This is a genomic window from Rhizorhabdus wittichii, assembly GCF_017607425.1.
Taxonomy (GTDB): Bacteria; Pseudomonadota; Alphaproteobacteria; order Sphingomonadales; family Sphingomonadaceae; genus Rhizorhabdus; species Rhizorhabdus wittichii.
The window spans coordinates 2,814,535-2,870,415 of sequence record NZ_CP059319.1 but is presented as its reverse complement, the minus strand read 5'-3'; the positions used below and the strand labels follow the sequence as shown (position 1 = coordinate 2,870,415).

The window sequence follows — 55,881 nt, the reverse complement described above, 5'->3', positions numbered from 1 at the left end:
CACCGTCCGCGCGCTGCCGCGCCAGGGCGACTATGCCTGCGCCAAGGCCGCGCTCAACGCCGCGACCCGCACTTGCGCGCGCGAGCTGGGCGAATATGGCATCCGCTTCGTCGCCACGCGCATGGGCCGCCTCTGGGGCGTTCCCTATCAGGTCGCGATGGCCGAGCGGGCGAAGCAGCAGGGCATCACCCTCGACCAGCTTCTCGACGGCGTCCGCGCCGGCATCGCGCTGGGCGTCATCCCGCCCGACGAGGAATGCGCCAAGGGGGTCGTCATGTTCCTGTCCGACTATGCGTCGATGATCACCGGCGCCGGCATCGACATCAATGGCGGCGAGTATATGTCGCCGTGACGGCCGCCGCCGCCGCCATGACCGGGGAGGAGCCGCGCGGCCGCCATGCCGGGCTGATCGCGATGCTGGCCTTCGTCGTGATGTTCGAGGGGTTCGACCTCAACCTGACCAGCATCATCCTGCCCTATGCGGCCAAGGCCTTCGGAGTCGGCCCCGCCGATCTCGGCGCGGCGCTGTCGTTCATCGCGCTCGGCGCGATCTGCGCCTATCTCACGCTGCGCCTCGCCGATCGCTTCGGGCGCAAGCCGGTGCTGATCCTGTCCTCGGTCGGCTTCTCGATCGGCACGTTGCTGACCGCGCTGGCGCCGGGCCTCGCGAGCTTCACCGCGATCCAGTTCGTCACCCGCCTGCTGCTCGTCACCCAGGTGGCGAGCGCCTATACGATCGTCAGCGAGACCTTGCCGGCGGCGGTGCGCGGCAAGGCCAACGGCGTGCTCGGCGCCTGCGCCAGCGTCGGCGCGGCGCTGCCCGCGATGCTGCTCGCGCCGCTCCTCGAAACCGCGCTCGGCTGGCGCGGGCTGTTCCTGGTCGGGGCGATGCCGCTGCTGATCGTGCCGCTGCTGATCCGCTTCGTCCGCGAGCCCGCGGTGTTCGTCGCCGACCACGCCGGGGGAAAGCGGGGCGGGCCGGTCGCCGAGTTGCGCCGGCTGCTGCAACCCGACCTGCGGATACGCTTCGTCGGGATGAGCCTGCTGTGGTTCGCGCTCAACTTCTTCGCGGGGGCGGCGACCTATTTCTTCACCTATCACGTCATCGACGAGCGCGGCTGGGCGGCGCGCGACATCGCGCTGATCGCGCCGTTCGGCCTCGCGGCGGCGGCGGGCGGCTATCTGCTCGCCGGTTTCTGCATGGACCGGATCGGCCGGCGGCCGACCGCGCTCGCCTTCGTCACGCTGTGCGCGCTGTCGGCGGCGCTGATCTACGGCGCGCCGGGCTGGTGGCCGGTCGCCGCCGGCTGGGTGCTGATGCAGGGGGCGATGGGGCTGTGGATCGTCGGCTTCACGATCAATGCCGAGCTGTTCCCGACCGGCATCCGCGCCACCGCCAATGGCTGGTGCCACAATCTGATCGGGCGCTGGGGCCTGGTGGTGGCGCCGTTGCTGGTGGGGCAGGTCGCCCGGATGACCGGGTCGACCGGGGCCGCGTGCCTGCTGCTGTCGATGGTCGTGCTGATCGCGATCCCGGCGGTGCTGATCCTGCCCGAAACGCGCGGCCGGTCGCTGGCGGAGGCCTGATCGGGGCGCCATCGGGCGCGCTATGCCGAGTCATCCACAATTTTCTGTCGCTTCGTGCTTGCCCCCGGCCACCCCCATCCGCCAGTAACCCGCGGGTGACCGCACGAATCGACATGGGCACCAGCGGCCCCGGCCAGTCCGTCCATTTCGACGTCGAGGAGCTTCTCGCCACCCGTCTGCTCGTCCAGGGCAATTCGGGCTCGGGCAAGTCGCATCTGCTCCGCCGGCTGCTCGAAGGATCGGCCGAGGTCGTCCAGCAGGTGGTGATCGATCCCGAGGGCGATTTCGTCACCCTGGCCGATCGTTTCGGCCATGTCGTCATCCAGGCGTTCGATCATAGCGAGGCGGAGATCGTCCGGCTCGCCACCCGCATCCGCGAGCATCGCGTGTCGGTGGTGCTGGCGCTCGACGAGCTCGAGATCGAGCAGCAGATGCGCTGCGCCGCGACCTTCCTGTCGGCGCTGTTCGATGCGCCGCGCGACCATTGGTATCCGGCGCTGGTGGTGGTCGACGAGGCGCAGCTCTTCGCCCCCGCCGTCGCGGGCGAGGTGTCGGATGAGGCGCGCCGCGCGTCGCTCGGCGCGATGACCAACCTGATGTGCCGGGGCCGCAAGCGTGGCCTCGCCGGGGTGATCGCCACCCAGCGGCTCGCCAAGCTCGCCAAGAATGTCGCGGCCGAGGCGTCGAACTTCATGATGGGGCGCACCTTCCTCGACATCGACATGGCGCGCGCCGCCGACCTGCTGGGCATGGAGCGACGCCAGGCCGAGCAGATCCGCGACCTGCCGCGCGGCCAGTTCCTGGCGCTGGGTCCGGCCGTGTCGCGCCGGCCGATCCCGGTGACGATCGGTTCGGTCGAGACCTCGGCGCGCAGCGGCAGCCCCAAGCTGATGCCGCTGCCCTCTGCCCCGCCCGAGGATCTGCAGGGCCTGCTCTTCGCCCCCGGCGACGACCTGCCGCCGCCGCCGCCGCCGCCCCGCCCGCCGGTGCCGACCAGCGACGACCTGCTCCGCGCGATCAGCAAGTCCGGCCCGGTCCTGACTCCCGCCGCGCCGAGCAACGAGCCCGCCATGCCCGACGAGGAACGCGACGCGGTTCTCAACCAGGTGCTGCGCGAGATGTGCGAGGACCCGGAGGCGACCTATCGCCAGCCGGCGGTGCTGTTCCAGGATTTCGGCGTGCGCTGCCGGATGGCGCGATTGGCGCAGCATGGGCTCGATCTCGCCGCCTTCCGCCGCCGCCTGTCGATGGCGCGGGCGGGCCTGCCCGACGATCTCGACGAAGGCTGGCTCGACGCGATGGCGATCGGCGCGACCCTGCCGGAGGACATGCTCGCCCCCTTCCTGCTGGTCGCCAACGCCGCGCGTGACGGGCGCGAGGCGCCGTCCGACGGTCAGCTCGCGCAGGTCTACGGCACCCATTCGCAGGGCCGCGTCCGCCGCCTGATCGCCTATATGGAGGAGCAGGGCATCTTCGTCCTGCGCACCGACCTGTCGGGCAAGCGGTCGATCAACATCCCGCGCCTCGGCTGGACCACCGCCGCGACCCTGCCCGAAGCGGCGGAATAGCGCTCCCAATCATCACCAAGACTCGTCATTCCCGCGAAAGCGGGAATCCATGGACGGCGACCCGCAAGAGACGGAATGTGCCGTGACCGTGGATTCCCGCTTTCGCGGGAATGACGATCGGTGGGAGAATATCCTCAATCCAGTCCGGGACGATTCCGACCAGAACCGGCCTCGATCGTCGCGCCGACATGCGCGACCCCGCGCGCGGCGGCGAGCGTCTCCTGCCGGTGCCGCTCGGCATAGCCGGCGCGTTGCTCGTCGCTGCGCGCGTCGGCGCAGGCGGGACAGCTCACCCCCTCGACATAGAACGGCGAGGCGCGGTCCTCGGGGCCGACCGGCATCCGGCAGCCATGGCAGAGCGCGTGGGTGCCGGGCGCGAGGCCGTGGCCGACCGCGACCCGCTGGTCGAAGACGAAGCATTCGCCCTGCCACAGGCTCTCCTCCGGCGGCACGGTCTCCAGATATTTGAGGATGCCGCCCTCGAGGTGATAGACCTGCTCGATCCCCTCGGCCTTGAGGAAGGCGGTCGATTTCTCGCAGCGTATGCCGCCGGTGCAGAACATCGCGACCCGAGGTTCCGGGCCGCCATTGCCGAGCAGCCGTTCGCGCTCGGCCCGGAACCAGGCGGGGAAGTCGCGGAAGCTGGCGGTGCCGGGGTCGATCGCCCCGGCGAAGCTGCCGATCGCGACCTCATAATCGTTGCGCGTGTCGATCACGATCGTCGCCGGGTCGGAGATCAGCGCGTTCCAATCCTCCGGCGCGACATAATGGCCGGTGCCTTCGAGCGGATCGATGTCGGGCTCGCCCATCGTCACGATCTCGCGCTTGATCCGGACCTTCATCCGGTGGAACGGCATGGTCGCGGCGCGCGACAGCTTGACGTCGACGTCGGCGCAGCCGGGCAGGGTGCGGACATGATCGACCACCCGCGCGATCGCCGCGTCGTCGCCCGCGATCGTGCCGTTGATCCCCTCCGCCGCGACCAGCAGCGTGCCCTTCACCCCCAGCCCGCAGCACAGCCGGGCAAGCGGCGCGCGCACCGCCTCGACATCGGCGAAGCGCGCGAAGCGGTAGAGCGCGGCGACGCAGACGGGCCTATCGTCGGGGGACGGTGATTCCATGGCCGGCCCTATGGCGCATCTCCGCTGCCCTAGGCAAATCCCGGTCCGGTCAGGCCGGCCCTTCCGACAGCGGCTTGGCGCCGCGCGCGCGCAGGTCCTTGAGCAGCGTCTCCACCGCCCATCGGCAGGCGGTCGCCATCTGCGCGCCGTCCATGTCCCACTGGTCGCGCATCTCCAGCCAGGGCGTGGTGTGAAGCACCTGGAGCATCGCCGTCGCCAGCAGCCGGTCCTCGGGCGGCAGCGCCTTCACCGCGTCCGCCGTCGCCGAGACATAGGCCGCCCGCCGCCGCTCCTTCTGCGCGAGCCGGACCGCGCGGCCCTGCGGCGTCGCCCGGACGATCGTCGCCAGGCCGGCGATCCGGTCGAAACCCTCATAGATGGAGAGCATCGACGAGGTCAGCTCGGCCTCGCTGTCGGGGAAGCGGACGGCGGCCCCGCCAGCCAGGTTCACGACCCGGTCCCAGAGCGGCTGCATCAGCGCGTCATGATCGGGGAAATAGCGATAGACGGTGCGCCGGGCGACGCCGGTCCGTTCGGCGACCCGGTCATGGTTGATGTCGATGCCCTCGCCCAGCAGCGCGATCAGGCTGTCGAGGATGCGGGTGCGGACATCCTCCTTGTGGCGTTCGCGCGCGGATGGCGGGGGGACGGCTTCGGTCATGGTCCGGCGCTAATATGTGGCACGGAAAGTGTCAAATATTCGTTGACACATTCTGTGCCATATTTCATTGGGGGACGATCAGGGAGACATCCATGCTGTTCCACATGTCGATCGCCGCCGCCGACCCTCGCCACGTCGCCACCGTCCTTGCCGAGCTGATCGGTGGGGAGGCGATGCCCTTCCCGCCCGTGTCGCAGGACGGTTGGATGGCGCTGGCGGACGACGGCCGCGGCACCTCGATCGAAGTCTATCCGGCTGGGACGCTGCTGCGCGAGGCGGAGGGTGACGCCGATGCCTATGGCGAGCCGGGAGGGCTCGATCGCTTCACCGCCTCCCACGGCGCGTTCGGCACCGCGCTGGAGATGGACGAGGTCATGGCGATCGCCCACCGCGAGGGCTGGCCGGCCAAATATCGCAAGCGCGGCGACATGTTCGGCGTCGTCGAGCTGTGGATCGAGGGCCGCCAGATGATGGAGATCCTCACCCCGTCGATGCAGGCCGAATATCTGGCGACGATGACGCGGGCGCATTGGAGCGCCCAGCTCGCCGCCGGCGCTCCGCTTTGATGAAGGTCAGCGCAGCGCGCCGCCGTCGGCCCGCCAGCGCAGCTCATAGGTGACGAGGAAGCCGTCATGGTCCGACAATTGGGGCAGCGCCCCGCCGTCGAACATCGCCTCGACGCGGATCGGCCGGATCGCCACCGTCGGGCTCGACCGGAAGAGCTGCAGGTCCTGCGTGTCCATCCAGGGTTCGTCGCCGTCCCATGACATCCGCACGTCGCAGCCATGGTCGGGCTCGATGCACCAGCGATGGACGATCTCCAGCGGCACGTAGAGCGAGAAGTCGGCGAAGCGTTCCTCCGACCAGCGCATGTTGAAATCGCCGCCGAAGATCAGCGGATAGGCCGGCTCGTTGACCCCGGCGATGAAGCCCGACGCCTCGCGCGACTGGCGCATGTGCGCGGCGAGGGCGCGGGGCTTCGGCGCGCGCGACGCACCCTGCGAGTTCATATGGGTGTCGTAGAGCTCGATCGGCACCGGCACGCCGGGCATGTGCAGCAGCGCGCGGACGATGCCCTTGTTGGCGAGGCAGTCGATCCCCGCGCAGGAGCGCAGGCCATAGGGATGGAGCTCGACCCCGTCGAGCGGATAGCGCGCGGCGATGGCGAGCCCGCTGCCGAGCAGCTTGAGCCCGAGTTCGCCGCGCCGGAAGCGCGAATGGCCGGGCAGCGGTCGGTCGGTCGCGCGGCCGGCGAAGGTCAGGCGTTGCGGCCCGGCGACGATCGCCGGATAGCCGCTCGCCGCCACCGCGCGCTTGGCGCCGCCGCTGAACATCTCCTGGAACATCACCACGTCGGGGGCCGTCCCCCGCTCGCGCAACTCGGCGAGCCGGCGGCCGATCTCGCGAAGCTGCGTGACTCGACCCTTGCGCGCCGGCCAGCCGAGCCCTTCGATATTATAGGTCAGCACCGACAGGGTGGTGCGCATCTCGCCGGGCGTCGCGGCCGCGACGATGTCCGGTGCCGGCGCCTTCGCGGCCGGCAGGACGCGGATCGGCGGCGGCGGCGCGCAACCGGCCAGTCCCGCGAGCAGCAGCAAGCCGGACAGGCGGCCCAACAATGCGGTCATCGGCCCCAAGTTCTTCAGGGTCCTTCTCGATTTGATCGAATCATGCCGGTTTCCTCATCTTTCCGTCATTCCCGCGAAAGCGGGAATCCATGGACGGCGGCCCGGAAGAGACGGGATGCTCCGCGACCGTGGATTCCCGCTTTCGCGGGAATGACGATAGGGGGCTCAATCCGACCCGGAATGGATCTAGCTGAGGAAACGTCCCAGGTCGGCCATGTCGACCTGAACCTCGCGCCGGCCGACATGGTCGGGCTGCGAGACGATGCCGTCCTTCTCCAGCCGCTCGATCAGCCGCGCGGCCGAGTTGTAGCCGATGCGGAGCTGGCGTTGCAGCCAGCTGGTCGAGGCCTTGCGGTTCTCGACGACGAGCTGGATCGCGCGGCGATAGGTCTGCGTCTCGGGATCGTCGGGGCCGGACGGGCCGCCCTCCATCGCGAAGCCGCCGTCCTCGGGCTCCTCGGTGACGGCCTGGATATAGTCGGGGGTGCCCTGCTCGCGCCAATGGTCGGCGACGGCGCGGACCTCGTCGTCCGACACGAACGGGCCGTGGACGCGGATGATCTGCTTGCCGCCGGCCATATAGAGCATGTCGCCCTTGCCCAGCAGCTGCTCGGCGCCCTGCTCGCCCAATATGGTGCGGCTGTCGATCTTGCTGGTGACCTGGAAGCTGATGCGGGTCGGCAGGTTGGCCTTGATCACGCCGGTGATGACGTCGACCGACGGGCGCTGCGTCGCCATGATCAGGTGTATGCCCGCCGCGCGCGCCTTCTGCGCCAGCCGCTGGATCAGGAATTCGACCTCCTTGCCGGCGGTCATCATCAGGTCGGCGAGCTCGTCGACGATGACGACGATCTGCGGCAGCGGCTCGAACTCGAGCTTCTCCTCCTCGTAGATCGGCTGGCCGGTCTCGGCGTCGTAGCCGGTCTGGACGCGGCGGCCGAGCGGCTGGCCCTTGGCCTTCGCCGTGCGCACCCGCTCGTTGAAGCTGGCGAGGCCGCGCACCCCGACCGACGACATCATCCGGTAGCGGTCCTCCATCTGCTCGACCGCCCATTTGAGCGCGCGCACCGCCTTTTGCGGCTCGGTCACGACCGGCGAGAGCAGGTGGGGGATGTCGTCGTAGATGCTGAGTTCGAGCATCTTCGGATCGATCATGATCATCCGGCACTGGTCGGGCGTCAGCCGGTAGAGCAGCGACAGGATCATCGAGTTGATGCCGACCGACTTGCCCGATCCGGTGGTGCCGGCGACGAGCAGGTGGGGCATCGGCGCGAGATCGGCGATCACCGGATCGCCGCCGATATTCTTGCCGAGGACGAGGGCGAGGCCGCTCGACAGCTCCTCGAACGCGTCGCTGGCGATCAGCTCGGACAGCGACACCGTCTCGCGCTTGGCGTTGGGCAACTCGATGCCGATCACGGTGCGGCCCGGAATGACGGCGATGCGCGCCGACATCGCCGACATGTTGCGCGCGATGTCGTCGGCCAGCGCGATGACGCGGCTCGCCTTGATGCCGGCGGCCGGCTCCAGCTCGTACATGGTGACGACCGGGCCGGGGCGGATCTCGACGATCCGGCCCTTGACGTTGAAGTCGTCGAGCACGGTCTCCAGCAGCCGGGCGTTGCGCTCCAGCGCCGCCTTGTCGATCGTCTTGCCCGAGGAGGGCGGCGCCGGCGACAGCAGCGACAGGCTGGGCAGCTTGTAGGTGTCGCCGAGCGGCAGCGAGCTTTGCCGCTCGCGCGCGACCGCCTTGGCCGAGGGGGCGGCGGCCTTCTTGCGGTCGGCGATGACGGGCGGCGGCGCCGGCTCCTCGTCCTCGTCGATCGGCGCGTGGCGCGGCGGGCGGACGGGCAGGGGCGCCTTGTCGATCGTCTCGATGTCGTCGACGTCGAAGGGGACGTCGTCATCGTCATAGGGCTCGGACGGGCGGCGGGCATAGGCGCCGCGCCGGAACAGCCAGTCGCGCTCGTCGGCCATCAGGCCGAGGCCCCAGACCCACAGCGACAGGCCGAGGATGGCGAGCAGCGCGGCGCTGCCGAGGCGGGCGCCATTGGCGATCGTCGGATCGGCGATCTGGTCGAGGCCGAGCCGGGCGAGCGCGGCGCCGGCCAGGCCCAGGCTGCCGCCGAAGCCGGCGGGCAGGCCGGCGACCGATCCGCCCCGGAACAGCCCCAGGCCGATGCCGATGATCGCGACCGCGCACAGGGCGATGGCGAGCGAGCGGCCCCAGCGTCCGACCGGATGGCCGCGCCACAGCCGCAGTCCCCAGACCAGCCCGAGCGGCAGGACCAGCGCGATTGCCGGCCCGAAGATGCTGAGCGCGAGATCGGCGATCCAGGCGCCGACCGGGCCGAAGACGTTCTGCGAAGGGCCGCCGGCCGCCGTGTTCATCGACGGATCGGTGACATGATAGCTGGCGAGCACGAAGCCCGACGCGATCGTCCCGCCGATCAGCGCGAGCGCGGCGCAGATCGACCCGGCGCGGCGCCCGAGCCCCGCCAGCACTCCGCGCCAGCCGCCCGGCCCCGCCGCCGTCGGCGTGACATCTTCCCCCGCGATCCTGATGCTGCGACTTGCCATGGCCCAAGAATCCCATAGCGCGGAGTCGCGGTCAAGCGACGCCCCGATCGGCCCGTCTCATCCCCTTTTCCACCGTCATCCCGGCCTCCGCCGGGATGACGATATGGTTAGGTGGTGGCATGTCCGCCGCCGACGTCCTAAAGCGGATCGCATGGAACGGCAGGACGTCATCATCCTCGGCGGGGGCCTGGTCGGCCTCACCCTCGGCATCGCGCTCGCGCGGCACGGCATCATGGCGGCGGTAATCGATCCCGCCGATCCCGACAAGATGCTGGCGAGCGGCTTCGACGGCCGCGCCTCGGCGGTGGCGAGCGCGCCGTGGCGGATGCTCGACGCGATCGGGGTCGGCGCGCATCTCCAGGGCCGCGGCTGCCCGATCGATGCGATCCGGGTGCAGGACGGCCTCAGCCCCGAAAGCCTGATGTTCGAGCCGTCGGCCGACGACGGCGCGCTCGGCCATATGTTCGAGAATCGCGACCTGCGCATCGCGCTCGACACGACGGCGCGCGCCGCCGACGGACTGACCCTGCTGCGCCCCGCCCGCCCGGTCGACGTCCGTCGCGACCTCGACGGGGTCCGCGTCACGCTGGCCGACGGGCGCGAAGTGGCGGGATCGCTGCTGATCGGCGCCGAGGGGCGCCAGTCGCCGACCCGCGAGGCGGCCGGCATCACCTGCGCCCGCTGGAGCTACGACCATGTCGCGATGATCGCCTCGATCGCGCATGAGAAGCCGCACGGCAACGTCGCTTATGAGATCTTCTATACCGCCGGTCCCTTCGCGATCCTGCCGCTGGTCGACGACGCGGAGGGGCGCCACCGCTCGGCGCTGGTCTGGACGGTCGACAAGAAGCACGCCCCGGCGATGCTGGGCCTGCCCGACCGCGCCTATCAGGCCGAGGCCGAGAAGCGGATGGGCGGGATGCTCGGCGCGGTGTCGCTGATCTCGCCGCGCTCCTCCTATCCGCTCGGCTTCCACCATGCCGCGCGGATCACCGACACCCGCCTCGCCCTTGTCGGCGACGCGGCGCACGGCATCCACCCGATCGCCGGCCAGGGCGTCAACCTCGGCTATCGCGACGTCGCGGCGCTGACCGAGGTGCTGGTCGAGGGGATGCGGCTCGGCCTCGATCCGGGCGACGCCCAGCTTCTCGACCGCTACCAGCGCTGGCGCAGCCTCGACAGCTTCATGGTCGCGGCCTCGACCGACGGCCTGACCCGCCTGTTCGGCATCCCCGGCCGCACCGCCCGCACCGTGCGTCGCATCGGCCTCGGCGCGGTCCAGCGGCTCGGCCCGCTCAAGGGCCGCTTCATGGCCGAGGCGCGCGGCGAGACGGGGAAATTGCCGAGATTGTTGCAGGGCATGGCGATCTGAACGCCGTCCCGGCGAAATCACGATCGTCAAATCCAAGACCGTCATCCCGGCGAAAGCCGGGATCTCCCTTTTTCTTGCCGGGCTCGCCATGTTCGGACGTCCAAAGGCAGGGAGATTCCGGCTTTCGCCGGAATGACGTCTATATCTCCAGCTGCCGCGCTTCCTCGACCAGCATGACCGGAACGCCGTCGCGGATCGGATAGGCGAGGCCGGCGGCGTCCGAGACCAGCTCCCCGGCAGCTTCGTCATAGCGCAGCGGCGTCCGCGTCACCGGGCAGACCAGGATCGCGAGCAGCTGGGGATCGAGGCTCGTCGTGCGGTCGTTCACTGCAGCGTCGCCGGCTCGTCGTCGCCGCGCCGGAAGAAGCCGAGGAACTGGGCGAGCAGGTCGGCGCGGTCGGCCAGCGTCCGCGCTTCGAGCAGCGCCTGCTTGGCGGCGGTATCGAACGGCGCGATCGCGGAGATGGCGTTGACGAGCGTCTCGTCGTCGAGCCGGCTGACCCCGGTCCAGTCGACCGCGACGCCGCGGCTGTCGGCGAAGCGGCGCGCCTCGCGCTCGATCTCGGCGCGGACGATGCTGGGCAGGGCGTCGGGCGCCTCTGCGTCGTCGAACGCGCCCAGGTCGGCCTCGACCTGCCGGAACGGCGTCGCGACGTCGAGCTCGCGCAGCAGGCGGAAGCGGGTGAGGCCTTCGAGGACGATGTTGAAGCGGCCGTCGTCGAGCCGCTCGACCTCGCGGATATGGCCGACGCAGCCGATGTCGAACAGCGTCGGCGGCTCGCGGTCGTCGCGCGGCTGGATCATCGAGACGCGGCGGTCGCGCGCCAGCGCGTCGGTGACGAGCGCGCGATAGCGCGGCTCGAAGATGTGCAGCGGCAGATGGCCGCGCGGAAACAGCAGCGCGCCCGCCAGGGGGAAGATCGACAGGCGCTCGGCCATGGTCGCGACCGTCAGGTGAACAGCAGCGCCGACAGGCGCCGCCGCTGCTCGCGCACCCACGGGTCCTCGAGCCCGACCACCTCGAGGAGCTTGATCAGCCGCTGCCGCGCCGCGTCCTCGTTCCAGGCGCGATCGCGGGCGATGATCTCGAGCAGGTTGTCGGCGGCGCCGTCGCGGTCGCCGGCCGCCATCAGGCCGCCGGCCAGCTCGAAGCGCGCCTCATGGTCGTCGGGGTTCGCCGCGACCTTGGCGCGGAGCGGGCCGAGGTCGTCGACCGGCGCGGCCTCGCGGGCGAGCGCCACCGCCGCCTGGGCGCGCGCGATCGGGGCCTCCTTGGCCTTTTCGGGCGGGAGCTGGCCGAGCAGCGCCTCGGCCTCGTCGACCTGGCCGGCCTTGACCATCGCGCGGGCGAGCCCACCGATCACCTCGACATCGTCGGGGGCCATCTCGACGAGCTGGCCGAACACCGACAGGGCGCGTTCGACGTCGCCGGCCTCCAGCACTTCCTCGCCCATCGCGATCAGCGGGGCGATGTCCTCGTGCATCTTGTCGGCGGCGCCCTGGATCGGCAGCTGGCGCAGGATCTGGTCGAGCATCTGCTTGAGCTGGCTCTCGCCGCGCGCCTGGGTCAGGTCGGCGACGAGCTGGCCCTGGAACAGCGCATAGACGGTGGGGATCGACTGGACGCGGAACTGCGCCGCGATCATCTTCTGCTCGTCGACGTTGATCTTGGCGAGGACGACGCCCTTGTCGGCATAGTCGGCGGCGACCTTTTCGAGCACCGGCGCCAGCGCCTTGCACGGCCCGCACCATTCGGCCCAGAAATCGAGGATGACGAGCGACGTCATCGACGGTTCGACGACATCGCGCTTGAACGCCTCGATCGCTTCCCGATCCGCCGCGCTCATCCCCAGGGTTGCCACCGATGATTCTCCCACATGCCCTTTTCGTGTCCCCTTATGTGGGACGCCGCCCGCTTATGCCAAGGCCTCGAAACTTTTTCGAGAATCAGGCTTGCGGAGGGAGAACCCCCACGCTAATAGCCGCGCCTCGACGGCAGGCATGGCCCGCCGGAGACGCCAGAGCGGGCGTAGCTCAGGGGTAGAGCACAACCTTGCCAAGGTTGGGGTCGAGGGTTCGAATCCCTTCGCCCGCTCCAGTTTTCTATATAGAAATCAGCGGATTAGCGGCCTTCGGGCCGCTTTTTCGTTGGAGACAGCGCCCTCTGTAAAGCCCGTTGTCTCCATAATGTCTCCAGAAAATCGCCAAGAATGGGCCGCCCCTGGCGTTGGCTGGCGCAGGTTGCGCCCGATCTTTTGCGCCCCCGCGCGGCCATTTCGCCCCTTCCACGCGACCCGGTGGCTGGAGACAATGGCTCCGCCGGCTGGAGACAATCGGGCCGAAGCTGGAGACAGCGCGCTTATCCGCGATCATGCGCTCGGACCCAGGAAGCCTCGCGGCTGTTGTCGCCGCCGCTTCACGCGCACCTCGGACCAAGCCGATCGACGCTCCCATTCGGCCTCCCCGGCGAGGCAGTTACGGACGCCTGACCGGCGCCGCGTCGGGGTCAAGCCCGGCCCGCACCAGACCGAGTAGGGCCTGACCCCGCCGCTCGCTTGCGCCGGTCGAACGCCTCCACGCCCTCGATCGGAGGGCTTCCCGAATGGAGACAGTCATGCAGCTCATCACCGACACCATCCGCGCGCAGCTCATCGCCAACGGCCGCTTGAGCATCGAGCATCCCGAGTTCGATCCCAAGCCCGTCGTCAAGCTGTTCACACCCGACGCTGGCGCCACCTGGCTCATCAGCGAGTGCGATCCCCAGGAGCCCGACATCCTTTACGGCCTCTGCGATCCCGGCCTCGGCGAACCCGAACTGGGCACGGTCAGCCTTGCGGAGATCGAGGCGCTGCGCGGCCCGCTGGGGCTCCCGGTCGAACGCGACCTCTATTTCGAGGCGAAGTATCCGCTGAGTCGATACGCCCGCATGGCTATCGCGGCCGGCGTCGTCATCACCTAGCGACTGCTCATGTGCCCCGCCCGCGCGGGCGGGGCGCTCAATCCGGCAGAAACGGAACGACCACTGGCGCACCGTGAGTTTGCCGCTCGCCGCATTGAGCATGAGGATCAGCACGGCCGGATAGAGCGCGGGCCAAGTCGAATAGCTGATGATCCACGCCGCTGCGCTCGGCAACAGCCAGCCGGTCAGCGTTGTGATGCTGGCATAACGTGACGCTTGCCTCCATTGCGGCTATTGCGGTGATGCCACTCCGGGGGAAGTTGTGCGGAAGTCGAAAGGATATCGAGTCGATGTGGAGTTTGACTGTCCTGTAGTGGATGCAACTCGGCTGGAGCAGGTTCTACGGCATCATTTTGGGGCCACTGAAGTGCGGGTTGCCGTGCGTGCGGTAACGTCCGACAAATTACTTTCCGGGCCGCCCCGATGGGAACCCAATCCAGGGACTGGGGCGCACACCATGCTTGAAATCGTCCGGGAGCGCGGCGTGGTGCGCTGGCGTGACATCAAGCATGTGCGCAATTCGCGCGCCGCGCTCGAACTGCTGCTGATGGACGGGCACCTTGTGCGCGTCAGTCACGGCCTGTTTCGAGATGGGAGCCGACCGCTCGATGCGGAGATCGCGGTGAAGCAACGCGAACCCTATTTTCGGGGACAGCTCGGGACGCGGCAACAAACCATTTATGATGCTCTAGCAAAGCCAGCCACGGCCGCAGAACTTCGCCAGCGAGAGGGTGTCAGCCGTCAAGCGGTGGACCAGATTCTCAAGAAGCTGATGAAATCCGGCCTTATCCGCCGTCTGCCTACACCCGGTGAGTCCTCCGAATGGGTCTATGCACAAAGCGGGAAAAGGACGCTCGACGTCCTGGTGGATCGCGAACCTAAGATCGGCTCGCTCGAAAAGGCGACGTTGAGGCTCATTCCGCCAGTCGGCGGCGCGCGCCGAGCAGCACTCGTCGAGCGGCTCGGCCAGTCGACCCACAGCGCACTCAAGCGTCTTGTCGCCAAGGGGCTTGTCGAGAAGGCTGGGACTCCCAAACGCCAGCTTATCCGGCTCACTCAGAAGGGATTGACGCACAGCGCCTATGATCTCGAAGGTGAGCACCTACCAGGCAACGACGTCTCCGCAGCGCTGAAACCCGAACAGGTGCGTCTCCTACTCGCTCTCGATGCGCTCGGACCAGCCCGCGCACTCGACATCAGCGCCGCAGCGGGTGTCCGGTCAAAGCGGGCTCCAAGCGCGGGTCAGTATCTCCAGCGATTGCGGATGTCGGGTTACATCGTTCAGGAAAGGCCGATGCCGGGACGCGCGCCGATCTACCGGCTCACCAAACAAGGCACGACCGCAATCGCGGCCGCGAAGCTCGCCGGCAAGGCGATGAGTCCCAACAAAGCGCGCCGTGCAGTCGAACGCGATGCTGCGGATCGCGCCCAGCAGGCTGCGTCCAGGCACTATTCATCGCCGGGCCAGGGGCGCACGCCGGAAATCCTCGCGCTCCTCGAATCCGGCCCGCTTACCAGTCGCGAGATTCAGGATCAGCTCAGCAATCCGTTCAAATTCTACCGATCCGTTGGTCTCGCGGCTTCCGATTTACAGAAGCGCGGATGGGTTCGCTGCATTGGGTCGGGCGATCACGCAGCGAAGCGCTGGGAGTTGACGAGCGCTGGCCTGGACTGGCTGGAGGCCCGACGGGCTCAGCACGAGGTGCAGCAAATCGACCTGGCTCCGAGCGAGGCTCATCACCCTTGATCCGGCCCGGCTGCCACCGCCACTTCGGCGGCAATCCGCGCCTCGATCGCCGCCGCGATCTCGGCATAAAGGTCGACGTCCTGATCCGGCGCCGAGATGGAGATCGCGAGCGCATAGCGGCCCTTGTCGTTCATGCGGTTCTGTCCGATGTGCGATTTCCACCAGCCGCCAACCGGATAGATCGCGATCTGGTCGTGCGCGGCAAGGTCGATTGCCGGACCTCGCCACAGGTCGCAATGAAGCGACCCAGCCTGAACGGCCTGCGGCCCGAGCAACCAATAGTCGGTCTCCTGACCGGCCTTTTCCGCCTTCTCCTCGGTCTTGCTCAATCGTGTCCGAAAATCATTGGCCGTCTCGCGCCGTTTCTTCAAGGCGAAGCGCAGGCCGTAGGAGCGATAGGTGTCGGGTCGGGTGCTGGCCCGGCCTGAAAGGTTGGGCTCGATGAAATAGGAGAGCGTCACCTTCATCATCACCGAAGCGTTTTCCAGCGCTTCTAGCGCTGCCTTCGGCCAAGGGAGGGCGTAGAAATGCACCTCGTTGAATACGGCCGAGCGCCCGTCGGCTGAAGCGGCATAAGGTTGAATCTCGGCCTCGGCGAGCAAGGTCACATCATTGCGCGCCGACGCGGCCGCGCGAACCAGGTTGGGCACGCCAAAGCCCATGCTGCGTAGGATTTGCTGCTTCGTGCCCTTGCTGCCCGTCTTCCAGCTACGGCCGGTGCCGATCAGCAGCTTACGAATTGGCCCAGGCCATTCGGCGGAATGGACGGTGAGAGCGCGGTAGGTTTCCGGCCACCGGCCGGGTAGATCGGCCTTGAGTCGCCCAATGAAATTGCCGGCCACGCCCGTCGCGGCGCTGGTCGCCCAGAAGGGCACCAGCGGCTCCGTAGCCACATCCCTGCCTGCCGAGAGCAGCGAGACCGCCGGGTGCCAGCCGCAAAACTGGGCATTGTCCATCATCATGTTGCCGGCCTCGAACAGCACGTCGGGCTTGATCGGCGTCAGGTCAGCCGGAAGGGTCTGCGATCCCCGGCTGAATGGGCTGCGCTCGTTCGGCGCGACCAGCGGAATCAACTCGGGTTCGTCTTGCGCCTGGTCAGCCTTCGCCGTGTATCCGCCGATAGTGAGCGCATTCCAGCTCTGCGCGGGGTCTTCGAGTGCATGATGCTGCTCGACCACGGCCTTGAGCCCGCCGTCCATATTGCCGGTGGCGATCAGCACGAGACGCTTGGGGTGATCCTTGGCGGCGAGCCCCGCCTGCTGCTCACCCGGCATTGAGCCGGCGCAAATCTGATCGACCGCGCCGCTCCAGCTTGATGGCGCCTCCGAAGAAAGATCGGGCGAGGAGGTGGCGATGCAGAAGCTGCGCGGGATATTGGCCCGTTCGATTTCGGCCACGGCCACGGCTGCTTGCGTGATAATGCCATAGCGCGCCGGCTCGGTCGCCGGAAAGCCGCCGGGCGGAAGGAACTTCACGGATTCGACGGCATGGCCGAGCACGACCTGGCGTTGGTCGCTCATAGGCCCAAGCAGGTCGCCATGCAGGACAAGGCTCGCCATGCCCGTTCCATGCCCGCCGGCGCCGGCGTGATCGTCGGTGCCCCAGGCATCGTTCACAGTCCACGCACCGGCCAGCGCGGGAGCGATCAGCGGGTGCGCTGCCGCAACGCCCGTGTCGATCACGCAAACCACCGGCGCATCCGCTGGCGGAGGCGTCACCCGCCCGCAATATTCGGCCACAAGCGCGTGCTGCCCCAAGCTCTTGTCGCCTTGGTCAAGGAACGGCTCGATGCTCTGGCTGGCGCGCCGCACTTCGCTGATCGCGCCGTTGAGGCGGCCGACGAGCCCAAGGGTCGCCTCGGCTGTTCCGAGCACGAATATGACCGAGGTTTCAGGAAATTGCAGCCGGTCGGGATACACGTCGAGCCCCGCCTGCTGCGCGGCCGCCACCACCGCCTCCACGATCGCATCGGGGCGACGCAGCCAAAGCTCCCACCACTGCGGCGCTGGCGATGCCAAGTCCGGCGTGCCGACGACGAGCGTGCGCGCCGCACCGGCGCGGATCGCCTCGATCACCTCGAATTTGTCGATGTCGGGACGCTCGTGATTGCCGAGATCTTCGGAGCCATAGGCCGCGATCCGGCCGGTCAGGAATGCGCGAGCGTCATCGGGAACGAACACTACCGCCCGCTCTGTGCGATCCTCGCTACGCTCGGAACGGAGGACGACGATCTCCTGCGCCGGGAAATCCAGCGCCGGTATCTTCGTGGCCTTGGCGCGCTCGCTCGGCACCATCGTCTCGACCTCGACGAGAACGCCGCGTTTCAGCCCGTCGACCGGGATGCGGACGTCCTCTTGGGGCGGCGGGAGGTTGCCTAGAGCTTCCCCCAGCTGTCCGAGCAGGGCTGCGGCATGGGCATGGTAGTCTTCACGCCGCTCGCGTCGTTCGCGCCGAAGTCGGGGATAGACATACTGCGCTGCCTCGCGCCATCGCGTGATCGAGATATGCGGCTGGCGTGGCGCCGCACCGGCTTCATTTTCGGGCATACCCCCCTCAAGTCATTCCCACCGCTTCCCCACGCGGTCTCTTCTCGCCGACGGACGATGCCGGCGCTTCAATGTCCAAAGCTCTGTCGAAAGATTTGGCGGTCTTGGAGCGCGATGCGCAAATGGTCGGCCGAGATCGACTTCGCCCCTTCGAGGATAGCGTCCTTCACGACGGCATCGGCCGCGCGCACCAGCTCCCCCTGGCTCAAGCCTTCCGTGATGGGAGCGATCGACGCCCAAGCCTTGGCGGTCAGGCGGTAGCGTCCCAGCCGGCGTGAGAGGATCGCGCGCGCGGACTCGGGATCGGGCAGCCGATATTCGATGACTTCATCAAACCTGCGTGCCAGCGCCTTGTCGAGTATCTCGACATGGTTGGTCGCCGCGATGACGATACTGTCGGTTGAGTTAGGCTCCTCCATGAAGGAGAGCACCGAGTTAAGAACCCGTCGAATCTCGCCGACGTCATTGGGATCGCCACGACGCGAACCGATCGCGTCGAACTCGTCGAGCAAATAGACGCCGCGGGTCTGCGCAATCTGATCAAACAGCAAGCGCAGCTTGCCGGCCGTCTCCCCAAAGAAGCGGCTGAACAACGAGTCCAGCCGTGCCGTGAACAGCGGCAAGCGCAGCTCTCCCGCGAGTGCCGAGGCCGTCATGGTCTTGCCCGTGCCCGGAGGCCCGACAAGCAGCAGGTGCGTCGCCGGAACCTGCCCATGATCGCGCAAGGTCGCCCGCTCGCTTTGCTGCCGGACAACGCGCTGCAACCGCGAGCGAATGGCCTCGCCAAGCACCATGTTGTCGAGCTTGGTCTTCGGATAGCTGCTCTCGACCAGCCCTTGCAACTCGCCGCGCGGCCGCGCCAGAGGGATTGGCGCTTGGCCGGTAGGCGCGTTGCCAAGCCGTTCGCGCGCCTTTTGGACGAGGCGCTTCAACTGGTTCGCCTCTTCGGCATTGCCTTGGCGCGCTTGCTGTGCCGCAACCTGGAGCGCTATCGACAGAAATTGCTCTTCGTCCCCAGCAACGTGCGAATTGAGCAGCGCGACGATCTGCTTGGTTGACATCAGCGCTCCTCCTTTCCTGCAAACTGACGGGTATAGGCACCGAGCCGTCATGACAACCGCGCAAACGGTGCGGCGCTCTCATAGTGTAACAAGTCACCGAATATCCGGGAGAAATTTGTTCAGCTCAGGCCGCGATATTGAGCGAACTGGTAGCATGGGCTCGCAAAGCGCCGGTGGAGACGGGACGCTGTAGAACCGCCTGGCAGATGAACGTAGGCGCGCAGCGGTGATCCTTGGCTTTTCCTCCCCGATCATCCATATGGAGCCGGTATCCCCCGGTGGTCCCTGCCTCGCATACCGCCGGGGCACTTAATTCTAGCCACAGCCGATAGTCTTCTTAACGCGCTTCCAGCGTGCGGAATATGCTGTTGTTGTCCTCATCCTATACGGTTTGAGGGGGAAAGCCTTCCCCTGCTGACAAGCCCCTGCGGGTCTCGCCAGACCCCTTCGAGCGGGGACACCCCGCAACGCCCCGATAGTGAGCGCGGGGATCTAGGGAGCGCACTCTGGCGGCTGGCGCCGCGCAGGGGTCGCGCGTCATTTTCCCCAGCGCAGCACTCTCGCTCTGGCCGGAGGGCACGGCGACGGCTGGCCCACAGGCCCGCGCGCACGCCGCCGCGCCGGCCGTCCGCCGCAAGGGTGCGTCGTTTGTGGCGCCGCGAGCGGCGCGGTGCTTGGGGCTCCGCCCCCGGCGCACTTCGGAACGTCTTCCGCCCAGCTTCCTCCGCTGCGCTCCGTGCAGCAGGTTCCCCGCGAAGCCGTCCCTCCGTTTGCACCCCCGGTCTCGCCGACGGGCAGGGTTTCAGCGCGGCGCTTCCCGCTGCGCGGAAACCCAAGGAGTAGGAAGATGACCAAGACCGTTCAAATCGAAACCACCGCTGCCGAGCCTGTGTCGGGCATCGAGATTTTCGTGCCGCTGAACAAGCTCAAGAAGTCCCCCAAGAACGCCCGCAAGGTGCCGCATGGCGAGGCCGCCATCGAGGCGCTGGCCGCTTCCATCGAGCATAAGGGTCTGATCCAGAACCTTGTGATCGAGCCGGAAATGAAGGACGAGAAGCCGACCGGCGCCTATTTCGTCACCGCTGGCGAAGGTCGCAGGCTGGCCTATCTGTTGCGCGCCAAGCGCAGGCAGATCAGGAAGAACCACCCGGTTCGCTGCCGTCTCGACACCGAGAACGACCCGTCCGAGATCAGTCTGGACGAGAATGTGACCCGGACCCCGATGCACCCCGCCGATCAGTTCGAGCGGTTCCGCGAGCTTGCGGACGGCAACGGATGGGGCGCGGAGGAAATCGGCGCGCGGTTCGGCGTGTCGGGCGGCGTGGTGAAGCAGCGGCTTCGCCTTGGCGCTGTCAGTCCGAAGCTGTTGCAGGTCTATCGCGAGGACGGGCTGACCTTGGATCAGCTTATGGCATTCGCCATCACCGAAGACCACGCCCGGCAAGAGCAGGTGTTCGAGAACCTGCATCACAACCGGGAGCCGTGGATCATTCGGCGCGACATGACCGCCAACAACGTGCCCGCCGATGATCGCCGTGCGGTGTTCGTCGGGGCCGATGCCTATATCGAGGCGGGCGGCAACATCATCCGCGACCTGTTCAGTGAGGATCGAGGCGGTTTCTTCGAGGATGCGGGCTTGCTCGACATGCTTGCCGTCGAGAAGCTGCGCGAGATCGCGGACGGGGTGCAGGCCGAGGGGTGGAAGTGGGTTGAGGCCCATATCGACTATCCCCATGCTCACGGTATGCGGCGCTTCTATCCGCAGGCCGTGGACCTGTCCGACGAGGACGAGGCCCGGCTTGAGGCCCTGTCCACCGAGCATGACGAGCTTGCCGAAGGCTATTCGTCCTATGACGAAATGCCCGAGGACGTGGCGAAGAAGCTGGAAGCGGTGTCCGATGAGATCGACGCCATTTCGGCCAAGCGTTACGCCTACGATGCCAACGTGATCGCGCATGGCGGAGCGTTCGTGGTGCTTCACCATGACGGCACGGTCAGGATCGAGCGCGGTTTCGTCCGTCCCGAGGATGAGGCGCTTGCCGATCCGCAGCCCGAGGACGAGGCCGAAGCCATCGAACCGGAGGCCGTGGAGGACGAGCAGGCCGAGGACAGCGACGAGGAAGTTCAGGATTTCGAGGATGAGGACGAGGAACCGGGCAAGCCCATTTCCGACAGCCTCATTCGCGACCTGTCCGCCCACCGGACGCTGGCCCTTCGCGTGGCGCTTGGCGAACAGCCCGGCATGGCGTTGGTAGCCCTGACCCACACGCTTACGGCGCAACTGTTCTACAGCTACGCCGAGGCCGGTTGCCTTGAAATCCGTCCGACCGTGACCCCGCTTGGCGGTCATGCGGCGGGGATCGAGGATACACCGCTGGCGGCGCGGGCGAGCGAGGCGCATGACGCATGGGCCGAGCGGATGCCGCGCGACGTCGCGGACCTGTGGGGCTTCATCGTCGCACTGGACGATGAGCAGCGGATGGCGTTGCTGGCGCATTGCGCGTCCCGCACCGTTAACGCCCTGCGCCTACCGTGGGATCGCAAGCCCCGGACGCTGCAAACGGCGGACAGGCTGGCGACCGCGCTGGCGCTGGACATGGCGAAGGACTGGACGCCGACCGTGGACAGCTACCTTGGCCGTGTCACCAAGGCGCATATCCTTGAGGCCGTTGCCGAAGGGGTATCGGAGGATGCGGCCCGCCGTATTGCGGACAAGAAGAAGCCGGAAATGGCCGAAGCCGCCGAGCAGCGTCTTGTCGGGAAGGGCTGGCTTCCCGCTGTGTTGCGGACGCCGGAGCCGGAGGCCGAACCCGTCGAGACGGAGGACGCCGAAGGGATCGCGCAGCCGTCCGAAGCGGAGGCCCCCGATACCGGAGCGCAGGACGGCGAAGCCGTGGAGGTCGAGGCGGTGGAGCAGCCGACCGAACCCGAAGCGGTGGACGCCGACGTTGAGCCGGTGGACGAGGAAGACGCTTACTCGATTGCCGCCGAATAGAACGGCATCGGGCCGGGGCCGCATCGGCGGTCCCGGCCTTCCTTTCGCAGCCCGCAAAAATTCGCGGCCGCGCCCGGTTGGGGCGCGGCCGCTTATCGTAGGGACAGGTCAGGGACGCGGGGGCATGTGGGCGGCATCGAGCCGACGATGGATCAACGATACGAGCGTCAGGAGATCCTCGGCATCGGTCTTGGTCATCGGCCAGTGGATGCGCGCCTCATGAGCGGTCGGATTGCGGAACATCCCGAACACGCCTTTGACCAGGTTGGCGAAGCCGCTTTGCTCGCTGCGCTCGCTCGCCGTGTTGCGCGGATTGATCGCCAGCATCGGCGGCTCGCCGCCTAACACGCGGTCCACCAGCGTTCCGCCATCATCGGTCAGGCCCGTCCGCACCCGCATCTTGTCGGCGACGCTTTTCACCGCTTCTTGGACCGCGTGGAAATAATCGTCGGCCAACAGTTCCGCACGGCAGAAGCGCAGCACGTCGGGATGGACGCCGCGCGTTTCCAGATCGGTGCGCAATTCCCTCGCTCGGCGCTGCGCCTCTGGCAGCGTCGTCGCCTGTTCAACGGTTTCGATCTTTCCGGCCTCACTGACCACGAGCCCGGCAAAGGCAAGCGCCTGGTTGAGATTCGCCTGCATCGGTTCGTAACGATATGGCTCACGACTATAGCGGGCCGGGCTCATTGCTTTGCGGATAAAACCGAGGATGCGGGTGCGATCCTGTCGGGCGTTCTGGCTGGTGACGAAGGCGTTATAGATGCGGTGCCGCTTCGTTATCTCGCCGGGATCGGTCATCTCGCAAGCCGCGATCAACAGGGCAATCTCCGAGCCCTTCAATCCGACATCGGTGTCTCCAAGAGCACCGGCGATTGCTTCAATTTGTTCCTGCGAAAAGAGCGTCACCATTAGGTGTCCATATCAACATGAAGCTATCGCTTCACTATCCGACGACGAAAACAGACCGGGCAGCATCGGCATAGGTTCGTGTTGCGCCGTCGCGCGAGCCGCGTTGTCGGCCGCCGCGACCGTCACCCATTCCACCCGCCAATCGAGCCGCAGCACATCGCCATCGTGCTCGCGCCGAATCCGCGCGATCCCCGCGCCTTCCTCGCTGATCGCGAAACGGCAATCATTGTCATCGCCATAGGCGGCTTCGATCAGCGTGCCGTCCGAGAAACTGAGCCAGCAGCGGCCCGCGCTGTCGGCCGGAACCGCCAGCTCGGCCTCGACATCGCCCATCACCCTCAATCTCGTGCGGTCCTGGCCGCGGATCATCACGCTCATACGCCGTTCCTCGATCTCGATTCGCAAAGCTGCATATTGGAACAAATAGAGAACATATAGCAAGGGAAAGAGTCGTCATAGCCGGACGGCGGGGAAGGGAGCGCCCCGCCCATTTCGGGCGACGTGCTGCGCCGACCAGCGCGGACAGCCCATATTCACCAACATCCCGGTCCCGAATCCGGCGCTAGGCCGGCATCGCACAGGCCGGACCTGAACCTGTCCGACGCGCAGGCCGCGCCCCTCCCGCCGATTTCCGCATGGCAGCGCCGCGCTCCGCTGCATCGGCCACGCCCCACGAAAGCCGGGGCCACGTCGCCCTCGCACCTCGCTCGCGCAAAACCCTCCCGCCACGCCCGCCTCGAACACCAGACCATCGCCGGCACCGCCACGGCCGGCGGCGGCAAAGCTCCTCCGATCATCCCGTCAGGCCGATGTTCTTGCACGGCACCGCCGCCCACGCGGCCTCTCGAAAGGCTTGTCTGGCCGAAGCCCACCCGTCTTCCCGCAACGGCGGCGGGCGGTTTTTTTCGCCGCCGGCCATGCCGGCTTTGCATCGCGAAACCAAAAAAGCCGCCCGCCGCCGCCAGCCACTTCGTTCCGCCCTGCGGGTGCGGGCCGGTCGTCCCCCGTCCGATCGACAGCCATCGAGGCCGCGACAGGCGCGGTTCCGAGGCAAGAAAGGACTGACGTTATGATCTGCGGAAACTTCACCACCACCGACCACGGCTTCTCCGGCGAAATCCGGTTCTTCGGCAAGCGCGAACAGGTCGTGCTCCTCCCGATCGAGGGCCAGGACAACGAGAAGGCCCCACACTTCCGCATCGTCGCAGCCGACGACGAGCGGATCGAGTTCGGCGCCGCCTGGCGGAAGACCAGCAAGGAGAAGCGCGACTACATCTCGTTCAAGCTCAATCCCGTCGTCGCTCAGCCGGTCTATCTCCGGCTTTTCGAGTCCGAGACGGTGGCCGGCGAATACGAGCTGCTCGCAAGCTGACCGGCTCCGCGCTCCGCCCGAAATGGGCGGGGCGCTCCTTTTTCCCGCTCCCGAAAGGATCTTCGCCATGTCCGATCGCATCGGTCATAACGGCGGCCCGCCGCTCGACGATCGCAGGCTAGGCCCCGCAGACGGCGCGAGCTGCCGGCGATGCCGACACTGGCGGCCGCCGAGCGAACGCGAGGAAAGCGACTATCGCGCCTATCAGATGGGCGTGATCCGCCGCCGCGTCGCCGAGCCTTCCGGCGCTTGTGATCGCGTAGTGCTGCGGCTGGGCGGCCCCGTCGCCTTCGCCGGCACCAAGGGCCGGTCCTGGTGCTACAATTTCGAGACCAAGCCGCCGCCCACCGATGAGGAGCGGCGCGGATGGGGCTTCGTCACGATCTACGAGGGCGACCGTATCGTCTGGCAGGGCCGCGAAGGCGAGGAACCTGCCGAATATCGGCAAGGCGACCTGTTCGACTGACATAGCCGTTACCGGCCTGACGGCCGCGCCGGTATCCCGGCTGTCGTTTTCTTGAGTGGGAATCAGGGCGCTCCGCCCCCGCTCCCCAGCAACAACAATCAGCCGAACCGTGGCTCAGTCGCTGCGCTCCCTGCGCCCGCACCACTCCGGCAGATTCTTGCTGCCCCCCACACCCCCGACTGCTCGCCGCGAAGGCAGGGTCGATGGCCTGGCCATCGCCCTGCGGACGATTTGCAGAAGGGAAAACAGTCATGGACAATATCAGGCATGTTGACGGTGGCAGCGCCGAATATTGGCGGGAGCGCCGCGAAGCCTTCGCCCTCATTCGGGAAGCCGAGGAAGCCGGTGAGCGAGCGAAGAACGCGCCGACCTATCTTCACGGCGGTTTTGACGAGGACGGCGATGTGATCCCGCTGGAGAACCTCAGTCCTTGGGATGACTTCGAGGATGCGGTGCAACGGCTGGAGGCGAACGAAACGGCGGTGAGCATACTTGTCGCGCAGCGCCGCACCGAAATCTACATTCGCCGCCTGTGGGCCGTGATTGCCGCGCTGGAAGCGCTGGAAGCCCCGTTCTTCCCGGAGGACAGCCCGCTTTGGGGACCGGATACCGATTGACCGGGACGGCAGGCGGCCCCGAGCCGTCTGCCACCACCGCCCGCGTCCGTGTCGCGCGGCGGGCGAGATCGACCCGCCCGCCGCGCTGACGAAAGGGGGCTGGGGCGCCCCCTCGCCGCTCTCCCATGAGGGGCAGGCCAGGCCCCGCCCCCAAACTTCCTCCCATAGGAAGGGGACGGTTCCTCCGCCCCTTCCCCAAACCCCTATCCCCTCCCTTCGGAAAGGATGGCGCATTGATCGGGAATCCGCCGCGCGTGCGCGGCGGGAGACTTGGGGCTCCGCCCCCAGCGCCCTTCGGAGCGGCTTCCGCCCAGCTTCCTCCACGCTTCGCGTTCCGTGCAGCCGGTTCCCCGCGAAGCCGCCCGCTCCGGTTGCACCCCCGGTCTCGCCGACGGGCAGGGTTTCAGCGCGGCGCTCCGCTGCGCGGAAACCCAGACCCAAGGAAGGAAAGACCCATGAGCATCCATCACCTTGCTACCCGGTTCGGCCGCAACAGCCATCAGATCGGCGGCTATGAGGCGCTCGACAACGAGGCGCTGTATCGTAACGTCCCGTCCATCTTCGCCCGCGAGGCGCACGACAGCCGTTCGGAACGCTATGTCTATGTCCCCACCATCGACATTGTGGAAGGGTTGCGCCGGGAAGGATGGTTCCCGTTCTTCGCTGTGCAGTCCGTCCCCCGCGACGGCAGCCGCCACGGCCACGCCAAGCACATGCTGCGCCTGCGCCGGGACGACGGTATCGGCAAGCCCGAGGCCGCCGAGGTCATCATCGTGAACAGCCATGATGGGACCAGCGCCTATCAGATGTTTGCCGGGATGCTGCGGTTCGTCTGCACCAATTCCATGATCGCGGGCGAGCGGTTCGAGGAGGTCCGCGTGCCCCATAAGGGCAATATCCAGCACGACATCATCGAAGGCGTTTACACCGTGGCCGAGGACTTCCCCCGGCTGATCGACGCCAGCGAGACGATGAAAGAGGTTCGGCTTTCCGAGGATGAGCAGCGCTTGCTCGGCGAGGTCAGCCTTGTCGCCCGCTATGGCGACGACGAGAGCCCGCTCACCCCCGAGCAGATCATCGAGCCGCGCCGCTACGAGGATCGGGGCGATAGCCTGTGGACCACGTTCAACGTCATTCAGGAGAACGTCATTCGGGGCGGATTGCATGGCCGCAAGCGCAATGCCGAGGGCCGTATCCGCCGCAGCCGTTCGCGTCCGATCAACGGCATCGACCAGAACGTGACGCTCAATCGCGCGCTCTGGACGCTGGCCGAAGGGATGCAGCGCCTCAAGACGGGTTAACCGCGATTGCCGCAGGGCTGGACCATCCGGCCCTGCGGTTTCCCTTCCCATCGCTCGCAAAACGCCGCCGATCCATCCCCCGGATCGGCGGCGGCCGCGCGTCCCGATGGGCCGCGCGGCCGCTGAACGGGGCGCGCTCGCCGGGCGTTCGCCCGGCTCGCGATTGGGATATTCCCATTCTCCGAAGACGACTATAATAGTCGTTTTCGTAGCGAATGACCCGAAGGTTGTGGAGGTGATCTTGCATGATCACTTCCCGCCAGGTGCGGGCCGCTCGCGCACTTCTTGGCTGGACACAGGAGACGCTTGCCGAGAAGGCCATTATTGCTCTGACCGCGCTCAAGCGGCTGGAATCGGAGAGTTATAAGGCCGTGAACGAGAATACCCGGCATCAGGTGATGAAGGCGCTTGAGGCGGCCGGGATCGTCTTCCTCGATTCGGATCGCGGTCAGGGCGTGCTGCTCGTGACCAATTCCAGTCGCGAACAACTCCAGTAACGGCCGTGACATGTGCGGCGATTATCCGCGCGCTGTCACAGAAACATAGCAAAGACGGTGCGATTACTTCGCTCCATTATGGTGTATAGACCATGAATCAGCAGGCACAGGGGGCTATGGCTGAAAGTGGAACAAGGCGATGGCGATAGCCGCTTTCGAGGATCGCGCTCCGGACGCGAACCATGTCACCGCCTATGACGAGCGCCATCATCACACCTATTGGCGGTTGCTCGATGCGGCCGACGAAAATGCCGACTGGCGCGAGGCCGTTCGCATCATCTTCGGGATCGACCCCGCCGCAGAACCCGAACGCGCCCGCTGCGTATATGACTCGCATCTCGCCCGCGCCCGCTGGATGACCGAGACGGGCTATCGGCACTATCTGCGTCCGCCGCCGAACTGAGAGCGGCCCCGGAGCACGCGCGGCGGTGCGGATAATCCATTCAAAACGCTGACTTGAATCCGCTATGCGGCCGCCTGCCCGGCAGGTCTTCTCCGGGGCGGCGGGCTGGCGAACATCTTCCAACGCGCTCCGCAGAGGGCCATGCTTGGGAGGGTTTCGATGCCGCCTGAGAAGGACTGGCGTGCGCCCCCGGACGAGGCCGGGGACGACGCGCTGCAATATTCGGACATCGCCATCGGCTATCTCGGCCGCAACGCTCGCTATCGCTCCGACTACCGCCGCGCGCTCGGCCGCGTGAAACGCGGCGCGATCTCCGCCGACGAGGCGACCGCCGGCCTCGTGCGGCGCTGGGGCATCAGCTACCACGCCGCGCCTGGCTCGGCCTTCGACCGCAAGCTGGCGGTCGCGCGGCCCGACCTGTCGCCGGCCAGCATCGTCCTGGCGCCCGCGCTCGCCGGCATCGGCGCCGCACCCCTCGACATGGAGGCGTTGGGCGACGTTCGTGCGCGGATCAGGATGGGCGACTTCCTGCATGTCATCCTCGCCGATCCCGATGGCGACGAGCATCTGTGCGTGTGCGGTTCGTGCCACCGCCCGATGGCCGTGATGCTGCCGATCGAACCCGATCCTCTCGCGCGCCTCGCGTCGGCCGAGCGCCTGTGCCGCCGCCTCAGCGGCATGGCGGCCGGCCCGCCGGCGCTGCGCCCGCCGCCGTTCCGGCGCGAGCATCTCCTGACCCTGCTGCAAGTGCTCGACGGCAACCGGGCGGGCGCCAGCCAGCGGGAGCTGGCCGCCTCGCTGATCCACCCCAAGGTCCGCCGCTACACCAACGCCGAATGGATCGAGAGCAAGGAGCGCAAGCGCATCAGACGGTGGCTCAAGGAAGCCGTCGAGCTCCGCGACGGCGGCTATCTCCGCCTGCTGCGCGGCGGCTGAAGGGGGACATTGCCGTCCCCCTCGGCGCTGTCCCTTCTCCGCGCCGGGGTCGTTTCGCCACGATCGCCTCCTGTCCGCCGGACCCCTTTTCCGGGGCCGGCCATCATCAGGAGGATCATCATGGCCGAGCCTGTCGCCGCCACAACGCCACGCTATCTCAAGACGCCCGACGCGGCGATCCACCTCGGTCTCTCGGCCCGCACGCTGGAGAAGCACCGCTGCTACGGCACCGGCCCGGTGTTCCGCAGGCTTGGCGGCCGGATCGTCTATGCGATCGACGACCTCGACTCCTGGGCCGCGCTCGGCACCCGCCGCTCGACCTCCGATCCGGGCAACGGCGTCGTCCATCCCGCCAAGCGCCTCCCCACCGACTGCGTGCGCCGCTGAGCGCCGATGCCCACCGCACGCTCCCTCTCCGGCCGGTCCAGCGTCGAGCGCACGCAGCTTGAGCTGTTCCGCTCGGTCCCCGGCGACCTAGCGGCCCGCGACGCGCAGGACTTGATGGCCTGGCCGTTCTTCTCGCTCGCCAAAGCCCGCCGCACCGCGCCCATCGACTTCCGCATGGGCGCGACATGGATCTCGGTCGAGGCCGTGCCCGAGCATGGCATGGCGACTATTTGGGACGCCGACGTGCTGATATGGGCGGCGAGCCAGCTCATCGAGGCGCGTGACGCCGGACGGCCGACCTCCCGCCTGATGGTGACGACGCCGCACGAGATACTGGCGTTCACCCGGCGCGGCACCGGCAAGGCGAGCTACGAGCGGCTGAAGGCCGCGCTCGACCGCCTGCAATCCACCACCGTCGCCACCTCGATCCGGCAGCAGCACCAGCGCCGCCGCCATCGTTTCTCGTGGATCAACGAATGGCGCGAGCTGGCGGACGGCAACGGCCGTGCGCTCGGGATCGAGCTGATCCTGCCCGATTGGTTCTATGCCGGCGTGCTCGACCGCGCGCTCGTGCTGACCATCGACCGCGCCTATTTCGACCTGACGGGCGGCCTCGAACGCTGGCTCTACCGTATCGTGCGCAAGCATGGCGGACGGCAGAGCGGCGGCTGGAGCTTCGACGTTCCGCACCTTTACCTCAAATCCGGCGTGCTCTCGCCGCTGCGCCGGTTCGCGTTCGAGCTGCGCGGCATCGTCGCGCGCCAGCCGCTCCCCGGCTACGTCCTCACGCTCGAACATGCGCTCGGCCGCGACCGGTTGAACTTCGCTCCCGTCGCGCAAGATCCGTTCGACGCCGCCATGCGCCGCGTCGGCCTCAAGCCTGGGGAGAACTGGCCATGAGGTTCGGACTATCGGGAACGGCGGGATTCGGACGATCAGGAACGCCGGACACGGACTTTCGGGAACGCGCGGGCCTCGCAAAGCCGCAGAAATCCTCGCGGATTCGCCCCCCTTCTAACGGTGCTAATAGAAAAGAATCCTTCGGATTCTTGCTAACGGCGCGCGCGGCTGTGGACAGCGCGGCCTTGCTCCCCGGCTCGACGCTCGCGCGGCGGCCAGGTCGCCGCCCTCGCACCGCCCCCGTCGCGAGCATCATCCCCGGAGACCTCCCATGATCGACGATCGGCCCCCCGCCGTGCGCGGCGGCGGCGCGTTCAGCGCGCTCGCCCGCGACGGCCTCACCCATGTCGAGCTGACCTGGATCGAGAAGAAGCTGGAGCACTGGATACGCTTCGGCCGCATCGCCCAGGACCGCATCTTGACTCGCCGAACCCGCGTCGTCGGCTTCCGTCCGGGCGCCGTCTTCGCCTTCGTCCGCTGGGCGTCGAACGACTTCGGCACGATCCTCTCGCGCATCGACGTGGTGCGCGCGGTAGCGGCCAACGAAGCCTACACGACGTTGCCGTTCGTGCGGCCGGGCGGGGACATCCTGCTCAAGATCGAAGGCTGGCCCAAGGTCCAACAAGTGCTCGCGGCGATCGACGCGGTGGAGGCGGCCGGCGTCGATCCCTGCGACGCGGCGGCCGACCATTGGCGCCACGTCCACAACCGCATCGCCGCCGGCCAGCCGCCGCGCCTCTACACGATCGAGCGCCATCACGCCTGGCTCAAGCGCCGGGAGATTGAGGGATGACGCGCCGCCGCTACGTCATGGCGATGGCCATCGCCGCATCCGCCTTCGCCGCGGCGTTCGTCGCTATCGCCGTCGCCGATCCGCTCCCGCGCGCCATCTGGAATGCCAGCGCCAGCGCGCCCATCGGCCTCTATCGCATCCATCCCAACCGCGATCCCGCCATCGGCGCGCTGGTCGCCGTCGCGCCGCCCGAACGGCTGGCGCATTGGCTTTCGGCGCGCGGCTATCTGCCCGAGGGCGTGCCGCTCTTGAAGCATGTCGCGGCTAAAGCCGGGCAGCGGACGTGCCGGATCGGCGATGCGGTGAGCGTTGATGGCCGGCGCGTCGCCATCGCCCGCGCGCGCGATGGCCAGGGCCGACCGCTGCCGGTCTGGCAGGGGTGCCGCACGCTCCAATCGGGCGAACTGCTGCTGCTCAATCCCGCCCATCCCGACAGTCTGGATGGCCGCTATTTCGGCCCGCTGCCGGCCTCCGCCGTCATCGGACGCGCCACGCCGCTCTGGCTGCGCGCGCCGTCCCCAACACCTTCCACCCCTGAAGCCAAGGAGATCGGCCATGCAAACCAACATCTTTGAATCCATCGCCGACGGCTATGCCGGCCGCGTCCGACTATTCGGTATCAACGAGGCGGTCGTGCTTGTCGCGCTCGATCCGAGCGATGCCGAAAACGCGCCCGACTACCGCGTCCACCTCGACGACGAGGATGGCCCCGAGGTCGGCGGCGCGTGGAAACGGGTCGGCGAACGTGCCGGCGACTACATAGCGCTGGAGATCGACAGCCCGCTTTTCCCGGCGGCGTTCCGGCCGGTGCTGTTCCGTGCCGATGATGATGGACGGACGTTCAGGCTGTCGTGGAAACGCCCCCGGCCCCGCGACGATCGGAGCTGATCGGTGCCTTCCCCGATCATCCCTCTGTTCGCGGAAAGACCGCCTCATCCCTCCGTCCCGCTCGGTCGCAGGCCGGCCGGCGCGCGCAGCGAAGGTCAAGGGCGGCCCCCGGCCGGCGCTTCGCGCGCACCCTTTACCGGAGCGAGCACGCTGGCAGGCTGGTGGCGGAGCGGGGGCGGGTCGGCCGCCATGCTCGCGGTCCTGCTGCTGCTCGCGCCGGGCGCTGCGCCCGTTCCCGCGCTGGCGCAGGACGCGCCGCCCGAGCGATCGGCCGCGCGCCATCCCTATGCCGCCCATGTCGCCGACGCGGCCCGGCGCTTCGGCATCCCCGAACGCTGGATATGGGCGGTCATGCGCGTCGAGAGCAACGGCGATGTTCGCGCCGTCTCGACGGCCGGGGCGATGGGCCTGATGCAGATCATGCCCGGCACCTGGGCGGGCCTCCACGCGCGCCATCGCCTCGGGTCCGATCCGTTCGATCCGCGCGACAACATCATGGCGGGCGCGGCCTATCTGCGCGCGATGCACGACCGCTACGGCAACGTGACGGCGATGCTGGCGGCCTATAATGCGGGGCCGGGCCGCTACGACGAATATCTGTCGCGCGGCCGTCCGCTGCCCGCCGAGACCCGCGCCTATCTCACAAAGCTGGCGTCGATCACCGGCGGTTCGGACGACACTCAGCTTGCCGTCGCGCCACCATCCGATCCCTTCGCCTGGCGTCGCGCCGCGCTGTTCGCGGTGCGGCCGGGCGCGCTGTCGCCTGCGCCGCCGTCCGCCGATCGCACGGCATCCGAGGTGCCGCCGGAACGACCGGCCGACGACCGCGCCGAGCTTGTCATGGCCGATGCCGCGCCGCCCTCCAACGGCCTGTTCGTCCCGCTTTCCGGGCGGCCTCCGCCGTGAGCGGCTCTCGCGCTCTCTGGCGGGTTTCGGCGCAGGCTTTCGCAGCGCCGGAAGGGAGCAGGGCTGTCTTTCGGAAGGGGGAAGGTCGAGGGCAAGATAAAGGGCGGCAATGTGCGGAGCCCTTGCGCCTCGGTTGTGGCCTTGATTCTCAAGGCTTTCGGGCATTGCTGCGCAATGTGTGCGGAAATCCCGCACTGTGCGGCGCTGGCTGGAAACCAGCAGCGCGCAGGGTTTGCCGCACATTGCGGCCTGTCCCGGCATGAGCCGCGACGACGATTTCCGCCTCCGGCCAGGCCGTATCCGCTCGCGCGGTAGCCAGCGGGCGCTGCCGATCATCGTCCAGGCACTCGCCGCCGCGCAGCGGGCCGGCGGCCATGTCTCGCGCTGCGGCCGGATCGTCGCGCCGGGCCGCTCGACCTTCGGCCGGGGCCGCGTGGCGAGCGTCCGCGCAACCCACCGGCTCGGCCACCGATCGCGCCAGGTCATCGTCAAGGCGCGCGTGGTCCGGCATGGCGGCCGCGCCTCGCTCGCGGCTCATCTCAACTATCTGCAACGCGATGGCGTCACCCGCGACGGCGAGCGGGGCGTGCTGTTCGGCGCCGAGGCCGAGGGTCTCGACCGCAACGAGTTCGCAACGGTGTGCGAGAACGACCGCCACCACTTCCGCTTCATCGTCTCGCCCGAGGATGCGCCCCAGATGGGCGACCTCAAGGGCTTCACCCGCGAGCTGATGACGCGCATGGAAAAGGATCTCGGCACCCGCCTGGACTGGCGGGCCGTCGAGCATTGGAACACCGACAATCCCCACGTCCACATCATAGTGCGCGGCGTCGGCGAGGACGGGCAGAACCTCGTCATCTCGCGCGACTATATCCGCGAGGGGATGCGGGCGCAGGCGCGCGAGATCGTCACCCAGGAACTCGGCCCGCGCACCGACCTTGAAATCCGGCAATCGCTGGAGCGGCAGGTCGAAGCCGAGCGCTGGACCGAGATCGACCGCGACCTTTCGCGGACCATGCAGCGCAACGGCCTGATCGACATGGCGCCCGAGCCCGGCGTCCGGCCGGACGGCGACCATGTGCTGAGGATGGGACGGCTGCGCAAGCTGGAGCGGCTCGGCCTCGCCAGCGAGATCGCGCCCGGCCAGTGGACGCTGGCCGGCGATGCCCAGGCGGCGCTGCGCGAACTCGGCGAGCGCGACGACATCATCAAACGGATGCACAAGGCGATGAGCGACCGCGGCATCGACCGGGGCGCCGGCAGCTATGTCCTCGACACCGATCCCGCTCAGCCCGTTGTCGGCCGGCTGGTCGATCGCGGCCTGCATGACGAGCTGACCGGCAAAGCCTATGCGATCGTGGACGGGATCGACGGGCGCACCCACCATGTCCAGCTTCCCGACATCGAGGCGACCGGCGATTGCCGGCCGGGCGCGATCGTCGAGCTGCGCCGCTTCGAGGACCGGAAAGGCCGGCAGCGGGTGGCGCTCGCCGTGCGCTCCGACATGGACCTTGAGGCGCAGGTCCGCGCGCCGGGGGCGACCTGGCTCGACCGGCGCAACCTCGCGAGCGACGGCCATGATCTCGGCGGCGGCTTCGGGACCGAGGTGCGCGCCGCGATGGAGGCCCGCGCCGAGCATCTCGCCGACGAGGGGCTCGCGCGGCGGCAGGGACAGCGGATCATCTTCGCGCGCAATCTGCTCGACACGCTCCGCCGCCGCGAGCTGGACGCGGCCGCCAAGGATTTGTCGGCCGAGATCGGCCTGCCGCACGCGCCGTCCAAGGCCGGGGAGTATGTCGCGGGCACGGTGCGCCAGCGGATCACGCTCGCCTCGGGGCGCTTCGCGATGATCGACAACGGCCTGAGCTTCCAGCTCGTGCCCTGGTCGCCCTCGCTCGATCGGCAGATCGGCAAGCACATCTCCGGCGTCATGCGCGCGGGCGGGGGCGTCGATTGGTCGTTCGGACGCGGCCGGGGGCTGGGCCTGTAGGACGGATCACAGAGATTCGGGCGGTGGTCCGGCTATCGAGTGAATATCTGTCCAATAACGTCGATCACCCTGAGAATATAATCGGCCAAACTACGCTACTCCCTGTCTTTCTACGCTAGACTTTCCTCCATAATAACAGTGACTTGATTTGGTGCCCAGCACGCATCGACTTCGATGCCATGTCGGCAACCAAAATCCTTTGGGGTCAGGTCTTCGCGGTCTTCCTGATCGTGCTCGCCGCCCTGTGGACCGCGACGCAATGGACCGCCGCGGCGCTCGCCTATCAGCCCGAGCTTGGGGCGCCCTGGTTCATGCTCGGCGACTGGCCGATCTATCCGCCGCCGGCCTTCTTCTGGTGGTGGTTCTCGTTCGACGCCTACGCGCCGGAGATATTCGAGACGGGCGCGTTCATCGCCGTGTCGGGCGGGTTCGCCGCGATCGTCGTCGCCATCGGCATGTCGGTATGGCGCGCGCGCGAGCTGAAGAACGCCGAGACCTACGGCTCGGCGCGCTGGGCGACGCGCGGGGAGATCGCCGCCGCCGGGCTGCTCGGGCCGAACGGCCTCATGCTCGGCCGGCTCGGGCGCGACTACCTGCGCCACGACGGCCCCGAGCATGTGCTGTGCTTCGCGCCGACCCGGAGCGGCAAGGGCGTCGGCCTCGTTGTGCCGACGCTGCTCACCTGGCCGGGCTCGGCCATCGTGCATGACATCAAAGGCGAGAACTGGCAGCTCACCGCCGGCTTTCGCGCCCGGCACGCGCGGGTGCTGCTGTTCGATCCGACCAACGGCGCGTCGGCCGCCTACAACCCTCTGCTCGAAATCCGCAAGGGCGCCTGGGAAGTGCGCGACGTGCAGAACGTCGCCGACGTGCTGGTGGACCCGGAAGGCTCGCTGGAGAAGCGAAACCACTGGGAGAAGACCTCCCACGCCTTGCTGGTCGGCACGATCCTCCATGTCCTCTACGCCGAGGCCGACAAGACGCTGGCGGGTGTCGCCGCCTTCCTGTCCGATCCCCGCCGCCCGATCGAAAGCACCCTATGGGCGATGATGACGACGCCGCATTTGGGCGAGGCGGGCGTCCATCCCGTCGTCGCTTCGGCCGCGCGCGAGCTGCTCAACAAATCGGCCAACGAACGATCGGGCGTGCTCTCGACCGCCATGTCGTTCCTCGGCCTCTATCGCGATCCCGTCGTCGCGCAGGTCACGCGCACCTGCGAGTGGCGGATCAAGGATCTGGTCGAGGGCGAGCTGCCGGTGACGCTCTACCTCGTCGTGCCGCCGTCCGACATCTCGCGCACCAAGCCGCTCATCCGCCTCATCCTCAACCAGATCGGCCGCCGTCTCACCGAAGACCTGAAGGCGCGGCAGTCGCGCCACCGGCTGCTCTTGATGCTCGACGAGTTTCCCGCGCTGGGGCGGCTCGACTTCTTCGAGAGCGCGCTGGCCTTCATGGCCGGCTACGGCATCCAGAGCTTCCTCATCGCCCAGAGCCTCAATCAGATCGAGAAGGCTTACGGGCCGAACAACGCGATCCTCGACAACTGCCATGTGCGCGTGTCGTTCGCCACCAACGACGAACGCACCGCCAAACGCATCTCGGACGCGCTCGGGACCGCCACCGAAATGCGCGCGATGAAGAACTACGCCGGCCACCGGCTCTCGCCCTGGCTCGGGCATCTGATGGTCTCGCGCTCCGAGACGGCGCGGCAGCTCCTCACGCCCGGCGAAATCATGCAGCTCCCGCCCGACGACGAGATCGTCATGGTCGCGGGCATCCCACCGATCCGGGCGAAGAAGGTCCGCTACTTCAAGGACCGGCGGTTCACGCAGCGGGTGACGTCGCCGCCCGACAGCAATGTCGGCGGCGGCCCGCCGCGTCCCGACGACTGGAGCGGACTGGCGCCGATCGAGGCGCCGCCGATGCCCGAGCCGATCGAGCATGAATCTCCCAAGAAGCCGAAGAAGAAAAAGGCCGCCAGGAAGGCGGATGCCGAGGACGATGCCGCCAACGCGGACCTGCGCCGCGAGCCGGCGCTGGAGCGCCATATCGACATCGCGCCGACGCCCCGGCCGGCGCCCGCCAACGAGTTCGAGCTGGACGAGCCGGACCCCGATAGCGACGCGGCGCGGCAGGCGACGGTGCGCCGCCAGATGCAGCGCGTGGCCCGGCAGGCGTCGCTCGATCCCGACGACGGCATCGAGCTATGAGCACCAAGACTCCGCTGTCGGTCTATCTCGACCCCGAGCTGATGCGCGCGCTCGCCGCCTATGCCGACCGCAGGGACAAATCCCGCTCGCTGATCGCCGAGGCGGCCATCGCATCCTTCCTGTCGCCCGACGCCGATGAGCAGCGCGAGGCCGCCATCGCCAAGCGCCTCGACAAGCTGGACCGCCGCATCACCCGAATGGAGCGCGACACGGGGATCGGCGTCGAGATGATCGCGCTGTTCGTGCGCTTCTGGCTGTCGAACACCCCGCCGCCGCCCGAGAGCGAGCGGGCCGCGATGCGCCGGCAAGGCGGCGACCGCTACGACGCCTTCATGGATGCGCTCGGCCGCCGACTCGCGAAGGGGCCGAAGGTCAGACAAGAAATCGGTGAGGACTTTGGCGGCCAAGAAGAATGAGCTGACTACGCCAGTTATTGTCTTTCTACGCCAGACTACGACGGCCACATTTACTTGTTGAAGGACGGTCTTTTCTGTCTCTCTTGATGTGCCCCTGACGCCGGGCGGCGGTTCGCCTGGCCCTCATCAGGGGCTTTTTCTTGTCCATCCAACCGATCCGTTCCTTGGGGGAAACACGCGGCGCACGGATGCTGCGCACGGCGCTGGGGCCGTCGATCGCGGCCTGGCTCGACGATCCCGCCGTGATCGAGGTGATGCTGAACCCGGACGGACGGCTCTGGGTCGATCGGCTCGGCGAAGGCATCAACGACACCGGCATGACGCTGGCCGCCGCGGACGGCGAGCGCATCATCCGTCTGGTCGCGCACCATGTAGGCGTCGAGGTTCACGCCCGATCCCCGCGTGTCTCGGCCGAGCTGCCCGAAGGAGGGGAGCGGTTCGAGGGGTTGCTGCCCCCCGTCGTCGCCGCGCCCGCCTTCGCGATCCGCAAGCCGGCCGTCGCCGTCTTCACGCTCGACGACTACGCCGCGGCCGGGATCATGTCGCCGGCCGAGGCCGCGGCGCTGCGCGATGGCGTGCAGACACGCGCCAATATCCTTGTCGCGGGCGGGACCGGCAGCGGCAAGACCACGCTGGTCAACGCGCTCCTCGCCGAAGTCGCCAAGACCACCGACCGCATCGTCCTGATCGAAGACACGCGCGAGCTTCAGTGCGCCGCGCCGAACCTCGTCGCCATGCGGACCAAGGATGGCGTCGTCACGCTGTCCGATCTCGTGCGGTCCAGCCTGCGGCTGCGCCCCGACCGCATCCCCATCGGCGAGGTGCGCGGCGCCGAGGCGCTCGATCTCCTCAAAGCCTGGGGCACCGGCCACCCCGGCGGCATCGGCACCATCCACGCCGGGACCGCGCTCGGCGCGCTGCGCCGCATGGAGCAGCTCATCCAGGAGGCCGTGGTCACGGTCCCCCGCGCGCTGCTGGCCGAGACCATCGACCTGATCGCGGTGCTGGTCCGCGACGGACACGGCCGCCGCCTCGCCGAGCTGGCCCGCGTCGAGGGGATCGACGCCGCGACCGGCGATTACCGCCTGACCCCCCTCGCACCCCCCAACCTCGGAGACGCACCATGATCCATGCCCTTCGGCATGGCGCACGCCGCGCCATGCTCGCCGCCACCGCCAGCGTCATCGCGCTGACCATCTCGGCACCCGCCCATGCGGGCGGATCGTCGATGCCGTGGGAAGCCCCGCTGCAATCCATCCTCGAAAGCATCGAGGGGCCGGTCGCGAAAATCATCGCGGTCATCATCATCATCGTCACCGGCCTGACCCTGGCGTTCGGCGACACCTCGGGCGGCTTTCGCCGGCTGATCCAGATCGTCTTCGGCCTGTCGATCGCCTTCGCCGCGTCGAGCTTCTTCCTGTCGTTCTTCTCGTTCGGCGGGGGGCTCGTCGTCGCATGACGGGCGCGGCCGATCCCGTCGAGCCGATCGCCGGCTATTTCGCGCCGGTCCATCGGGCGCTGACCGAGCCGATCCTGCTCGGCGGCGCCCCGCGCTCGCTGGCGATCGTCAACGGCACGCTGGCGGGCGCGATCGGCCTCGGCCTGCGGCTCTGGATCGCCGGACTGGCGATTTGGGCCATCGGCCATGCGCTCTCCGTATGGGCCGCGCGGCGCGATCCGCAGTTCGTGGACGTGGCCCGCCGGCACCTCCGCTATCCGGCGTGGATGCGGCCATGATGAGCCTGCGCGAATACAGGAATCGCGCCGCCCACCTGGCCGACTTCCTGCCCTGGGCCGCGCTGGTCGGCGAGGGCGTCGTTCTCAACAAGGACGGCAGCTTTCAGCGCACGGCGCGTTTTCGCGGCCCCGATCTCGACAGCGCCACGCCTGCCGAGCTGGTCGCCACCACGGCGCGGCTCAACAACGCGCTGCGGCGGCTCGGTTCGGGCTGGGCGATCTTCGTTGAGGCACAGCGCACGCCCGCGCTCGACTACCCGGAATCCACGTTCCCCGATCCGGTCTCGGCGCTCGTGGACATGGAGCGGCGCGAACAGTTCCGCGAGGAAGGCGCGCATTTCGAGAGCGCCTATTATCTCACCTTGCTGTGGATGCCGCCGGCCGAAGAAGCCGCGCGCGCCGAAGGTTGGCTCTACGAGGGCCGATCCACCTCCGGCGTCGATCCGTGGGAGCTGCTCAAGGGCTTCGCCGACCGCAGCGACCGCGTTCTCAATCTGGTCGAAGGCTTCGTGCCCGAGGTCCGCTGGCTCGATGACGGCGAGACGCTGACCTATCTGCACAGCACGATCTCGACCCGGCGCCAGCGTGTGCGCGTCCCCGAGACGCCGATGCACCTGGACGCGCTGCTCGCCGACGAGCCGCTGACCGGCGGGCTCGAACCGCGCCTGGGCGACCATCATCTCCGCACGCTGACGATCACGGGATTCCCCAGCGTCACCTTCCCCGGCCTGCTCGACGAGCTGAACCGGCTCGCCTTCGAGTATCGCTGGTCCACCCGCGCGCTGATGCTCGACAAGACCGACGCGACCAGGCTGCTGACCAGGATCAGGCGGCAATGGTTCGCCAAGCGCAAATCGGTCGCGGCCATCCTCAAGGAAGTCATGACCAACGAGGCGTCCACGCTGCTCGACAGCGACGCCTCGAACAAGGCCGCCGACGCCGACACGGCTCTGCAAGAGCTGGGCGCCGACTATGCCGGCATGGCCTACGTCACCGCGACGGTGACGGTGTGGGACCGCGATCCCGCCATTGCGGCCGAGAAGCTGCGGCTGGTCGAGAAGGTTATCCAGGGCCGCGACTTCACCGTCATCCCCGAGGGGATGAACGCGATCGAGGCATGGCTGGGGAGTCTGCCCGGCCACACCTACGCCAACGTCCGGCAACCGCCGATCTCCACCATCAATCTCGCCCACCTGATCCCCCTGTCAGCAGTATGGGCGGGGCCGGAACGGGACGAGCACTTCGGACAACCCCCCTTGCTCTACGGCAGGACCGAAGGCTCGACCCCGTTCCGGTTTTCCCTTCACCCCGATGGCAGCGATGTCGGCCACACGCTGATCGTCGGCCCGACCGGCGCGGGCAAGTCGGTGCTGCTCGCGCTCATGGCGATGCAGTTCCGCCGCTACGAGAACGCCCAGGTCTTCGCGTTCGACTTCGGTGGCTCGATCCGCGCCGCCACGCTGGCGGCGGGCGGAGACTGGCAGGATCTCGGCGGCGGGCTATCCGACGACGGCGACGGCGACGGCGGCGTCCAGCTACAGCCGCTCGCCCGTATCGACGATCCGGCCGAGCGCGCATGGGCGGCCGAATGGCTGGCGGCGATCCTCGCCAGCGAAGGCGTTACGGTCGATCCCCAGGCCAAGGAGCATATCTGGTCGGCGCTGGGCTCGCTCGCCAGCGCACCGCAGGCCGAACGCACGCTGACCGGGCTCGCGGTCCTCTTGCAGAGCCAGCAGCTCAAGCAGGCGCTCGCGCCCTATTGCATCGGCGGGCCGTGGGGCCGGCTGCTTGACGCCGAGGCCGAGCGGCTGGGCGAAGCCGACATGCAAGCCTTCGAGACCGAAGGACTGGTCGGCGCCGGCTCGGCCGCCGCGGTGCTCTCCTATCTGTTCCATCGGATCGAAGGGCGGCTGGACGGGTCGCCGACGCTCATCATCATCGACGAGGGCTGGCTGGTCCTCGACAGCCCGGACTTCGCCGCGCAGCTTCGCGAGTGGCTGAAGACGCTGCGCAAGCGCAATGCCAGCGTCGTCTTCGCGACGCAGAGCCTCGCCGACATCGAGACGTCGAGCATCGCGCCGGCCATCATCGAGTCCTGCCCGACACGCATCTTCCTGCCGAACGAGCGCGCGGCCGAGCCGCAGATCGCGGCCATCTACGAACGCTTCGGGCTCAACGCCCGGCAGATCGAAATCCTCAGCCGGGCGACGCCGAAGCGCGACTACTACTGCCAGTCGCGGCGCGGCAACCGCCTGTTCGAGCTGGGGCTGGGCGAGGTCGCACTGACCTTCGCCGCCGCGTCGTCGAAGACCGGCCAGCTCGCCATCGCCGACATCATCGAGACCCACGGCCAGGCCGGCTTCGCGGCCGAATGGCTGCGCCATCGCGGCTGCGCCTGGGCTGTCGAGCTTCTTCCCCCCGATCCGCAACGCCAACCCCAGCAGGAGCTACCTCTATGACCGGATTCCCCCTGCGCCGCGCCATCCTGGCCGGCGTCCTCGCCAGCGCGGCCGTCGTGCCGATGATCGCGCCCATGCCGGCCTACGCGCAATTCGGCGGCATCGTCTATGACCCGACCAACTATGCGCAGAACGTGCTGACCGCCGCGCGGTCGCTCCAGCAGATCAACAATCAAATCCAGCAAATCCAGAACCAGGCGACCAGCCTCATCAACGAGGCGCGCAACCTCGCCAGCCTGCCGCTCTCGACGGTGAGCACGCTCCAGCAGCAGATTCAGCAGACGCAGCAACTGCTCGGCCAGGCGCAGCGCATCGCCTTCGACGTGCAGGACATCCAGCAGGCGTTCAACGGCCGCTACAAGGGCGCGGCGCTGACCGGCGATCACGCGCAGATGGTCGCCAACGCCAATGCCCGCTGGGAGGATAGCGTCGGCGCCTTTCAGGATGCCTTGCAGGTGCAGGCCGGCGTCGTCGGCAACATCGAAGGCGCCCGCACGACGATGGACAGCCTGGTCTCGGCCAGCCAGTCCGCGACCGGCGCGCTTCAGGCGACGCAGGCCGGCAACCAACTCCTCGCGCTGCAATCGCAGCAGCTCTCGGACCTGACCGCCGCCGTGGCGGCGCAAGGCCGGGCGCAGGCGCTGCAATCCGCCCGCCAGGCGGCCGAGGAGGCCGAAGGGCGCGAGCGGTTCCGCCGCTTCATGGGCAACTGAGACGCGCCATGTCGCGCACGGCGAAGATCGCAGGGGTGGCGGCGCTGGCCGGGCTGATGATGACGGTGGCGATCGTCGCCGCCGTCCAGCCCGATGAGCCTGCGCCCGCGCCCCCGCTCGTCCTGCCGGCGGACGAAGGCCAGGCCAGGCTCGCCCGCGAGCTGGATCGCTGCGCCTCGCTCACCATGCCGGATAGCGGCTGCGAGGCGGCCTGGGCCGCCAACCGCCGCCGCTTCTTCCGCCAGGACGAGCCCCCGCCCGCGATCGAGCGCGGCAGCGACACGGCGCCGGATGAAGGCGCCCGGCCATGAACGACACCGGCGTTATCGACAATTTCCTCAACGTCTTCACCGGCTACATCGACTCAGGCTTCGGCCTGCTCGGCGGCGAGGTCGCGTTCCTCTCGACAACGCTGATCGCCATCGACGTGACGCTCGCCGGTCTGTTCTGGGCCTGGGGCGCGGACGAGGACGTGCTTCAGCGCCTCGTCAAGAAAACGCTCTACATCGGCACCTTCGCTTTCATCATCGGCAATTTCTCGCTGCTCGCGACCATCGTGTTCGAGAGCTTCGCCGGGCTCGGCCTCCAGGCCAGCGGCGGGGCGATGACGATCGACGAGTTCATGAAGCCCGGCACGATCGCGGCGAAGGGGCTCGAAGCCGCCAAGCCGCTGCTCGATGCGGCGGGGCAGTTCTCCAGCCTTTGGGCCGTGTTCTCGAACCTCGCGCTGATCCTCGTGCTGCTGCTCGCCTGGGTGATCGTGGTGCTCGCCTTCTTCATCATCGCCGTGCAGGTCTTCATCACGCTGATCGAGTTCAAGCTGGTGACGCTCGCCGGCTTCGTCCTGCTGCCCTTCGCCTTCTTCAACAAGACCGCCTTCATGGCCGAGAAGGTGCTGGGCCATGTCGTCTCGACCGGCATCAAGGTGCTGGTGCTCGCCGTCATCACCGGCATCGGCACCACGCTGTTCAGCCAGTTCACCGGGGCGGCTCTCGGCCCCGCGCCCGACATCAATCAGGTCATGGCCATCGCGCTCGCCGCGCTGTCGCTGCTGGGCCTGTCGATCTTCGGACCCGGCATTGCGAACGGCATCGTCTCGGGCGGGCCGCAGCTCGGCGCGGGTGCGGCGGCCGGGACCGCGCTGGCCGCAGGCGGCGCGCTGGTCGGTGGCGCGGCCGCCGCACGGCTTGGCGTCGGGACCGCCGGTTCCGCCCTCGGCGCGGCCGGCCGGATGACCGGCGCCGCCGCGCGGGGCGGCGCTCAGATGGCTGGCGGCGCGACCAGCGCCTACAGCCTCGGCTCGTTCGGCAAGAGCGGCGCGGGCGCTGTCGCGGGCGGCATGGCCGCGGTCGGCCAGGCGGCGGCGGGCAGCGCGGCGAGCGCCGTCCTTTCGCCGCTGCGCGCGGCGGCCGTCAAGGGCGGCGCGGCGATGAAGTCCAACTTCCGCTCCGGCGCCCGCGCCGGGTTCACCGCCACCGGCGGCACGATCACCGGCGGACCCGCGCCCGCCGCCCCGGCGGCCGCGCCCGCTGGCGGTTCCGCATCGGCGGGCTCGTCGGCCCAGCCTGAATGGGCCGCCGCGATGAAACGTCGCGAGGCCGTCAGCCACGGCGCGACCGTCCTCGCCCACACCATGAAGGCTGGCGACAGCCACGGCGGCGGCGCCGGTCCCGACATCAAAGAGAAGGACTGACCTCCCATGTTCCGACGCCCCACCATCCGCTATGGCCAGACCCCCGAACCCACGACACCCTATCAGCGCGCAGCCCAGCAATGGGACGATCGCATCGGCTCCGCGCGCGTGCAGGCGAAGAACTGGCGCCTCGCCTTCTTCGGCGCACTGGCGCTCTCGGGCGGCCTTTCCGCCGGTCTCGTCTGGCAATCGGCGCGTGGGCATATCGTGCCCTGGGTGGTGCAGGTCGATCGGCTCGGCGAGGCGCAGGCGGTCGCGCCCGCCGAGGCCGGCTATCGCCCCACCGATCCGCAGATCGCGTTCCACCTCGCCCGCTTCATCGAGCAGGTCAGGGCGATCCCGGCCGATCCGGTGATCGTCCGCCAGAACTGGCTGCGCGCCTACGACTTCACGACCGATCGGGGCGCGGTGGCGCTCAACGACTACGCCCGCGCCAACGACCCCTTCGCCAATGTCGGCCGGGTGCAGGTCGCGGTGGACGTGTCGAGCGTGATCCGGGCCTCGCCCGACAGCTTCCGCGTCGCCTGGACCGAGCGCCGCTATCAGGACGGGAGCCTCGCCGCGACCGAACGCTGGTCGGCCATCCTCACCATCGTCGTGCAGCCGCCGCGCACGCCCGACGCCCTGCGCAAGAACCCGCTCGGCGTCTTCGTCAACGCTTTGAATTGGTCAAGGGAGCTGTCGCAATGACGCACACGCCATTTCGCCGTTCCGCCTCGGCGGTCCTGCTTGTCTCCGCCACCGCGCTCGCCGGCTGCGCCACCACATCGGCGAAGCCGCCCGCGATTCGCTATGACGACCCGCCGCGCGAGATCGCGGCGACGCCGGCCGCGGAACCACTCCGCGCCGTCGAGGTGGTGACGATCCCCGAACCCCTGCCGTTCCCCGGCCAATTGAAGCCGGTCGCGGCCGGGGCGGCGACTGCCGAGCACGCCGATCCACGCAGGCGCGTCGGGGCCGCCAACGCCGCCGCCCGCGTGCAGCCGGTGCGTGACGGTTTCCTCAACGCCATCCAGCAATATCCCTGGACCGACGGAGCGCTCTATCAGGTCTATGCCGCGCCCGGCCAGGTGACGGACATCGCATTGCAGGAAGGCGAGAAGCTCGTGGGGCCGGGGCCGGTCGCGGCCGGCGACACCGTGCGCTGGATCATCGGCGACACGGTGAGCGGCGGCGGCGCGACGGCCCGCGTGCATATCCTCGTGAAGCCCACGCGGCCCGACCTTTCCACGAACCTCGTCATCAACACCGACAGGCGGACCTATCATCTGGAGCTGCGCGCGACGGCTTCGACCTACATGGCGTCGGTCTCGTGGACCTATCCGCAGGACCAGCTCATCGCGCTGCGCAGCGCCAATACCGCAGCCGCCGCCTCGGCCCCCGTCGCGACCGGCCTCGACCTCGCGGCGCTCAATTTCCGCTACCGGATCGAGGGCGACCGCGTGCCGTGGAAGCCGGTGCGCGCTTTCGACGATGCCGCCCAGGTGTTCATCGAGTTTCCGGCCGGGATCTCGCAGGGCGAGATGCCGCCGCTATTCGTGACCGGCGCGGCCGGTGATGCCGAGCTGGTCAATTACCGCGTGCAGGGCCGCTACATGGTGGTGGACCGGCTGTTCGCCGCCGCCGAGCTGCGCCTGGGCGACCGGCGCAGCGAGCAGCGCATCCGCATCGTGCGCGACGACGGACGCAGGGGGCGGCCGTGACCGATCCGGCCGACAACTCCCCGCCCGAGGCGGCCGCACCGCAAGCGCCGCGCCCTGATCCGCAAGCCTTCCAGCTTCGCGGCGACCCGCCGCGCGTCATGCGCCTGTCGCGCAAGGCGCTGGCCGCCATCGGCGTCGTCGCCGGCCTCGGGATCGGCGGCTCGCTGATCTATGCGCTCAAGCCGGCAGGCGAGAAGGAGGCGAAGGAACTCTACAGCACCGACAGCCGCGCTACCTCCGAGACCATCACATCGGGACCGCGCGACTACAGCCAGGCGCCGAAACTCGGCCCGCCGCTTCCCGGCGACCTCGGCGGCCCGATCGTCTCGGCGCAGCAGCGTGGGGAGAATGTCCCGGTCCCGCCCGTTGGCGCCCAGCCCGATCCGCGCGCCCAGGCCGAGGAAGCCGCCCGCCAGCGCATCAGCCAAGAGCGCGACGCGGCGCGCATGAGCGGCGTGTTCCTCGGCGGCAGCAGCACCGGGGCCGCTGCGATGCCTTCGTTGCCGAACCTCGCAATCGCAACGCCCGACGCTACCGCTCCGCAGCCGGCCGAGGCCGCGCAGGGCGACCAGGCCGCCAAGCGCGCCTTCATGGCGCAGGCGTCCAGCCAGCGGACGGTCAGCGTCGAGCGCCTGACCGCGCCGGCCTCGCCCAACATCGTGCAGGCGGGCAGCATCGTGCCCGCGGCGCTCATCACCGGCATCCGCTCCGATCTCCCCGGCCAGATCACTGCCCAGGTGACGGCCAACGTCTATGACAGCCCTACCGGCCGCATCCTGCTCATCCCGCAAGGGGCGCGGCTGATCGGCGAATATGACAGCGAGATCGCCGCCGGGCAGACTCGCGTGCTGCTGGCATGGGATCGGCTCATCATGCCGGACGGCCGCTCGATCGTTCTCGAGCGCCAGCCCGGCGCCGATGCGGCCGGCTATGCCGGCTTGCAGGATCGCGTGAACCAGCATTGGGGCAATCTGCTCAAGGCGGCTGCCGTCTCGACGCTGCTCGGCGTGGGGGCCGAGCTGGGCGCGGACAGCGAGGATGACCTGACTCGCGCCCTGCGCCGCGGGTCGCAGGATACCATCAACCAGACCGGCCAGCAGATCGTGCGGCGGCAGCTCAACGTGCAGCCGACACTCACCATCCGGCCCGGGCATCCGTTGCGCGTGGTTCTGACCCGCGACCTCGTATTGGAGCCGGTTGGAGGCGCACGATGAGCAAATTGAAGCTGGGGCCGCTTCCCGACGAGAAGCCGATAAAGGCCACGGTGGACATTCCCGCTGCGGTATATCGCGAGCTGACCGCCTATGCGGAGGCACACGCGGCCGAGACGGGCAGTTCGCCTGTGCCGCCCGAGAAACTGCTAGTGCCGATGGCCATTCAGCTCATGGCGACGGACAGGGGCTTTCGCCGGTGGCTCGCGCAGCGGAAGTGAGAGCGCGCCGCCTGCCGTCAGTTGCCCATGAACTTCTTGAACCGCTCGCGGCCTTCCGCCTCGATCACCGCTTGCTCGGCGTTGGCGCACTCGTCGCCGCGCGCCGTTCCTTCCGCGCATTGCGCCACGACCTGCCGGGCTTCATCGAGATGCGCCGCGAAATACTGCATCCCGCGCGGCTCGGCCGGCGTCGGCGCGGCGACTGGCGGGGCGGCCACGATCGCCGCCCGTTCGACGGGCACGATCACCGGGCGCAGGACGAAACCCGCCCCGAACCCGATGATGAGCGTGACCAGCACGATGATGAGTGTCTTTCCTTGCGTCATGACGGCTCCTTTCCCGGTTGCTGAGACAGTGGTTGCGGCCCAGGCATGGACGGCATCGAATAGCGGGCGGTGACGAACTCAAGAAACCGGCGCAGCACCGGATTTTCATTGTCCTCGCGCCAATAGCCCGAGAAGCCGATCCGCGTGTGCCCGTTGGCCTCGTGGACCTCGCGGAAGACCACGCCGGGGACGTGGATGCCGAGCGCCGATTCCGCGACGATCGAGATATACCCGCCGAGCGCAATGACGCTCAGCACAGTGTCCCGCCTGATGTCGTCCATGTCGATCTCCGGTGAGTAGCCCGGCATCCCGAGCTTGCCGAGGAGCATGTTGCGCGTCTCGGGACCGGGATCTTGCTCGGTGAGCAAGAACCGCTCGCCGGCCAGGTCGGTCCAGTGGATGCGTTCGCGGGTCGCAAGCGCGTGGCTTTCGGGCATCGCCACCAGGATGCGCTCGCTCCAGAACGAGCGGCTCATCAGCCCTGGATGCGGCGCCTCGCCGATCATGATGGCGATGTCGAGCAGCCCGTTCTCGATGCCGGCCAGCAGCATCTCGCGGTCGCGCTCGAACCCGCGCAGCTTCACCTCGGAATGGCGCTCGCCGAACTTGCTCAGGGTCGCGCGCAGGTTTCCCGCCGAGAAGGACGTGTAGAAGCCTACCGCCAGCTTGCCGGCATGGCCGTTGGTCGTGGCGCTGACCCAGGCGTCCAGCTCGTCCCACTCCTTCATGATCCGCTTGGCGACCCGCAGATAGGTCGCCCCGTCCGCCGTCAGGGTGGCGCCGCGCGTCTTACGGTCGAACAGCGCCATGCCCAGCCGCTTCTCGGTTTCGAGGATGTAGCGGCTCAGCGTCGGCTGCTTGATGTTGAGGTTGCGCGCCGCGCGGCTGAAACTCCCTGCTTCTGCGGCTGCTATTAGATAGCGAAGCTGCCGTAGCTCGATCACTCATCTTCTCGCTTCAGTTTACGCTGGTTCCTGATCAATGGATCGATTCGAGGCCAATGGCAGAGCTCAAATCACCGCCGCACTGCCCGCTGGTGCATATTGCATTCTAGGCGTTGATCGAGGTGGGAACATTACTGTGATTCAGGCTCGGCCACGCTCACAATATGAATCAGGAGCCGGGCCAACAACGCAGCTCAACCAACCACGGGTCATCTTCCATACATTGCGAACAATGACTGTCTCCATTCCGGCACTTCCCATCTTGCAACCGCTACACATCGCAGATAGATAGTAATAGATTACTCTCTTTAGAAAGCGCAAGCAATGAGTGACCGCTCCAAGTATCTTCCAGCGGACGAACGTCGAGCGGCAACCGTGGAGGCGGTGGTCGACCTGGCTGCAGAACAAAACCCAAGTGACATCACAACGACGGCCATCGCGCAGCGAATGGGGCTGACCCAGGGGGCGCTGTTCCGTCATTTCCCGACCAAAGACGCCATCCTGGAGGCGGTGATGTCCTGGGTGACCGACCGTTTACTCGCCCGCGTCGACAAGGCCGCGGAAGGGGCCGCGTCTCCGAAGGCCGCCCTTGAAGCGGTCTTCATGACACATATCGATTTCGTGTCTGACCACCCGGGCGTGCCACGAATGCTTTTCGGGGAGTTGCAGCGGCCGGGTGAGACTCTTCCCAAGCGCATGGCCCAGACGCTGATCCGGCACTATGGAGAGCGGCTTCGTGGCTTGCTCGAGGCGGGAAAGGTGCGAGGCGAGTTGCGTGCCGACCTCGATCCGGATGCCGCCACCACCCTGTTTATCGGCACGATCCAGGGGCTCGTCATGCAATCGATGCTGGCGGGCGATGTAACCCATATTCGTCGCGATGCTCCCGGCGTGTTCGCTATATATCTGCGCGGAATCGGAGCAGTGCAATGAAGCGCATCCGCCTGCCCGGCATTCCCAAGCGGGTCTTTATTATTGTCGCTGTCGTCGCAATAATCGGGATCGGATGGGTCTGGATGCAGCGTGGCAGCCATGACGACGAGGCTCTGCGCCTCTATGGCAATGTCGACATTCGCGAGGTTCAACTCGCCTTCCGGCAACCCGGTCGTGTTGCGCAGATGCACTTCGATGAAGGAGATCACGTCGAAGCGGGTGCGCGCATGGCTGTCCTCGACGCGCAGCCGTTCGAGGAAGGTGTGGCTGCGGCCGATGCGTCCGTGGGTGTTGCTCAGGCGGACCTCGACAAATTGCTCCGCGGCCTGCGCCCTCAGGAGATCGTCCAGGCGCGCGAGGCACTCAATCAGGCTTCGGCTGTCGCCAGAGATGCGGAGCGCAATTTCAATCGTCAGAGCCAATTGCTCGCCTCAGGCGCCGCCAGTCAAAAGACGGTCGATGCCGCCCGCACCGCGCGCGACCAAGCCGTCGCCGGCGCCAATGCGGCCCGGGCCGCCTATTCACAAGCCACAGAAGGCTTCCGCAAGGAAGATGTCGCAGCGGGGCAGGCCCGCCTCGCCGCCGCACAAGCGGCACGGGCGCAAGCCGCCACTGCGCTTGCCGATACAGTGCTGCTTGCGCCGCGCACCGGCACCGTGATTGCCCGCGTGCGCGAACCCGGCAGCATGGTTGTTAGCCAGACCCCGATCTACAGCGTGAGCCTTGATGCGCCGGTTTATGTGCGTGCCTATATCGGAGAACCGGATCTGGGGCGCATCGCGCCCGGGATGCGGGTTCGCGTCCATAGCGACTCGTCCGACAAGGTTTATCAAGGCCAGATCGGGTTTATTTCACCGCGCGCCGAGTTCACGCCAAAAACGGTAGAGACCACGGATCTGCGCACGGATTTGGTCTATCGCCTGCGGATCGTGGTCACCAATGCGGATGCCGCGCTGCGCCAGGGCATGCCGGTGACCATCGACGTCGATGCCGGGCCAGCATCCAGCGCGCAGGCCAAAGGCCGCTGACATGGCGTCCGGTAGCGCAGCATCGGACCCGCCACCTGCCCCGCTGGATGAGGTCGCGGTCGTCATCGATGGGGTGAGCAAGCATTTCGGCGGCGTGCAGGCATTGCAGGATCTGAACGCACAGATCCGGTTTGGCCGCCTGACCGGGCTGGTTGGACCGGACGGTGCGGGCAAGACAACCCTGATGCGTATCCTGACGGGTCTGCTGGCGCCGAATAGCGGCCGCGCCACGGTGGCGGGCTTTGATGTGGTGGACGACAATGACGCCATCCATGCCGCAACCGGTTACATGCCGCAGCGCTTTGGTCTCTACGAAGACTTGTCGGTCATGGAGAATATGCGGCTCTATGCGCAGTTGCGCGGCATGGATGCCGACCGAAACGGCGAGTTGTTTTCCGAATTGCTCGACTTCACGCGTCTTGCCCCCTTTACCGGGCGTCTGGCGGGCAAGCTGTCCGGCGGCATGAAACAGAAACTCGGCCTGGCCTGCGCACTGATGGCACGGCCTGCCGTTCTGCTTCTGGATGAACCGAGCGTCGGCGTCGATCCCGTCAGCCGTCAGGAATTGTGGCGCATGGTGCAGGCGCTGACCGACGAGGGCATGGCTGTGGTCTGGTCGACCGCCTATCTCGACGAGGCCGAACGCTGTGACAGCGTGCTGCTATTGAACGAGGGGCGGCTTGCCTATGATGGACCGCCGGGAGAACTGACCGGGCGCCTTGCCGGCCGCAGCTTCCGTCTGGAACAGGTTGGCGATCAGCGCCGGGCCGTGCTGGCCGAGGCGCTGGACCTGAGCAGCGTGGGCGATGGCGTGATTCAGGGCAGCGGTGTTCGCATCGTGTTGCGCCCCGGTGCGGGAACCGGCCAGATAAGTGCTCTTGCCGATCGGATCGCGGCGCAACTCAAACCCGTGCCCGCCCGCTTCGAGGATTCCTTCATCGATCTGCTTGGCGGCGGCCCCGGCGGCACATCGGCCCTTGCCGAGGGGCTGCCGCCTATCCGGCTTGAATCGGATATCGCCGTTTCCTGCCGGAACCTGACCAAACGCTTCGGCGATTTCACGGCCACCGACAATATCAGCTTCGAGGTGGGCAAGGGCGAAATCTTCGGCCTGCTCGGGCCGAATGGCGCTGGCAAATCGACCACCTTCAAGATGCTGTGCGGCCTGCTCAAACCCACCAGCGGTGAGGCGCATGTGGCGGGGCTTGATCTGCGCCGCGCGACCGGGGCGGTCAAAGGTCAGCTTGGCTATATGGCGCAGAAGTTCTCGCTCTATGGCTTGCTGTCCGTGCGACAGAATCTGGAGTTCTCCGCTGGCGTCTATGGTCTGGACGGCGCGACGCAGCGGGCGCGGATCGAGGAAATGATCGAAATCTTCGGCTTGCAGCCCTGGCTGTCGTCAGCGCCGGACTCTCTGCCGCTCGGATACAAGCAGCGCCTGGCGCTGGCCTGCGCGGTGATGCATCGCCCGCCGGTGCTGTTTCTGGATGAGCCGACTTCGGGCGTCGATCCGATTACGCGGCGGGAGTTCTGGACCCACATCAACGGCCTTGCCCGCAAGGGCGTGACTGTGATGGTCACCACCCATTTCATGGACGAGGCGGAATATTGCGACCGGGTAGCGATGCTCTATCGCGCCCGGCTGATCGCGCTGGACACGCCGGACGCTCTCAAACGCGGTGCCGCCAGCGATGCCCGGCCGGACCCGACCATGGAAGACGCGTTCATTCATCTGGTCGAAGCCGAAGATCTCGCCGATGTCGCCCGTAGCGAGGTCGCCGCATGAACGACGCGGATGGATCGCGCCGGGATCGCCGAATGCCGCCGGAGGCCATGCGCCGCTTCGACCCGAAACGCCTTTGGGCGCTGGTGGTCAAGGAGAGCCTGCAGGCGGTCCGCGATCCGTCCACGCTGCTGATCGCCTTTGTCCTTCCGGTGGTCCTGCTGCTTCTGTTTTCCTATGCGGTGTCACTGGACGTGCGGGCAGTGCGTATCGGCGTCGTGCAGGAATCCGAATCTGCCTCGGCGCAGTCACTGGCCGCCGCATTCGCCGGAACCCGTTATCTGGACGTGACTTTCGCCCATGATCGGCGCGAGGTGTCCGACCGGGTCGTTTCGGGCGAATTGCGCGGATTTGTAGTCATTCCGCAGGATTTCGAGCAGCGCCTGGCCGATCGCGGCGCGCGGCCCCTCGTACAGATCATCGCCGATGGCTCGCAGCCCAATACCGCCAACTATGTCACCAACTACGCACAGGGCGTCGTCCAGACTTGGCGGGGCGGCCTCGGTATCGAGGCATCTCAGGCGGGCGTAACACTGGAGCCGCGATACTGGTTCAACGCCGAACTGGAGAGCCGCCGTTCGCTCGTGCCCGGCGCCATCGCCATCGTCATGACCATCATCGGCACCATGTTGACCGCACTGGTGGTAGCGCGCGAGTGGGAGCGCGGCACGATGGAGGCGGTACTCTCCACGCCCGCATCGGTCGCGGAAATCCTGATCGGTAAGCTCCTGCCTTATTTCGCGCTCGGGATGCTCGCCACGCTTGGGGCCACGGCGCTGGCGGTCTTTGCGTTCGGCGTGCCGCTGCGCGGGTCACTGGCCGCACTCCTTTTGCTTTCGGCGACATTCATGGTGCCTGCGCTGGGCCAGGGACTGCTGATCTCCTCCATCACCCGCAATCAGTTTCTGGCCGCGCAGATTGCCTTGTTCTCGGGCTTTCTGCCCGCATTCATGCTGTCGGGCTTTCTGTATGAGATCGACGCCATGCCGGCGCCGATCCGGGCTATCACCTGGTTTATCCCGGCGCGCTATTTCGTTTCTTCCTTGAAGACCGTGTTTCTGGCCGGGGACATCTGGGTGGTCTTTGTGCCGAACCTGCTGGCGATGGCTGCCATCGGCTTTCTGTTTTTCGTCCTGGCAAAACGCGCCACGCGCAAGAATCTGGAGTGAGGAGCCATGGCGCAACACAATAGCCATTTCGCTTTCACCCGGCTGCGGGCGCAGTTCATCAAGGAAGTGCTGAGCATCCTGCGCGACCCGCGCAGCCGCATGGTGGTGCTTGTGCCGCCGCTGTTGCAACTGCTGGTGTTCGCCTTCGCCGCGACGCTGGAAGTGCGCAATGTCGATATCGCCGTTCACAATCAGGATTCGGGGCGCTGGTCCTATGAACTGATCACGCGGCTCGACCGGGCCGACTTCATTACGCAGGTCTATCGCGTGAACGACAGCCAAGAGCTGCGCGATCTTATCGACCAGGGCAAGGTGATCGCGGCGCTCGATATCCAGCCGGACTTTTCGCGCGCAATCGCCACCGGCGACAATGGTCGCGTTCAGATGCTGATCGATGGCCGGCGCAGCAATTCAGGGCAGATCACCGCTTCTTATCTCTCCGCCATCGCTGCCGAGGTTGGCGCGGAAGCAAACGCCGGCAGTGCGCCCGCATCGGCGGTGGCGGTGCGCAACTGGTTCAATCCCAACCTGACCTACCGCTGGTTCATCGTGCCCGGCCTCTCCGGTATCCTGGCGTTCTTCAGCGCGCTGCTCATCACCTCGCTGTCGATCGCGCGGGAGCGCGAACTGGGAACATTCGACCAGTTGCTGGTGTCACCAACCTCCACGCCGGAAATCATTATATCCAAATCCCTGCCCGCTCTGGTCATCGGCACCATGCTCGGTCTTCTGATGATGGCGGCCGCTGCGGGTCCGTTCCAGATTCCGTTCAACGGCTCGTTTGGGCTGCTGTTCGTCAGCCTGGTTCTGTTCATCCTGTCGGTGGTGGGCATCGGCCTGATGATATCCGCGATCAGCGCGACCCAGCAGCAGGCCATCCTTGGCGCCTTCGCCATCGGCGTGCCATCCGTTCTGATGTCGGGCTTCGCTACCCCGGTCGAGAATATGCCCACGCTGCTGCAATGGCTGGCTCAGGCGATCCCCCTCACCCATTTTCTGATCATCGTGGAAGGCAGCTTTCTGAAAGCAATGTCGCCCGGCGATATTCTTGCGAGCCTTTGGCCATTGGCGCTGATCGCCCTGGTGTCGCTCACCACGGCCACCATCTTCGTTCGAGGACGTCTGCAATGATATTTCCCCCTCATCGACAGTTGCGTCTTGCGGTGGTGCTATTCAGCTGCATTTCGTTGACCGCCTGTGTCGTCGGCCCCGACTATCACGCGCCGCCTTCCGTGGACACGGGCAGCGGCTGGACCCAGGCAGCGGCGGGGGCGTCCGCCCCTGCCGACCTTGTCCGCTGGTGGTCAACGCTGGGCGACCCTGAACTGGAGAGACTGGTCGACACTGCACTGGCGCAAAATCTCGATATCCGTCAGGCAGCGGCGCGGATCGATGAAGCGCGCGCTCTGCGCGATCGGGCCGCTGGTCAGCAACTGCCCGCTGTTTCCGCAGGCGCCAGCGTGAACCGCCGCCGACAAAGCGAGAATGGCCCACTGCCGGTTGGTTCCATTCCGGGACTAGATGCGTCGCAGACAATCTATGATGCCGGCTTCGATGCTGCGTGGGAAGTCGACCTGTTTGGCGCCAATCGCCGGGCGCTGGAAGGCGCCAGCGCGCGGTTGCAGGCGACCCAAGCCGAAGCGCAGGGTGTACGTATGCGGATCGCGGCGGAGGTCGCTCGCACATGGTTCGAGGCGACTGGCGCCGGGGAAGAATTGCTTACGCAGCAGGCGACGGTCGCAACGTTGCAACAGACGCTGGACCTCATGCGCAGCCGTGCCGCTCTCGGCGATGTTTCCCGCGCCGATGTGGACGCAGCCTATGAGCGGTGGGCTGCCGCCAATGCCATGCTACCGGGCATTGCGGCGCGTCAGCGCGGAGCCGTGCTCGGTCTTGGCGTCCTGCTCGGCGCACCCCCGGAACGGGAACTGAAGCTGCTCGATACCGCCGCGCCGGCGCGCGTCCTGCCGGCACTGCCCGTAGGGGAACGCGCCGACATATTGCGTCGCCGCCCCGATGTTCTGGCTGCTGAACGGCGGCTTGCTGCCAGCACCGCTGATATCGGCGTCGCCACCGCGGAGCTTTTCCCCAAGCTGTCCATTGGTGCCGGCGGCGGCTTCCAGGCGCTCAGTCCGGGCGACTGGTTCGATTCGTCCAGCACCCGCTACTCCATCCTGCCGCTCATCTCTTGGCGATTGTTCGACGGCGGCCGTGTGCGCGCGGAGATACGTGTCCGGGAGGCTGCCCAGCGGCAGGCCGCGCTGGGTTATGAGCAGGCCGTGCTGGCGGCACTGGGAGATGCCGAGCGCACCTTGGGCGATTATAATGCAAGCTTGGATACATTGACACGTCATCAAGCGGCGCTGGATGCCTCGCGCCGCAGCTTTGATCATGCTGAAGCGCGCTTTGCCGCAGGCGATATCACGCGAATTGAGCTGCTTGCGGCCCAGCGCCTCCTTCATGAGGCCGAAACCGCAAATCTGCGCGCGCGGACGACAGCCGCTGTGCAGATGGTCGCATTATACAAGGCGATCGGAGGGGGTTGGAACCTGGCCGATACAGCTTTCGCTGCTCCCGGTTCGTGATCCTCGGACGTCCGACAACAGAGGGTGAAGCCACCGTGGTTCGATCACTCCCTGTCGACCGCCGCCCAGATGCTGTGCGAGTCGATTTCGAGCCTGAGTAGCGCCCGGTTTGCTTCGGAGCGGGCATCGATCTCCATGCGGCGCGCGTCATTGGTCTGCCGCTGCGCATAAAGGAGATCGGCCAGGTCGATCTGGCCAAGTTGATAGCCGCGAGCCGTCCTTGCGGCGGCATCGCCGGCGCTGCGGGCGGACGCTTCGGCGTTGGACCAGGCATTGAACCGGGTACGGGCGTTGGAAAGACCAGCATTGGCCATCGCCTCGACGGTGCGTGTCACGGCCGCCAGTTCCATGCGCGCGGCATTGGCCTCGGCCGAGGCCTGGTCGGCCGCCGCACGGCGATAACCGCCGCCCAGCGAGATCGAGGCGACGACACCCGCCCCTGTTTCCGTACCGCCGCGCTCGCTGAACAGGCGGACCCCGAAGGAAGGATCGGCGACGCGGTCGGCGCGAACCCGGCGTGCGGTGACGTCCAGCCGTTGCGCCTCCTTATCGGCGGCACC

At 67.7% G+C, this 55,881-nt stretch carries 55 protein-coding genes and 1 tRNA gene (2 of these 56 cut by a window edge); 42 read left to right on the top strand and 14 right to left on the bottom strand.

Features of this window, described 5'->3' with window-relative positions:
- The 3 genes from HRJ34_RS13490 to HRJ34_RS13480 form a co-directional block, all read left to right on the top strand.
- Positions 1–352: the 3' end of an SDR family oxidoreductase gene (locus HRJ34_RS13490; RefSeq protein ID WP_208631491.1), read on the top strand. 437 nt of this gene lie to the left of the window's left edge; only the last 352 of its 789 coding nucleotides appear in the window; its start codon lies off the left edge, out of view; the stop codon is at positions 350–352.
- Positions 349–1,587, top strand: a complete 1,239-nt coding sequence (locus tag HRJ34_RS13485) for an MFS transporter (protein ID WP_208631490.1) — start codon at positions 349–351, stop codon at positions 1,585–1,587. The genes HRJ34_RS13490 and HRJ34_RS13485 overlap by 4 nt, the downstream gene beginning before the upstream one ends.
- Positions 1,588–1,682: 95 nt before the next feature.
- Complete coding sequence (locus HRJ34_RS13480) at positions 1,683–3,155, top strand: ATP-binding protein (protein WP_208631489.1); 1,473 nt, start codon at positions 1,683–1,685, stop codon at positions 3,153–3,155.
- Between the two features lie 134 nt (positions 3,156–3,289).
- Here the strand turns inward: HRJ34_RS13480 and trhO are convergent, their stop codons facing one another.
- Together trhO and HRJ34_RS13470 are read right to left on the bottom strand one after the other, a co-directional pair.
- Positions 3,290–4,276, bottom strand: a complete 987-nt coding sequence (gene trhO, locus HRJ34_RS13475) for an oxygen-dependent tRNA uridine(34) hydroxylase TrhO (protein ID WP_208631488.1) — start codon at positions 4,274–4,276, stop codon at positions 3,290–3,292.
- Between the two features lie 49 nt (positions 4,277–4,325).
- Positions 4,326–4,937, bottom strand: coding sequence for a TetR/AcrR family transcriptional regulator (locus tag HRJ34_RS13470; RefSeq protein WP_012049845.1), 612 nt, complete (start codon positions 4,935–4,937; stop codon positions 4,326–4,328).
- Between the two features lie 92 nt (positions 4,938–5,029).
- Here HRJ34_RS13470 and HRJ34_RS13465 point away from each other — a divergent pair, with 92 nt between their 5' ends.
- Entirely contained in the window at positions 5,030–5,503 is a 474-nt protein-coding gene (locus HRJ34_RS13465) for a hypothetical protein (protein ID WP_016745816.1), read from the top strand.
- Between the two features lie 6 nt (positions 5,504–5,509).
- On the opposite strand, the gene HRJ34_RS13460 is transcribed toward HRJ34_RS13465, so the two are convergent.
- Both HRJ34_RS13460 and HRJ34_RS13455 read right to left on the bottom strand, forming a co-directional pair.
- The gene (locus HRJ34_RS13460; protein WP_208631487.1) at positions 5,510–6,565 is read right to left on the bottom strand and encodes an endonuclease/exonuclease/phosphatase family protein; all 1,056 of its coding nucleotides are present in this window, start codon (positions 6,563–6,565) and stop codon (positions 5,510–5,512) included.
- Positions 6,566–6,751: 186 nt separating this feature from the next.
- The gene (locus HRJ34_RS13455; protein ID WP_208634294.1) at positions 6,752–9,145 is read right to left on the bottom strand and encodes an FtsK/SpoIIIE family DNA translocase; all 2,394 of its coding nucleotides are present in this window, start codon (positions 9,143–9,145) and stop codon (positions 6,752–6,754) included.
- A 151-nt stretch (positions 9,146–9,296) separates the two neighbouring features.
- Between HRJ34_RS13455 and HRJ34_RS13450 the strand changes: the two genes are divergently transcribed.
- Positions 9,297–10,517 carry an FAD-dependent monooxygenase gene (locus HRJ34_RS13450; protein WP_029993941.1) on the top strand — a complete coding sequence of 407 codons (1,221 nt, stop codon included), beginning with the start codon at positions 9,297–9,299 and terminating at the stop codon, positions 10,515–10,517.
- A gap of 139 nt (positions 10,518–10,656) precedes the next feature.
- Here HRJ34_RS13450 and HRJ34_RS13445 read toward each other — a convergent pair whose 3' ends face one another.
- The 3 genes from HRJ34_RS13445 to HRJ34_RS13435 are packed head-to-tail and all read right to left on the bottom strand — an operon-like array spanning position 10,657 to position 12,364.
- The gene (locus tag HRJ34_RS13445) at positions 10,657–10,845 is read right to left on the bottom strand and encodes a Trm112 family protein (RefSeq protein ID WP_208634293.1); all 189 of its coding nucleotides are present in this window, start codon (positions 10,843–10,845) and stop codon (positions 10,657–10,659) included.
- The gene (locus HRJ34_RS13440) at positions 10,842–11,456 is read right to left on the bottom strand and encodes an LON peptidase substrate-binding domain-containing protein (RefSeq protein WP_012049851.1); all 615 of its coding nucleotides are present in this window, start codon (positions 11,454–11,456) and stop codon (positions 10,842–10,844) included. Before HRJ34_RS13440 ends, HRJ34_RS13445 begins: the two co-directional genes overlap by 4 nt.
- Positions 11,457–11,467: 11 nt before the next feature.
- The gene (locus HRJ34_RS13435) at positions 11,468–12,364 is read right to left on the bottom strand and encodes a tetratricopeptide repeat protein (protein WP_029993943.1); all 897 of its coding nucleotides are present in this window, start codon (positions 12,362–12,364) and stop codon (positions 11,468–11,470) included.
- A 176-nt stretch (positions 12,365–12,540) separates the two neighbouring features.
- Here HRJ34_RS13435 and HRJ34_RS13430 point away from each other — a divergent pair.
- The 3 genes from HRJ34_RS13430 (at position 12,541) to HRJ34_RS13420 (ending at position 15,223) form a co-directional block, all read left to right on the top strand.
- Positions 12,541–12,615: transfer RNA gene (locus tag HRJ34_RS13430), tRNA-Gly, on the top strand.
- Positions 12,616–13,131: 516 nt separating this feature from the next.
- The gene (locus HRJ34_RS13425) at positions 13,132–13,476 is read left to right on the top strand and encodes a DUF2958 domain-containing protein (protein WP_016745822.1); all 345 of its coding nucleotides are present in this window, start codon (positions 13,132–13,134) and stop codon (positions 13,474–13,476) included.
- Positions 13,477–13,933: 457 nt separating this feature from the next.
- Positions 13,934–15,223, top strand: coding sequence for a hypothetical protein (locus tag HRJ34_RS13420; protein WP_016745823.1), 1,290 nt, complete (start codon positions 13,934–13,936; stop codon positions 15,221–15,223).
- Here the strand turns inward: HRJ34_RS13420 and HRJ34_RS13415 are convergent.
- Entirely contained in the window at positions 15,214–17,769 is a 2,556-nt protein-coding gene (locus HRJ34_RS13415; protein WP_012049855.1) for a S8 family peptidase, read from the bottom strand. The two genes, HRJ34_RS13420 and HRJ34_RS13415, sit on opposite strands and share 10 nt — an antisense overlap.
- Positions 17,770–17,837: 68 nt before the next feature.
- Positions 17,838–18,830: an AAA family ATPase gene (locus HRJ34_RS13410; RefSeq protein WP_012049856.1), complete on the bottom strand. Its 993-nt coding sequence runs from the start codon at positions 18,828–18,830 to the stop codon at positions 17,838–17,840.
- Between the two features lie 847 nt (positions 18,831–19,677).
- On the opposite strand from HRJ34_RS13410, the gene HRJ34_RS13405 reads away from it, so the two are divergent.
- Positions 19,678–21,825 carry a ParB/RepB/Spo0J family partition protein gene (locus tag HRJ34_RS13405; RefSeq protein ID WP_012049857.1) on the top strand — a complete coding sequence of 716 codons (2,148 nt, stop codon included), beginning with the start codon at positions 19,678–19,680 and terminating at the stop codon, positions 21,823–21,825.
- A 108-nt stretch (positions 21,826–21,933) separates the two neighbouring features.
- Here the strand turns inward: HRJ34_RS13405 and HRJ34_RS13400 are convergent, their stop codons facing one another.
- A complete protein-coding gene (locus HRJ34_RS13400) occupies positions 21,934–22,734 on the bottom strand; it encodes a TIGR02391 family protein (RefSeq protein WP_226949183.1) in 801 nt (266 codons plus the stop codon).
- 12 nt (positions 22,735–22,746) lie between these two features.
- Complete coding sequence (locus HRJ34_RS13395; RefSeq protein ID WP_012049859.1) at positions 22,747–23,112, bottom strand: hypothetical protein; 366 nt, start codon at positions 23,110–23,112, stop codon at positions 22,747–22,749.
- Between the two features lie 691 nt (positions 23,113–23,803).
- Between HRJ34_RS13395 and HRJ34_RS13390 the strand changes: the two genes are divergently transcribed.
- The 27 genes from HRJ34_RS13390 to HRJ34_RS13260 all read left to right on the top strand — a co-directional run bounded on the left by HRJ34_RS13390 (position 23,804) and on the right by HRJ34_RS13260 (position 46,553).
- Positions 23,804–24,106, top strand: coding sequence for a DUF736 domain-containing protein (locus HRJ34_RS13390; protein WP_012049860.1), 303 nt, complete (start codon positions 23,804–23,806; stop codon positions 24,104–24,106).
- A 67-nt stretch (positions 24,107–24,173) separates the two neighbouring features.
- Positions 24,174–24,572 (top strand): hypothetical protein, encoded by a 399-nt coding sequence (locus tag HRJ34_RS13385; RefSeq protein ID WP_012049861.1) that lies wholly within the window; start codon positions 24,174–24,176, stop codon positions 24,570–24,572.
- 251 nt (positions 24,573–24,823) lie between these two features.
- Positions 24,824–25,189 (top strand): hypothetical protein, encoded by a 366-nt coding sequence (locus HRJ34_RS13380; protein WP_012049862.1) that lies wholly within the window; start codon positions 24,824–24,826, stop codon positions 25,187–25,189.
- Positions 25,190–25,644: 455 nt separating this feature from the next.
- On the top strand, positions 25,645–26,490 hold the full coding sequence (locus tag HRJ34_RS13375) for a DUF932 domain-containing protein (protein WP_012049863.1): 846 nt from the start codon (positions 25,645–25,647) through the stop codon (positions 26,488–26,490).
- A gap of 245 nt (positions 26,491–26,735) precedes the next feature.
- Positions 26,736–26,987: a helix-turn-helix domain-containing protein gene (locus tag HRJ34_RS13370; protein WP_012049864.1), complete on the top strand. Its 252-nt coding sequence runs from the start codon at positions 26,736–26,738 to the stop codon at positions 26,985–26,987.
- Between the two features lie 139 nt (positions 26,988–27,126).
- Positions 27,127–27,390: a DUF2285 domain-containing protein gene (locus HRJ34_RS13365; RefSeq protein ID WP_012049865.1), complete on the top strand. Its 264-nt coding sequence runs from the start codon at positions 27,127–27,129 to the stop codon at positions 27,388–27,390.
- Positions 27,391–27,549: 159 nt separating this feature from the next.
- Positions 27,550–28,326, top strand: coding sequence for a DUF2285 domain-containing protein (locus tag HRJ34_RS13360; protein ID WP_012049866.1), 777 nt, complete (start codon positions 27,550–27,552; stop codon positions 28,324–28,326).
- 120 nt (positions 28,327–28,446) lie between these two features.
- Entirely contained in the window at positions 28,447–28,713 is a 267-nt protein-coding gene (locus HRJ34_RS13355) for a helix-turn-helix transcriptional regulator (protein ID WP_012049867.1), read from the top strand.
- A 6-nt stretch (positions 28,714–28,719) separates the two neighbouring features.
- Positions 28,720–29,613, top strand: a complete 894-nt coding sequence (locus HRJ34_RS13350; RefSeq protein ID WP_012049868.1) for a replication initiator protein A — start codon at positions 28,720–28,722, stop codon at positions 29,611–29,613.
- A gap of 271 nt (positions 29,614–29,884) precedes the next feature.
- Positions 29,885–30,406, top strand: coding sequence for a DUF2840 domain-containing protein (locus HRJ34_RS13345; RefSeq protein ID WP_012049869.1), 522 nt, complete (start codon positions 29,885–29,887; stop codon positions 30,404–30,406).
- Positions 30,403–30,981 (top strand): S26 family signal peptidase, encoded by a 579-nt coding sequence (locus HRJ34_RS13340; protein WP_012049870.1) that lies wholly within the window; start codon positions 30,403–30,405, stop codon positions 30,979–30,981. Before HRJ34_RS13345 ends, HRJ34_RS13340 begins: the two co-directional genes overlap by 4 nt.
- Positions 30,962–31,294, top strand: a complete 333-nt coding sequence (locus HRJ34_RS13335) for a DUF736 domain-containing protein (RefSeq protein WP_012049871.1) — start codon at positions 30,962–30,964, stop codon at positions 31,292–31,294. The genes HRJ34_RS13340 and HRJ34_RS13335 overlap by 20 nt, the downstream gene beginning before the upstream one ends.
- Before the next feature lie 189 nt (positions 31,295–31,483).
- Positions 31,484–32,200: a lytic transglycosylase domain-containing protein gene (locus tag HRJ34_RS13330; RefSeq protein ID WP_226948653.1), complete on the top strand. Its 717-nt coding sequence runs from the start codon at positions 31,484–31,486 to the stop codon at positions 32,198–32,200.
- A gap of 259 nt (positions 32,201–32,459) precedes the next feature.
- Complete coding sequence (locus HRJ34_RS13325) at positions 32,460–34,190, top strand: relaxase/mobilization nuclease domain-containing protein (protein WP_208634292.1); 1,731 nt, start codon at positions 32,460–32,462, stop codon at positions 34,188–34,190.
- A gap of 179 nt (positions 34,191–34,369) precedes the next feature.
- Complete coding sequence (locus HRJ34_RS13320; protein WP_012049874.1) at positions 34,370–36,400, top strand: conjugal transfer protein TraG; 2,031 nt, start codon at positions 34,370–34,372, stop codon at positions 36,398–36,400.
- Complete coding sequence (locus HRJ34_RS13315) at positions 36,397–36,816, top strand: CopG family ribbon-helix-helix protein (RefSeq protein ID WP_012049875.1); 420 nt, start codon at positions 36,397–36,399, stop codon at positions 36,814–36,816. Before HRJ34_RS13320 ends, HRJ34_RS13315 begins: the two co-directional genes overlap by 4 nt.
- 140 nt (positions 36,817–36,956) lie before the next feature.
- Entirely contained in the window at positions 36,957–37,943 is a 987-nt protein-coding gene (trbB, locus tag HRJ34_RS13310) for a P-type conjugative transfer ATPase TrbB (protein ID WP_208634291.1), read from the top strand.
- Positions 37,940–38,275 (top strand): TrbC/VirB2 family protein, encoded by a 336-nt coding sequence (locus tag HRJ34_RS13305; RefSeq protein ID WP_012049877.1) that lies wholly within the window; start codon positions 37,940–37,942, stop codon positions 38,273–38,275. Before trbB ends, HRJ34_RS13305 begins: the two co-directional genes overlap by 4 nt.
- Positions 38,272–38,553: a VirB3 family type IV secretion system protein gene (locus tag HRJ34_RS13300; RefSeq protein ID WP_012049878.1), complete on the top strand. Its 282-nt coding sequence runs from the start codon at positions 38,272–38,274 to the stop codon at positions 38,551–38,553. The genes HRJ34_RS13305 and HRJ34_RS13300 overlap by 4 nt, the downstream gene beginning before the upstream one ends.
- Positions 38,550–41,012: a conjugal transfer protein TrbE gene (trbE, locus tag HRJ34_RS13295; RefSeq protein WP_012049879.1), complete on the top strand. Its 2,463-nt coding sequence runs from the start codon at positions 38,550–38,552 to the stop codon at positions 41,010–41,012. Before HRJ34_RS13300 ends, trbE begins: the two co-directional genes overlap by 4 nt.
- Complete coding sequence (gene trbJ / locus HRJ34_RS13290; protein WP_012049880.1) at positions 41,009–41,725, top strand: P-type conjugative transfer protein TrbJ; 717 nt, start codon at positions 41,009–41,011, stop codon at positions 41,723–41,725. Before trbE ends, trbJ begins: the two co-directional genes overlap by 4 nt.
- A gap of 8 nt (positions 41,726–41,733) precedes the next feature.
- On the top strand, positions 41,734–42,036 hold the full coding sequence (gene trbK-alt / locus HRJ34_RS13285) for a putative entry exclusion protein TrbK-alt (RefSeq protein ID WP_012049881.1): 303 nt from the start codon (positions 41,734–41,736) through the stop codon (positions 42,034–42,036).
- Entirely contained in the window at positions 42,033–43,418 is a 1,386-nt protein-coding gene (gene trbL / locus HRJ34_RS13280; RefSeq protein WP_012049882.1) for a P-type conjugative transfer protein TrbL, read from the top strand. Before trbK-alt ends, trbL begins: the two co-directional genes overlap by 4 nt.
- A 6-nt stretch (positions 43,419–43,424) precedes the next feature.
- The gene (trbF, locus tag HRJ34_RS13275; protein WP_012049883.1) at positions 43,425–44,108 is read left to right on the top strand and encodes a conjugal transfer protein TrbF; all 684 of its coding nucleotides are present in this window, start codon (positions 43,425–43,427) and stop codon (positions 44,106–44,108) included.
- Positions 44,105–45,121 (top strand): P-type conjugative transfer protein TrbG, encoded by a 1,017-nt coding sequence (gene trbG / locus HRJ34_RS13270; protein WP_012049884.1) that lies wholly within the window; start codon positions 44,105–44,107, stop codon positions 45,119–45,121. The genes trbF and trbG overlap by 4 nt, the downstream gene beginning before the upstream one ends.
- A complete protein-coding gene (locus HRJ34_RS13265; protein ID WP_012049885.1) occupies positions 45,118–46,335 on the top strand; it encodes a TrbI/VirB10 family protein in 1,218 nt (405 codons plus the stop codon). Before trbG ends, HRJ34_RS13265 begins: the two co-directional genes overlap by 4 nt.
- Positions 46,332–46,553 (top strand): DUF2274 domain-containing protein, encoded by a 222-nt coding sequence (locus HRJ34_RS13260; protein ID WP_012049886.1) that lies wholly within the window; start codon positions 46,332–46,334, stop codon positions 46,551–46,553. The genes HRJ34_RS13265 and HRJ34_RS13260 overlap by 4 nt, the downstream gene beginning before the upstream one ends.
- 17 nt (positions 46,554–46,570) lie before the next feature.
- Here HRJ34_RS13260 and HRJ34_RS13255 read toward each other — a convergent pair whose 3' ends face one another.
- Complete coding sequence (locus tag HRJ34_RS13255) at positions 46,571–46,879, bottom strand: hypothetical protein (protein ID WP_012049887.1); 309 nt, start codon at positions 46,877–46,879, stop codon at positions 46,571–46,573.
- Positions 46,876–47,823 (bottom strand): LysR family transcriptional regulator, encoded by a 948-nt coding sequence (locus HRJ34_RS13250; protein WP_208634290.1) that lies wholly within the window; start codon positions 47,821–47,823, stop codon positions 46,876–46,878. The genes HRJ34_RS13255 and HRJ34_RS13250 overlap by 4 nt, the downstream gene beginning before the upstream one ends.
- A gap of 324 nt (positions 47,824–48,147) precedes the next feature.
- Here HRJ34_RS13250 and HRJ34_RS13245 point away from each other — a divergent pair, with 324 nt between their 5' ends.
- Genes HRJ34_RS13245 through HRJ34_RS13220 form a run of 6 tightly spaced genes read left to right on the top strand, consistent with a single transcriptional unit; the run spans position 48,148 to position 55,321 of the window.
- Positions 48,148–48,756 carry a TetR/AcrR family transcriptional regulator gene (locus HRJ34_RS13245; RefSeq protein WP_012049889.1) on the top strand — a complete coding sequence of 203 codons (609 nt, stop codon included), beginning with the start codon at positions 48,148–48,150 and terminating at the stop codon, positions 48,754–48,756.
- The gene (gene hlyD / locus HRJ34_RS13240) at positions 48,753–49,784 is read left to right on the top strand and encodes a secretion protein HlyD (RefSeq protein ID WP_012049890.1); all 1,032 of its coding nucleotides are present in this window, start codon (positions 48,753–48,755) and stop codon (positions 49,782–49,784) included. The genes HRJ34_RS13245 and hlyD overlap by 4 nt, the downstream gene beginning before the upstream one ends.
- A gap of 1 nt (position 49,785) precedes the next feature.
- The gene (locus HRJ34_RS13235) at positions 49,786–51,570 is read left to right on the top strand and encodes an ATP-binding cassette domain-containing protein (RefSeq protein WP_037505522.1); all 1,785 of its coding nucleotides are present in this window, start codon (positions 49,786–49,788) and stop codon (positions 51,568–51,570) included.
- Positions 51,567–52,736: an ABC transporter permease gene (locus tag HRJ34_RS13230; protein WP_049771264.1), complete on the top strand. Its 1,170-nt coding sequence runs from the start codon at positions 51,567–51,569 to the stop codon at positions 52,734–52,736. The genes HRJ34_RS13235 and HRJ34_RS13230 overlap by 4 nt, the downstream gene beginning before the upstream one ends.
- Before the next feature lie 6 nt (positions 52,737–52,742).
- Positions 52,743–53,867, top strand: a complete 1,125-nt coding sequence (locus tag HRJ34_RS13225; RefSeq protein WP_012049893.1) for an ABC transporter permease — start codon at positions 52,743–52,745, stop codon at positions 53,865–53,867.
- A 32-nt stretch (positions 53,868–53,899) separates the two neighbouring features.
- On the top strand, positions 53,900–55,321 hold the full coding sequence (locus HRJ34_RS13220; RefSeq protein WP_226948754.1) for an efflux transporter outer membrane subunit: 1,422 nt from the start codon (positions 53,900–53,902) through the stop codon (positions 55,319–55,321).
- A 44-nt stretch (positions 55,322–55,365) separates the two neighbouring features.
- Here the strand turns inward: HRJ34_RS13220 and HRJ34_RS13215 are convergent, their stop codons facing one another.
- Positions 55,366–55,881: the 3' portion of a TolC family protein gene (locus HRJ34_RS13215; protein ID WP_016747683.1), read on the bottom strand. 720 nt of this gene lie beyond the right edge of the window; only the last 516 of its 1,236 coding nucleotides appear in the window; its start codon lies beyond the right edge, outside the window — the gene reads right to left on this strand; its stop codon occupies positions 55,366–55,368.

Bases quoted from the DNA above. Each gene is read 5' to 3' on its own strand.
- trhO (WP_208631488.1), bottom strand. From the start codon at position 4,276: ATGGAATCACCGTCCCCCGACGATAGGCCCGTCTGCGTCGCCGCGCTC.
- HRJ34_RS13470 (WP_012049845.1), bottom strand. From the start codon at position 4,937: ATGACCGAAGCCGTCCCCCCGCCATCCGCGCGCGAACGCCACAAGGAG.
- HRJ34_RS13465 (WP_016745816.1), top strand. From the start codon at position 5,030: ATGCTGTTCCACATGTCGATCGCCGCCGCCGACCCTCGCCACGTCGCC.
- HRJ34_RS13460 (WP_208631487.1), bottom strand. From the start codon at position 6,565: ATGACCGCATTGTTGGGCCGCCTGTCCGGCTTGCTGCTGCTCGCGGGA.
- HRJ34_RS13455 (WP_208634294.1), bottom strand. From the start codon at position 9,145: ATGGCAAGTCGCAGCATCAGGATCGCGGGGGAAGATGTCACGCCGACG.
- HRJ34_RS13450 (WP_029993941.1), top strand. From the start codon at position 9,297: ATGGAACGGCAGGACGTCATCATCCTCGGCGGGGGCCTGGTCGGCCTC.
- HRJ34_RS13440 (WP_012049851.1), bottom strand. From the start codon at position 11,456: ATGGCCGAGCGCCTGTCGATCTTCCCCCTGGCGGGCGCGCTGCTGTTT.
- HRJ34_RS13435 (WP_029993943.1), bottom strand. From the start codon at position 12,364: ATGAGCGCGGCGGATCGGGAAGCGATCGAGGCGTTCAAGCGCGATGTC.
- HRJ34_RS13425 (WP_016745822.1), top strand. From the start codon at position 13,132: ATGCAGCTCATCACCGACACCATCCGCGCGCAGCTCATCGCCAACGGC.
- HRJ34_RS13420 (WP_016745823.1), top strand. From the start codon at position 13,934: ATGCTTGAAATCGTCCGGGAGCGCGGCGTGGTGCGCTGGCGTGACATC.
- HRJ34_RS13415 (WP_012049855.1), bottom strand. From the start codon at position 17,769: ATGCCCGAAAATGAAGCCGGTGCGGCGCCACGCCAGCCGCATATCTCG.
- HRJ34_RS13410 (WP_012049856.1), bottom strand. From the start codon at position 18,830: ATGTCAACCAAGCAGATCGTCGCGCTGCTCAATTCGCACGTTGCTGGG.
- HRJ34_RS13405 (WP_012049857.1), top strand. From the start codon at position 19,678: ATGACCAAGACCGTTCAAATCGAAACCACCGCTGCCGAGCCTGTGTCG.
- HRJ34_RS13400 (WP_226949183.1), bottom strand. From the start codon at position 22,734: ATGGTGACGCTCTTTTCGCAGGAACAAATTGAAGCAATCGCCGGTGCT.
- HRJ34_RS13395 (WP_012049859.1), bottom strand. From the start codon at position 23,112: ATGAGCGTGATGATCCGCGGCCAGGACCGCACGAGATTGAGGGTGATG.
- HRJ34_RS13390 (WP_012049860.1), top strand. From the start codon at position 23,804: ATGATCTGCGGAAACTTCACCACCACCGACCACGGCTTCTCCGGCGAA.
- HRJ34_RS13385 (WP_012049861.1), top strand. From the start codon at position 24,174: ATGTCCGATCGCATCGGTCATAACGGCGGCCCGCCGCTCGACGATCGC.
- HRJ34_RS13380 (WP_012049862.1), top strand. From the start codon at position 24,824: ATGGACAATATCAGGCATGTTGACGGTGGCAGCGCCGAATATTGGCGG.
- HRJ34_RS13375 (WP_012049863.1), top strand. From the start codon at position 25,645: ATGAGCATCCATCACCTTGCTACCCGGTTCGGCCGCAACAGCCATCAG.
- HRJ34_RS13370 (WP_012049864.1), top strand. From the start codon at position 26,736: ATGATCACTTCCCGCCAGGTGCGGGCCGCTCGCGCACTTCTTGGCTGG.
- HRJ34_RS13365 (WP_012049865.1), top strand. From the start codon at position 27,127: ATGGCGATAGCCGCTTTCGAGGATCGCGCTCCGGACGCGAACCATGTC.
- HRJ34_RS13360 (WP_012049866.1), top strand. From the start codon at position 27,550: ATGCCGCCTGAGAAGGACTGGCGTGCGCCCCCGGACGAGGCCGGGGAC.
- HRJ34_RS13355 (WP_012049867.1), top strand. From the start codon at position 28,447: ATGGCCGAGCCTGTCGCCGCCACAACGCCACGCTATCTCAAGACGCCC.
- HRJ34_RS13350 (WP_012049868.1), top strand. From the start codon at position 28,720: ATGCCCACCGCACGCTCCCTCTCCGGCCGGTCCAGCGTCGAGCGCACG.
- HRJ34_RS13345 (WP_012049869.1), top strand. From the start codon at position 29,885: ATGATCGACGATCGGCCCCCCGCCGTGCGCGGCGGCGGCGCGTTCAGC.
- HRJ34_RS13340 (WP_012049870.1), top strand. From the start codon at position 30,403: ATGACGCGCCGCCGCTACGTCATGGCGATGGCCATCGCCGCATCCGCC.
- HRJ34_RS13335 (WP_012049871.1), top strand. From the start codon at position 30,962: ATGCAAACCAACATCTTTGAATCCATCGCCGACGGCTATGCCGGCCGC.
- HRJ34_RS13330 (WP_226948653.1), top strand. From the start codon at position 31,484: ATGCTCGCGGTCCTGCTGCTGCTCGCGCCGGGCGCTGCGCCCGTTCCC.
- HRJ34_RS13325 (WP_208634292.1), top strand. From the start codon at position 32,460: ATGAGCCGCGACGACGATTTCCGCCTCCGGCCAGGCCGTATCCGCTCG.
- HRJ34_RS13320 (WP_012049874.1), top strand. From the start codon at position 34,370: ATGTCGGCAACCAAAATCCTTTGGGGTCAGGTCTTCGCGGTCTTCCTG.
- HRJ34_RS13315 (WP_012049875.1), top strand. From the start codon at position 36,397: ATGAGCACCAAGACTCCGCTGTCGGTCTATCTCGACCCCGAGCTGATG.
- HRJ34_RS13305 (WP_012049877.1), top strand. From the start codon at position 37,940: ATGATCCATGCCCTTCGGCATGGCGCACGCCGCGCCATGCTCGCCGCC.
- HRJ34_RS13300 (WP_012049878.1), top strand. From the start codon at position 38,272: ATGACGGGCGCGGCCGATCCCGTCGAGCCGATCGCCGGCTATTTCGCG.
- trbE (WP_012049879.1), top strand. From the start codon at position 38,550: ATGATGAGCCTGCGCGAATACAGGAATCGCGCCGCCCACCTGGCCGAC.
- trbJ (WP_012049880.1), top strand. From the start codon at position 41,009: ATGACCGGATTCCCCCTGCGCCGCGCCATCCTGGCCGGCGTCCTCGCC.
- trbK-alt (WP_012049881.1), top strand. From the start codon at position 41,734: ATGTCGCGCACGGCGAAGATCGCAGGGGTGGCGGCGCTGGCCGGGCTG.
- trbL (WP_012049882.1), top strand. From the start codon at position 42,033: ATGAACGACACCGGCGTTATCGACAATTTCCTCAACGTCTTCACCGGC.
- trbF (WP_012049883.1), top strand. From the start codon at position 43,425: ATGTTCCGACGCCCCACCATCCGCTATGGCCAGACCCCCGAACCCACG.
- trbG (WP_012049884.1), top strand. From the start codon at position 44,105: ATGACGCACACGCCATTTCGCCGTTCCGCCTCGGCGGTCCTGCTTGTC.
- HRJ34_RS13260 (WP_012049886.1), top strand. From the start codon at position 46,332: ATGAGCAAATTGAAGCTGGGGCCGCTTCCCGACGAGAAGCCGATAAAG.
- HRJ34_RS13255 (WP_012049887.1), bottom strand. From the start codon at position 46,879: ATGACGCAAGGAAAGACACTCATCATCGTGCTGGTCACGCTCATCATC.
- HRJ34_RS13245 (WP_012049889.1), top strand. From the start codon at position 48,148: ATGAGTGACCGCTCCAAGTATCTTCCAGCGGACGAACGTCGAGCGGCA.
- hlyD (WP_012049890.1), top strand. From the start codon at position 48,753: ATGAAGCGCATCCGCCTGCCCGGCATTCCCAAGCGGGTCTTTATTATT.
- HRJ34_RS13235 (WP_037505522.1), top strand. From the start codon at position 49,786: ATGGCGTCCGGTAGCGCAGCATCGGACCCGCCACCTGCCCCGCTGGAT.
- HRJ34_RS13230 (WP_049771264.1), top strand. From the start codon at position 51,567: ATGAACGACGCGGATGGATCGCGCCGGGATCGCCGAATGCCGCCGGAG.
- HRJ34_RS13225 (WP_012049893.1), top strand. From the start codon at position 52,743: ATGGCGCAACACAATAGCCATTTCGCTTTCACCCGGCTGCGGGCGCAG.